This window comes from Acidobacteriota bacterium, from assembly GCA_009861545.1.
In the GTDB taxonomy this organism is placed as follows: Bacteria; Acidobacteriota; Vicinamibacteria; order Vicinamibacterales; family UBA8438; genus WTFV01.
The window spans coordinates 1-57,671 of sequence record VXME01000133.1 but is presented as its reverse complement, the minus strand read 5'-3'; the positions used below and the strand labels follow the sequence as shown (position 1 = coordinate 57,671).

The 57,671-nt window shown below is 70.0% G+C and carries 41 protein-coding genes; 16 read left to right on the top strand and 25 right to left on the bottom strand.

The window, feature by feature from the left end:
* Positions 1–221 precede the first annotated feature (221 nt).
* The 5 genes from F4X11_20975 to malQ all read left to right on the top strand — a co-directional run bounded on the left by F4X11_20975 (position 222) and on the right by malQ (position 6,243).
* Entirely contained in the window at positions 222–500 is a 279-nt protein-coding gene (locus F4X11_20975; GenBank protein ID MYN67467.1) for a type II toxin-antitoxin system Phd/YefM family antitoxin, read from the top strand.
* Positions 493–816, top strand: a complete 324-nt coding sequence (locus F4X11_20970; protein MYN67466.1) for a type II toxin-antitoxin system RelE/ParE family toxin — start codon at positions 493–495, stop codon at positions 814–816. Before F4X11_20975 ends, F4X11_20970 begins: the two co-directional genes overlap by 8 nt.
* 68 nt (positions 817–884) lie before the next feature.
* A complete protein-coding gene (locus F4X11_20965) occupies positions 885–1,832 on the top strand; it encodes an MBL fold metallo-hydrolase (protein MYN67465.1) in 948 nt (315 codons plus the stop codon).
* A 158-nt stretch (positions 1,833–1,990) separates the two neighbouring features.
* Positions 1,991–4,105, top strand: a complete 2,115-nt coding sequence (gene glgX / locus F4X11_20960; GenBank protein ID MYN67464.1) for a glycogen debranching protein GlgX — start codon at positions 1,991–1,993, stop codon at positions 4,103–4,105.
* 5 nt (positions 4,106–4,110) lie between these two features.
* The gene (gene malQ, locus F4X11_20955; GenBank protein ID MYN67463.1) at positions 4,111–6,243 is read left to right on the top strand and encodes a 4-alpha-glucanotransferase; all 2,133 of its coding nucleotides are present in this window, start codon (positions 4,111–4,113) and stop codon (positions 6,241–6,243) included.
* A gap of 13 nt (positions 6,244–6,256) precedes the next feature.
* On the opposite strand, the gene glgP is transcribed toward malQ, so the two are convergent.
* From glgP to F4X11_20930, 5 genes are all read right to left on the bottom strand, one after another.
* The gene (gene glgP / locus F4X11_20950) at positions 6,257–8,857 is read right to left on the bottom strand and encodes an alpha-glucan family phosphorylase (protein ID MYN67462.1); all 2,601 of its coding nucleotides are present in this window, start codon (positions 8,855–8,857) and stop codon (positions 6,257–6,259) included.
* A 170-nt stretch (positions 8,858–9,027) separates the two neighbouring features.
* The gene (locus F4X11_20945) at positions 9,028–10,086 is read right to left on the bottom strand and encodes an NTP transferase domain-containing protein (GenBank protein MYN67461.1); all 1,059 of its coding nucleotides are present in this window, start codon (positions 10,084–10,086) and stop codon (positions 9,028–9,030) included.
* A 152-nt stretch (positions 10,087–10,238) separates the two neighbouring features.
* Positions 10,239–10,541, bottom strand: a complete 303-nt coding sequence (locus F4X11_20940; protein MYN67460.1) for a DUF2934 domain-containing protein — start codon at positions 10,539–10,541, stop codon at positions 10,239–10,241.
* 400 nt (positions 10,542–10,941) lie between these two features.
* Positions 10,942–12,852, bottom strand: a complete 1,911-nt coding sequence (gene glgB, locus F4X11_20935) for a 1,4-alpha-glucan branching protein GlgB (GenBank protein MYN67459.1) — start codon at positions 12,850–12,852, stop codon at positions 10,942–10,944.
* Positions 12,853–12,861: 9 nt separating this feature from the next.
* On the bottom strand, positions 12,862–14,601 hold the full coding sequence (locus F4X11_20930; protein ID MYN67458.1) for a hypothetical protein: 1,740 nt from the start codon (positions 14,599–14,601) through the stop codon (positions 12,862–12,864).
* 162 nt (positions 14,602–14,763) lie between these two features.
* Between F4X11_20930 and glgA the strand changes: the two genes are divergently transcribed.
* Positions 14,764–16,209 (top strand): glycogen synthase GlgA, encoded by a 1,446-nt coding sequence (gene glgA / locus F4X11_20925; protein MYN67457.1) that lies wholly within the window; start codon positions 14,764–14,766, stop codon positions 16,207–16,209.
* Positions 16,210–16,307: 98 nt separating this feature from the next.
* Positions 16,308–17,609, top strand: coding sequence for an MFS transporter (locus tag F4X11_20920; protein MYN67456.1), 1,302 nt, complete (start codon positions 16,308–16,310; stop codon positions 17,607–17,609).
* A 32-nt stretch (positions 17,610–17,641) separates the two neighbouring features.
* Here F4X11_20920 and F4X11_20915 read toward each other — a convergent pair whose 3' ends face one another.
* From F4X11_20915 to F4X11_20895, 5 genes are all read right to left on the bottom strand, one after another.
* Entirely contained in the window at positions 17,642–18,103 is a 462-nt protein-coding gene (locus tag F4X11_20915; GenBank protein ID MYN67455.1) for a hypothetical protein, read from the bottom strand.
* Positions 18,100–18,363 (bottom strand): hypothetical protein, encoded by a 264-nt coding sequence (locus F4X11_20910; GenBank protein MYN67454.1) that lies wholly within the window; start codon positions 18,361–18,363, stop codon positions 18,100–18,102. Before F4X11_20910 ends, F4X11_20915 begins: the two co-directional genes overlap by 4 nt.
* Positions 18,364–18,536: 173 nt before the next feature.
* Positions 18,537–20,900, bottom strand: coding sequence for a LamG domain-containing protein (locus F4X11_20905; GenBank protein ID MYN67453.1), 2,364 nt, complete (start codon positions 20,898–20,900; stop codon positions 18,537–18,539).
* Between the two features lie 13 nt (positions 20,901–20,913).
* Positions 20,914–22,308: a hypothetical protein gene (locus tag F4X11_20900; protein MYN67452.1), complete on the bottom strand. Its 1,395-nt coding sequence runs from the start codon at positions 22,306–22,308 to the stop codon at positions 20,914–20,916.
* Positions 22,309–22,337: 29 nt separating this feature from the next.
* Positions 22,338–23,606 (bottom strand): MFS transporter, encoded by a 1,269-nt coding sequence (locus tag F4X11_20895; GenBank protein MYN67451.1) that lies wholly within the window; start codon positions 23,604–23,606, stop codon positions 22,338–22,340.
* Between the two features lie 183 nt (positions 23,607–23,789).
* On the opposite strand from F4X11_20895, the gene F4X11_20890 reads away from it, so the two are divergent.
* On the top strand, positions 23,790–25,718 hold the full coding sequence (locus F4X11_20890) for a tetratricopeptide repeat protein (protein ID MYN67450.1): 1,929 nt from the start codon (positions 23,790–23,792) through the stop codon (positions 25,716–25,718).
* A 36-nt stretch (positions 25,719–25,754) separates the two neighbouring features.
* Here the strand turns inward: F4X11_20890 and F4X11_20885 are convergent, their stop codons facing one another.
* The 8 genes from F4X11_20885 to F4X11_20850 form a co-directional block, all read right to left on the bottom strand.
* Entirely contained in the window at positions 25,755–27,410 is a 1,656-nt protein-coding gene (locus F4X11_20885; protein ID MYN67449.1) for a tetratricopeptide repeat protein, read from the bottom strand.
* Positions 27,407–29,269 carry a CRTAC1 family protein gene (locus tag F4X11_20880; GenBank protein MYN67448.1) on the bottom strand — a complete coding sequence of 621 codons (1,863 nt, stop codon included), beginning with the start codon at positions 29,267–29,269 and terminating at the stop codon, positions 27,407–27,409. Before F4X11_20880 ends, F4X11_20885 begins: the two co-directional genes overlap by 4 nt.
* Positions 29,270–29,385: 116 nt before the next feature.
* The gene (locus F4X11_20875; protein MYN67447.1) at positions 29,386–31,104 is read right to left on the bottom strand and encodes a tetratricopeptide repeat protein; all 1,719 of its coding nucleotides are present in this window, start codon (positions 31,102–31,104) and stop codon (positions 29,386–29,388) included.
* Positions 31,101–32,888 (bottom strand): CRTAC1 family protein, encoded by a 1,788-nt coding sequence (locus F4X11_20870; GenBank protein MYN67446.1) that lies wholly within the window; start codon positions 32,886–32,888, stop codon positions 31,101–31,103. The genes F4X11_20875 and F4X11_20870 overlap by 4 nt, the downstream gene beginning before the upstream one ends.
* A 72-nt stretch (positions 32,889–32,960) precedes the next feature.
* Positions 32,961–36,203: a TonB-dependent receptor gene (locus F4X11_20865; protein ID MYN67445.1), complete on the bottom strand. Its 3,243-nt coding sequence runs from the start codon at positions 36,201–36,203 to the stop codon at positions 32,961–32,963.
* Between the two features lie 95 nt (positions 36,204–36,298).
* Entirely contained in the window at positions 36,299–36,841 is a 543-nt protein-coding gene (locus tag F4X11_20860; protein MYN67444.1) for a hypothetical protein, read from the bottom strand.
* 22 nt (positions 36,842–36,863) lie between these two features.
* On the bottom strand, positions 36,864–38,516 hold the full coding sequence (locus tag F4X11_20855) for an acido-empty-quinoprotein group A (protein MYN67443.1): 1,653 nt from the start codon (positions 38,514–38,516) through the stop codon (positions 36,864–36,866).
* A gap of 23 nt (positions 38,517–38,539) precedes the next feature.
* Positions 38,540–39,472 carry a cytochrome c gene (locus F4X11_20850; GenBank protein MYN67442.1) on the bottom strand — a complete coding sequence of 311 codons (933 nt, stop codon included), beginning with the start codon at positions 39,470–39,472 and terminating at the stop codon, positions 38,540–38,542.
* Positions 39,473–39,567: 95 nt separating this feature from the next.
* Between F4X11_20850 and F4X11_20845 the strand changes: the two genes are divergently transcribed.
* Positions 39,568–40,356, top strand: a complete 789-nt coding sequence (locus tag F4X11_20845) for a DUF4159 domain-containing protein (GenBank protein MYN67441.1) — start codon at positions 39,568–39,570, stop codon at positions 40,354–40,356.
* Positions 40,357–40,399: 43 nt separating this feature from the next.
* On the opposite strand, the gene F4X11_20840 is transcribed toward F4X11_20845, so the two are convergent.
* The 4 genes from F4X11_20840 to F4X11_20825 all read right to left on the bottom strand — a co-directional run bounded on the left by F4X11_20840 (position 40,400) and on the right by F4X11_20825 (position 43,917).
* Positions 40,400–40,813: a putative toxin-antitoxin system toxin component, PIN family gene (locus F4X11_20840; protein ID MYN67440.1), complete on the bottom strand. Its 414-nt coding sequence runs from the start codon at positions 40,811–40,813 to the stop codon at positions 40,400–40,402.
* Positions 40,803–41,054, bottom strand: coding sequence for a type II toxin-antitoxin system Phd/YefM family antitoxin (locus F4X11_20835; GenBank protein MYN67439.1), 252 nt, complete (start codon positions 41,052–41,054; stop codon positions 40,803–40,805). Before F4X11_20835 ends, F4X11_20840 begins: the two co-directional genes overlap by 11 nt.
* 149 nt (positions 41,055–41,203) lie before the next feature.
* On the bottom strand, positions 41,204–42,604 hold the full coding sequence (locus F4X11_20830) for an ATP-binding protein (protein ID MYN67438.1): 1,401 nt from the start codon (positions 42,602–42,604) through the stop codon (positions 41,204–41,206).
* An 89-nt stretch (positions 42,605–42,693) separates the two neighbouring features.
* Complete coding sequence (locus tag F4X11_20825) at positions 42,694–43,917, bottom strand: hypothetical protein (protein MYN67437.1); 1,224 nt, start codon at positions 43,915–43,917, stop codon at positions 42,694–42,696.
* A 555-nt stretch (positions 43,918–44,472) separates the two neighbouring features.
* Here F4X11_20825 and F4X11_20820 point away from each other — a divergent pair.
* Genes F4X11_20820 through F4X11_20805 form a run of 4 tightly spaced genes read left to right on the top strand, consistent with a single transcriptional unit; the run spans position 44,473 to position 52,992 of the window.
* A complete protein-coding gene (locus F4X11_20820; GenBank protein ID MYN67436.1) occupies positions 44,473–45,900 on the top strand; it encodes an MFS transporter in 1,428 nt (475 codons plus the stop codon).
* A 13-nt stretch (positions 45,901–45,913) separates the two neighbouring features.
* Complete coding sequence (gene cobG / locus F4X11_20815) at positions 45,914–48,874, top strand: precorrin-3B synthase (protein MYN67435.1); 2,961 nt, start codon at positions 45,914–45,916, stop codon at positions 48,872–48,874.
* Between the two features lie 5 nt (positions 48,875–48,879).
* Positions 48,880–50,691, top strand: coding sequence for a molybdopterin oxidoreductase (locus F4X11_20810; GenBank protein ID MYN67434.1), 1,812 nt, complete (start codon positions 48,880–48,882; stop codon positions 50,689–50,691).
* Positions 50,692–50,694: 3 nt separating this feature from the next.
* Positions 50,695–52,992, top strand: coding sequence for a molybdopterin-dependent oxidoreductase (locus F4X11_20805; protein ID MYN67433.1), 2,298 nt, complete (start codon positions 50,695–50,697; stop codon positions 52,990–52,992).
* Between the two features lie 47 nt (positions 52,993–53,039).
* Here the strand turns inward: F4X11_20805 and F4X11_20800 are convergent, their stop codons facing one another.
* Positions 53,040–53,768 (bottom strand): hypothetical protein, encoded by a 729-nt coding sequence (locus tag F4X11_20800; protein ID MYN67432.1) that lies wholly within the window; start codon positions 53,766–53,768, stop codon positions 53,040–53,042.
* A 352-nt stretch (positions 53,769–54,120) separates the two neighbouring features.
* On the opposite strand from F4X11_20800, the gene F4X11_20795 reads away from it, so the two are divergent.
* On the top strand, positions 54,121–54,429 hold the full coding sequence (locus F4X11_20795; protein MYN67431.1) for a molybdopterin-dependent oxidoreductase: 309 nt from the start codon (positions 54,121–54,123) through the stop codon (positions 54,427–54,429).
* Between the two features lie 230 nt (positions 54,430–54,659).
* Here F4X11_20795 and F4X11_20790 read toward each other — a convergent pair whose 3' ends face one another.
* Together F4X11_20790 and F4X11_20785 are read right to left on the bottom strand one after the other, a co-directional pair.
* Complete coding sequence (locus F4X11_20790; protein ID MYN67430.1) at positions 54,660–55,742, bottom strand: ImmA/IrrE family metallo-endopeptidase; 1,083 nt, start codon at positions 55,740–55,742, stop codon at positions 54,660–54,662.
* Between the two features lie 15 nt (positions 55,743–55,757).
* On the bottom strand, positions 55,758–56,012 hold the full coding sequence (locus F4X11_20785; GenBank protein ID MYN67429.1) for a killer suppression protein HigA: 255 nt from the start codon (positions 56,010–56,012) through the stop codon (positions 55,758–55,760).
* Between the two features lie 266 nt (positions 56,013–56,278).
* Here F4X11_20785 and F4X11_20780 point away from each other — a divergent pair, with 266 nt between their 5' ends.
* Positions 56,279–56,749, top strand: coding sequence for a VOC family protein (locus F4X11_20780; GenBank protein MYN67428.1), 471 nt, complete (start codon positions 56,279–56,281; stop codon positions 56,747–56,749).
* Between the two features lie 16 nt (positions 56,750–56,765).
* Positions 56,766–57,671, top strand: a 906-nt coding sequence (locus F4X11_20775) for a hypothetical protein (GenBank protein MYN67427.1), incomplete at its 3' end; no start/stop codon positions are given.

Genomic DNA, 57,671 nt, shown 5'->3' with positions numbered 1-57,671 from the left:
ACCACCGACTCCCGGCGGGCCCCCCGGCGGATCCCGCTCGACCGACAACCATGGACAGCACGAGAACGCCGCCGGCCTGGCGAGACGTCCGGCGAGCGAGTCCGCACCGTTCCTGAAGCACGACCCGACCCGCGAGGAGGTCCTCGAGACGATGCGTTCCGTCCGACACCGGTGGTGCGCTATCATCAGACCTGAATTCGGACCGTTTTCGAGGTGCTTCGATGCCGACCGAAATTGTCAGTCTGAGCCAGTTCAAGGCCAGGGCGGCACGGATGCTCGCCGAGATGAAGGCTGCGGAGAAGCAGATCGTCCTGACGCAGCGCGGAGCCGCCAGCGCCGTCGTGCAGGACTTCGACGCGCACGAGCGCCAGCGGAACGCGTTGCTCATGCTCAAGCTCATGGTGCAGGGCGAGGCCGATATACAGGCAGGGCGGACCGCCTCGCAAGCTCAGGTGTTCGCGGGCATTCGGGAGCGCCTGACGACGACCACGGATGGCTGACTTCGAGGTCCGTTGGACGGAGACCGCGAGGCTCGATCTCGAACGAATCGTCACGTTCATTGCAGAAGAGAGCCCGGCTCGAGCGCTGGCGGCGCTGGCGCAGGTGGAACGTCGCTGCGGGACGCTCTCCGAATTCCCGGAACGCGGGCGAGTCGTTCCCGAGCTCAGGGCGGTGGACGTGGCCGTCTATCGAGAGCTGATGGAGGGACCGTGGCGCATCGTCTACCGCTACGATGTCGATCTGGTCCAGGTGACGGCGGTTCTCGACGCCCGCCGGGATCTGTCCAGCCTGCTGCTCGAGCGGCTGATCCGCTGAACCGCGGCCGTTCTCTCCTCTGCAACCGGATCGGGCACAATAGGCGGCTTACGGAGGAGGCGATCGAGATGAGACGCATGCTTTGCCTGACGACGCTGACCGTGGTCGGCGTCCTGGTGGCCGTCGTCGCCAACGAGGCGCGGCAGGAACGCTTCCGCATCCGTACGCTGGAGCTTGCGGAGAACCTGTACGTGCTGACCTCCGATCCGGCCGAGCAGGGGATGCGCACCGGCGGCAACACGGCGGTGTTCGTGACCCGGTCGGGGGTGACGCTGGTCGACACCAAGATCCGCGGCTACGGCGAGGACATCCTGGCCCGGGTGCGGGAGATCACCGACCAGCCGGTGACGACGATCATCAACACCCACACGCACTGGGACCACAGCGGCGCCAACACGGAGTTCCCGGACACGGTCGACTTCGTGGTGCACGAGAACACCGCGGCGCACATGGCCAGCGCGGACTGCGACGACGGGGCCGGATTCGAGGGCGGCTCCATCAAGAACTGCGAGGCGTTCACCGGCGACGACAGCCGGTACCTGCCGAAGATCACCTTCGAGAACCGGACGTCGCTGTTCAGCGGGCCCGACCAGATCGACCTCTACTACTTCGGGCGGGGTCACACCGACGGCGACACGTGGGTCGTGTTCCGGGAGGCCCGCGCGATGCACACCGGCGACATGATGGCGCGCAAGGGCTTGCCGTTCATCGACGCCGACAACACGAACGGCAGTGCCACCGAGTTCGGCGCGACGCTGCAGAATGCCGTCGACGCCATCCGGAACGTCGACACGATCATCCCGGGGCACAACGACGACCCGCTGACCTGGGACGATCTCGTCGACTACGCGGCGTTCTACGACGACCTGCTGACCCGCGCGCAGGAGGGGGCGGCAGCCGGGCGAAGCGTTGCCGAGACGGTGGCCGCCTACTCGGTGCCGGAGCGGTACGGCGACTTCCAGGCGCCGGCCGCCCGGGTGGAGCAGATCGTCGGGCTCATCTACGACGGCCGCTAGCGGCGGTGGGCCGGAGCGAGGAGTCCAGATGACCTATCGGACCGGGACCGGCCGCCAGTTCGTGCTCATTGCCACCGGGTCGGGGGCCAGCCAGGAACTGGTGGCATTCGCGCCGCCGGAGTAGTACGGCGGCAGGGGGCCGGAATCGTCGCGGCGACATGAAGTTCCGGCCCGGCAAGCCTTACCCGCTCGGCGCGACCTGGGACGGGAAGGGCGTCAACTTCTCGATCTTCTCGGAGCATGCCCAGAAGGTGGAGCTGTGCCTCTTCGACGGCCCCGACGCGACGCGAGAGACCACGCGTCTTCCCCTCCCGGAGCGGACGGATTTCGTGTGGCACGGCTACCTGGCCGGCGTACGGCCGGGGCAGTTGTACGGCTACCGGGTGAGCGGCCCGTACGACCCGCGCGCCGGGCACCGTTTCAACCCGGCGAAGGTGGTGCTCGATCCCTACGCCAAGCGGACCGGCCGGACCCTGCGTTGGGACGACGCGGTCCACGGCTATCCCGTCGCCGGTCCCGGGGGCGACCTGACGGCGGACCCGGTCGACAGCGCGCCGTTCGCGCCGCTGGCTGCCGTGCTGGATCCGGCCTTCGATTGGGGCGACGACCAGCGTCCGCGGATTCCGTGGCACGAGACGGTCATCTACGAGTTGCACGTCAAGGGCTTCACGGCGCGACATCCCGACGTTCCCGTGCGGCTTCGCGGCACCTACCTGGGACTGGCATCGGACGCGGCGGTCCGCCACTTCACCGACCTGGGCGTGACCGCCGTGGAGTTGCTGCCGGTCCACCAGGCAGCCAGCGAGCGGCGTCTGGTGCGGGCCGGCCTGATGAACTACTGGGGCTACGACACGCTGGCCTACCTCGCCCCCGACGTGCGGTTCGCGACGGCCCCGGACCGTGCCGCGGCGGAGTTCAAGACGATGGTGCGCCGGCTGCACGGCGCCGGGCTCGAAGTGATCCTGGACGTGGTCTACAACCACACCGCGGAGGGCGGCCGCGCGGGGCCGACGCTGTCTTTGCGAGGCATCGACAACCGCTCCTACTACCGCCTCCAGCCGGAGGACGCCCGCGAGTACCAGGACTTCACCGGCTGCGGCAACACGCTCAACGTCCTCCATCCGCGGGTGCTGCAGTTGATCATGGACAGCCTGCGGTACTGGGTGCTCGAGATGCACGTCGACGGCTTCCGCTTCGACCTGGCCAGCGCCCTCGCCCGCGAGCTGTACGAGGTGGACCGGCGCGGCGCCTTCTTCGACATCATTCACCAGGACCCGGTGCTCTCGCAGGTCAAGCTGATCGCCGAGCCCTGGGATCTCGGCGCCGGCGGCTACCAGGTCGGCAACTTCCCGGTCCCGTGGACGGAGTGGAACGGCCGCTACCGCGACACCGTGCGCCGTTTCTGGCGCGGCGACGAGGGGCAGGTGGCCGACCTGGCGACGCGGCTGGCGGGCAGCAGCGATCTGTACGAGCAGGATGGGCGGCGGCCCTCGGCGAGCATCAACTTCGTGACCGCGCACGACGGGTTCACGCTCGACGACCTGGTCAGCTACGAGGAGAAGCGCAACGAGGCGAACGGCGAATCGAACCGAGACGGATCAGACGACAACCTGAGCTGGAACTGCGGGGTGGAGGGGGACACATCCGATCCCGGGATTCGGGCGCTGCGGGCGCGCCAGAAGCGCAACTTCCTCGCCACGCTGCTGCTCTCGCAGGGTGTGCCGATGCTCTGCGGCGGCGACGAGCTGGGGCGCACGCAGGGCGGCAACAACAACGCCTACTGCCAGGACAACGAGACGAGCTGGTTCGACTGGGACCTCGGGCCGGCCGAACGCGAGTTGCTGTCCTTCGTGCGGAAAATGATCCGGTTCCGCCTCGACCACCCGGTGCTCCGTCGTCGGCGCTTCCTGCGCGGGCGCAGCACCCGACCCGGCACGGCCAAGGACCTGACCTGGTTCGACGCGGACGGCCGCGAGATGACGGACGAGGCGTGGGAGCGGGAACAGGCGAGATGCGTGGGCGTACGCCTGGCCGGGGATGCGATAGACGAGACGGACGACCGCGGCGGACGCATCGTCGACGACACCCTGCTGATGCTCTTCAACGCGCACGACCGCGAAGTTCCGTTCACGCTGCCGGGGCCGGGGCGCGGCGCGTCGTGGACGCGCATGATCGACACGGAAGCGCCGCGTACTCCTCCGGCCGGGTTTCGCGGCGCTGACGCCTATCCGCTCGCTGCCCGCGCCGTGGCCGTGCTCGTCGTATCCCGGTGAACGGCATGGGGTTGCGGCCCACCTTGCACCGGCTGGCCCGGCTCCACGGGATCCAGGCGGCGTACACCGACGGCTGCGGCGTCCGGCGACGCGCCTCGCACGAGTCGATCCTGGCCCTGCTCCAGACGCTCGGCGCGCCGCTCGCGTCGCTCGGTCCGCGCGACCTCGCCGCGGCGACCGAGGCGCGTCGCCGCGCGATGTGGTCGCGGCCGGTCGAGCCGGTGCTGGTCGCCTGGAACGGGCGCGGCGGCGACTTCCTGCTGCGCACGCCGGAGACGGCCCGCGGCCTCCTCGCACGCTGCCGGCTGCGGCTGGAGGATGGCCGGACGCGCTCGTGGACGATCCGTTCCGGCCGGGCGCGGGTCATCGAGTCCGCGACCGTGGACGGCAAGCGCTACGCCGCCCGCCGGTCGCCGCTTCCCCGGCGGCTGCCCGACGGCTACCACGATCTGCACGTCGAGATCGGGAATCGAACGTGGAGCGCGCTGGTCGTGGCCGCACCCGTGCGGGCCTACGACGACGGCGAGCGCTCGTGGGGCGCCTTCCTGCCGCTCCACGCGGTGCACTCGGCGAACAGTTGGGGCGTCGGCGACTTCACCGACCTCGACGCGCTGGCCAGGTGGGTCGGCGCGCGGGGCGGCCGGGCGGTCGGCTTGCTGCCCGCGCTGGCCGCCTTTCTCGGCGAGTGCCCGTTCGAGCCGAGCCCCTATCTTCCCGTGAGCCGCCTGTTCTGGAACGAGCTGCACGTCGATCCGCGGCGATTGCCCGAGTTCGAACCGTGCGAGCCGGCCAGGCGACTCGTGGCGTCGAGGGCGTTTCGCCGCCGGATCGGCGTCCTGCGTGCCGCCCCCCTGGTCGACTACCGGAAGGCGATGGCGCTCCGCCGGCAGGTGCTCGAGTCGCTGGCCCGCGCGATCGAGGAGCGCCCCGGTAGAGTCCGGGAGGACTTCCGGGCCTGGGCGAAGCGGCATCCCGTCGCGCAGGAGTACGCGGCCTTCCGCGCGATCGGCGAGCGGCTGGAGCGGCCTTGGCCGGCGTGGCCGGCGGCGCTGCCGCCCGCGCAGATTCGCGTCGAGGCGGTCGATCGCGACGCCGTCCGCTACCACCTCTACGCGCAGTGGGCCGCGGCGCGGCAGGTCGCACGACTCGCGCACGACGCCGGCGCGCGGGGCGTCGGTCTCTATCTCGACGTGCCGGTCGGCGTGCATCCGGACGGGTTCGACGTCTGGCGACGCCCCGCCCTGTTCGCCCGCGGCGCCGCGCTCGGCGCGCCGCCGGACCCGCTGTTCGCGGACGGTCAGGACTGGAGCGCCCCGGCGCCGCACCCGGAGGCGGCGCGGCAGGATCGGTACGCGTACTTCCGGGCGGGTCTGGCGCATCAGATGGCGCACGCGACGGCGGTGCGGCTCGACCACGTGATGGGCCTGCACCGGCTGTTCTGGATTCCGCGCGGCGCCTCCGCCGCCGACGGCGCCTACGTGCGCAATCCCGCCGACGAGCTCTTCGCCATCGTCTGTCTGGAGTCCCATCGCCATCGGACCCGGGTGGTGGGGGAGAACCTCGGGACCGTCCCCCGCACCGTGAACGCGGCGCTGTCGCGGCACGGGCTGGCGCAGCTCCACGTCGCGCAATTCGGGATCGCACCGGGCGCCGCGGACCCGCTCGCCCGCGTTCCCCGCCGGGCATTCGCCTGCGTGAACACCCACGACACGCCGACGTTCGCGGGGTTTCTCGCAGGCCGCGACATCGACGAGCGCGTCGAGCGCGGCATCCTCGACGCCGGCCGCGCTGCGGAGGAACACCTTCGCCGGCAGGATGAGATCTTCGCGCTGCGCGACGCCCTGCAACGGGTCGTGCAACCGGCGACCGACACCTCGGTCGCGCCGGATGCCGCGGATCTCGACCTCCTGCGCGCCTGCCTCGACCGGCTCGCCCGTAGCGAGGCAGGCATGGTGATCGTCAATCTGGAGGATCTGTGGCTGGAGGTGAACCCGCAGAATGTCCCGGGCACGGGACCGCGGCAGCACCCCAATTGGCGGCGCCGCGCGCGCTACGCGCTCGAACGGCTCATGCGGATCCCGGAAGTGAAGGCCGTGCCCGGCGTCCTCCACCGCTCCAGGCCGGGCTCCCGGGCCTGACGGGCCGCTCCGGTCACCGGCGCTGCATGTCGCTCGACAGGCCGCCGGCGGCCGGCAGATAGCAGAGCCGCACGTAGTCCATCACCATCCGGTCGGCGTTGAAGCGCCAGCCCAGGGTATGGATGGCCCGCTTCATGCGGGCCGTCCAGGCGCGGGGCACGCCGTCCGGGTCGCGGTCGTAGAAGAGCGGCACGACTTCATCGGCTAGCACCCGCAGCAGCTCCTCCGCGTCGCGCCGGTCGTGCGCCTCGGGCGACGTGTGCGTCTCGCCCCGGCCGATCGCGAACCCGTTCGCGCCGTCGTATGCCTCCGCCCACCAGCCGTCGAGGACCGACAGGTTCAGGCCGCCGTTCAGCAGGACCTTCTGCCCGCTCGTACCGGAGGCTTCCTGGGGCCGGCGCGGGTTGTTGAGCCAGACGTCGACGCCCTGGACGAGCTGCCGGCCGAGGCTGATGTCGTAGTCCTCCAGGAAGACGAGCTTTCCGAGGAAGCGGGAGTCCCGGCTCAGCTCGTGGATCTGCCGCAGCACGCCCTTGGCGGGCTCGTCGCGCGGGTGCCCCTTGCCCGCGATGACGAACTGGATGGGGCGCTGCGGGTCGTTGACGAGGCTCGCCAGGCGATCCGGATCCCGCAGGAACAGGGAGGCGCGCTTGTAGGTGGCGACGCGGCGGGCGAAGCCGATGGTCAGCGCGTCCTGGCTCAGCGCGTGGGACAACTGCTCCAGGACGACCGCGGGCTCGCCGCGGCGCGCCGCCTCGCGCAGGACCTGCCGGCGCACGGCGTCGAGAAGGCGGATCTTGAGAGCCACGTGGGTCTCCCACAGCGCCCCGTCGCTCACGGTCTCGATGCCGGCCGAGATCTCCGGGAGCGCGTCCTCCCGAGATACCTCCGAGGGGAGGTGCCGGTCGTACAACTGCTGCATCTGCGGCGCCAGCCAGCTCGGCACGTGGATGCCGTTGGTGATGTGCCCGATCGGCACGTCCTCCTCCGGGCGGTCGCCCCACAGGCCCGTCCACATGTGCCGTGTGACGTCGCCATGCAGGGAGGACACCGCGTTGGCGCGCCGGGACACGCGGAGTCCCAGCACCGTCATGCAGAACTCCTCGCCGGCGTCGTCCGGATTCACCCGCCCGAGGCTCATGAGCCGCTCGTGCGAGATGCCGAGCGTGTCGCGGAGCGGCGCCAGGTGTTCGTCGATGAGGTCGGACGGAAAGCGGTCGTGCCCGGCCGGGACCGGCGTGTGCGTCGTGAAGACGGTGCGGCGGGCCACCTGCCGGACCGCCGTCTCGAAGTCCACTCCCTCGCGCTCCATGCAGTGCCGGACCGCCTCCAGCACCGCGAAGGCGCTGTGGCCCTCGTTCAGGTGGAAGACGCCCGGCACGATGCCCAGTGCGTGCAGCGCCTTCAGCCCGCCGATGCCGAGCAGCAGCTCCTGGCGGAGCCGGACCCGCAGATCGCCGCCGTAGAGCCGCGCGGTCAGCGCGCGGTCCTCCGGCGTGTTCCCCTCGACGTCCGAGTCCAGCAGCAGCAGGATTCGCCGGCCGACGGCCGCCTGCCACACCCGGGCGCGCAGGATGCCGCCGCCGGTCTCGATCTCCGGCGCGATCGCGTCGCCGTCCGGGTCCACCGCCGGCTCCAGCGGCAGCCTGGCGACGTCGACCTCCGCGTACTCCTCCTGCTGCCAGCCGGAGGCGTCGAGGCGCTGCCGGAAATAGCCCTGGCCGTAGAACAGACCCACGCCGACGAGCGGGACCCCGAGGTCCGAGGCGCTCTTGATATGGTCGCCGGCCAGCACGCCCAGCCCGCCCGAGTAGATCGGCAGCGACTCGTGAATCCCGAACTCGGCGGAGAAGTAGGCAACCGGCTGGCGGCGCAGCACCCCGGCGTGCGTGTCTCCCCAGGTCGACGGACGCTCGCGGTACTCCTGCAGCCGCCGGAACGTGTGGTTGATCCGGTGGGCCAGCGCGAGATCGCCGATGCGCTCGTCCAGATCGTCGAGCGGCATCTCCGACAGCAGCGCCACCGGGTTGCGGCCCAGCTCTTCCCAGCGCGCCGGATCGAGGTCCTGGAACAGGCTCATGGCGCTGGCGTCCCAGCTCCACCACATGTTCCGCGCGAGCGCCCAGAGTCGCCGCTGGAGTGGCCCGATGGACTGATCGCGCTCGCGAACCTGCGCGACGATGGGGCTGATTTCACCGGCGGCCAGCAGCAGCGACGCGATTTCGTCGTCCGAGAAGCTCCGCTCCTCGATGGTCTGCACGATCAGCACGCCCTGCAGCAGCTCCCGATCGATCAGGGGGACGCCGAGGAAGGCGTAGTACGGATCCTCGCCGGCCTCGGCGAAGTGCTTGAAGCGCGGGTGCCGCTTGACGTTCGGCACCTCGATCGGCCGCAACTGCTCGGCGACCAGTCCCGCCAGACCCTCGTGGAGCTCCATCCGGACCTTCCCGACGCTCTCCGGGCGCAGGCCGACGGTGGCGGCCAGAACGAGGTGGGTGCGGTCCGATTCGAGCAGGTATATGGAGCAGACGTCCACGCCCATCCGGGTCTGAAGCTGCCGGACGCCGGCCGTCAGGGTTTCCGTGGGGTCGACATGTCGTGTGGTCAGGGGCATACCTCGCCGGAAGCGCCGTGGGGCGGAAGTGTACCCGGATCGTCGTGGACACGAAGCAGCGTCGTCAAGGCGGGGCGTACGCGTGCCCGAATGGACCCGGAGACGGGATGGACGGCGGCGCCGGGGGGCGGGGGAACGCTCCCCGGGGCGCCGCCGTTCCGGGCCTGCAGTCAGCTCACCGCGGCTTCGCGCGCGGCTCCGGCGCCGGCCGCCGCCCGCGGACGGAAGTCGCGCGACCTGCCGTCGCGTTGGGAGTCTCGCTGACGCGACACGCCTTCGGCGCAGGCTTCCAGCTCGTCCTGCAGCAGCCGGAGGCTGAAGGCGGGTTGCCGGCCGATGGCCAGCAGCGACTCGACGATGCGCGCGGGCTGCCCCCAGTCGTTCCACATCACGCCGTCGAGCGACTGCACGGCGATGCGGTCGGACGCCCGCTCGAGCAGCTCCGAGGAGAAGTTGACCCGCGGCATGGTCTCGTACACCTCGTCGAGCACCCGCGCCTCCCGCCGCGTGCCGATGGCCGCCTGCAGCACGGAGAAGAACGGGGTCAGGCCCGGGAGCCGCTCGCACGCGAGCTCCCACAGGGTGCGGGCGCGCGCCACCAGGACGAGCGTGTTCCACAGGGCCCCGCGCTCGCAGAGCCGGGCCGCTTCCGCCGGCGCCGGCTTCTCGACGAAGGACTCCACGGCGAATACGCGGTGCGCCGGCTGGCGTCCGAGATCGTCGGACGGGACGATCCAGCCGTACTCGTCCTCGATGTCGGTGGGCGCCGCGCCCAGCAGGAGGATTCGGTTGCCGAGTCGCTCGGCGGCCTGAATCGCCGCCTGCACGTTCGCCACGAACCGCCACTCCGGATACACGAAATGATCGGAGGGGAGGATGACCAGCGTCGCGTCCGGATCGCGATGCATCGCGTGGACCAGCCCGAGGAGCACGCCCGGCGCCGTGTCGAGGTTGGCCGGCTGCTCGACGAACGTCCCGTCGGTGGCACGCGGGGCTCGACCGCGCAGCACGTCGCGGTGGTGGCGCCCGACGACCGTCAGGATGCGGCTCGGCTCGCACAGGCGGGCCGCCCGGTCGAGCGTGTGGTCGAGCATCGAGCGCGTCCCCGCGAACGTGCAGTACTGCTTCGGAACGTGCCGGCCGAGCCAGCGCTCGGTCAGCGGCCGCAGACGCATACCATCGCCGCCGGCCAGCACGACCGCCATCGGTTGTGCCATGGATGCCATCATTGCTTCCCTACCTTCCGCCTTTTCTCGTTCCCGTGTCTGCCGGGATAAGGCCGCGCAATTCAACAATCGTGTTGCAGGCAACGCGACGGACCACACAATTGTCGTGGCCCGGTTCCCGTCGCCCCGCCCGCGTTCAAGCGGTACGAATGAACTCAGCCCGACTCGGACCCGTTCCGCAGCTCGCGCTCCGCCTGCAGCCAGTCGTCGAGGGGACCGCCCGGCCCCTGTCGTTCGAGGGACAGGAAGTAGGCGCGCTCGGCAATCTGCGCGTCGGTCGGCTCGAGCGTCCCCGCCTCGATCGCGCCGGCTGCTTCGACTGCCCGGGCGGCGGTTGCCGCTTTCGCGGGCGCGGCCGCCTCGACCGGCCTGGCCGCCGTGCGGCGGGTGGTTTTCCGCGGAGCGGTCTTCCGCGTGCGCTTGACGGTTCCTGTCGACTGCGTCGTTCGTTTCGCCATAAACCCCTCGAGTTCCTTCACAAGACTACCGACGCCGGATGTCCGGGAAATGTCGCGCCCGTTCCGTTCCTGTTAAACCCGTACGTATGCGAAAGCGTTCGAGCCGCCCCGACGACAGTGCCGGGCAGCAAGAGTCGTGCCGCCACCCGGCAACCGGCAGCCCGAAGTCCGGAACATCCGCCCTGTCAAGCAGATACGGTCTGTGGTACCGGGCCGTGCGGCGCATAACGGCCGCGCAAGAAACCACAACAATGTCCGAACGACCAACCGATGCGACATTCCTGTGCCGGATCTCGATCACGGCGTTTCCGGCCGTGATCGACGAGCCACGCACGCTCTTGCCGAGCTGACCTGTCCTGAAACCAGAGCTGTCCGGGAAGGGAGCGCCAGCGGGTGACCGTCAGTCCTGCTTCAAGAATAGCACGCCGAGGGGCGGCAGCGTGAGCCGCAGGGAGAACGGGCGTCCGTTGGATGATGCCTCCCCGGCGACGACGGGCCCGCCATTGCCCACACCGCCGCCGCCGTAGCACGGGGCGTCGCTGTTGAGCCGTTCGCGCCATACACCGCCGTGTGGTACGCCGACCGGGTGGTCGTGCCGCGCGACCGGGGTGAAGTTGCAGACGACTACGAGCGGATCGCCGGCGCGGCCGCGGCGGAGAAAGCTCAGGATGCTGCTGCCGCGGTCGTCGCAGTCGATCCACTCGAAGCCGGCCGGCTCCGCATCGAGCTCGTACAGGGCCGGCTCGCCGTGGTAGAGCCGATGCAGGTCGCGCACCCACGTGCGCAGACCGCCGTGGAGCGGCCTCTCCAGCAGGTGCCAGTCGATGCTCTCGGCGTGCGTCCATTCCCTCTCCTGTCCGATCTCGCCGCCCATGAAGAGGAGCTGCTTGCCGGGATGCCCGACCATGAAGCCGTACAGCAGCCGCAGGTTCGCGTGCCGCTGCCACTCGTCGCCCGGCATGCGCGCGAGCAGCGATCCCTTCCCGTGCACGACCTCGTCGTGCGAGAGCGGCAGGATGAAGTTCTCGCTGAAGGCGTAGACCAGACTGAACGTGAGCGCGTCGTGGTGGTGGCCGCGGTGGACCGGGTCCTTCGACATGTACTGGAGGGTGTCGTTCATCCAGCCCATGTTCCACTTGAAGCCGAATCCGAGCCCGCCGGCGTCCGTCGGGCGGGTGACCGCCGGCCAGGCGGTCGATTCCTCGGCCACCATCATGACGCCGGGGTGCTCCGCGTAGACACGGGCGTTCAGGTGCTGCAGAAAGCCGACGGCGTCCAGGTTCTCGTTCCCGCCGCGGGCGTTCGGAACCCATTCGCCGGCCTCGCGCCCGTAGTCGAGATAGAGCATCGAGGCGACCGCGTCCACCCGCAGGCCGTCGAGGTGGTACTTCTCGAACCAGAAGAGCGCGCTCGAGATGAGGAAGTTGCCGACCTCGCGGCGGCCGTAGTTGAAGATCAGCGAGCCCCAGTGGGGATGCTCCCCCTGCCGCGGGTTCGCGTGCTCGTACAGGCAGGTGCCGTCGAAGCGGGCCAGACCGTGGGCGTCCTTCGGGAAGTGCGCGGCAGACCAGTCCACGAGGACGCCGATGCCGCGCCGGTGCAGCGTGTCCACCAGCTCCATGAACTCCTGCGGCGTGCCGAAACGGCTCGTCGGCGCGAAGTAGCCGAGCGTTCCGTAGCCCCAGGACTCGTCGAGCGGGTATTCGGCGACGGGCAACAGCTCGACGTGCGTGAAGCCGAGCTCCGCGACGTGGTCGGCGAGCCGGCCGGCGATGTCGCGGTAGGTCAGCCAGCCGCCTGCGCCGGGGACGCGCATCCACGAGCCCAAGTGCACCTCGTAGACCGCGATCGGCGCATCGTGCGCATTGCGGGCCGCCCGCGAGGTCATCCAGTCGTCGTCGCCCCACGCGTAGCCGGACAGCTCCCAGACCCGCGACGCGGTGCGGGGGCGCATCTCGGCCGCGAACGCGTACGGGTCGGCCTTCTGCACCACAGCGCCGACCCCCGGCGAGACCTCGTACTTGTAGAGGGCGCCGCTCCCGACCCCCGGGACGAACGTCTCCCAGATCCCCGCCTCGGCTCGCAGCCGCATCGGGTGCGCCGCCGCGTCCCACGCGTTGAAGTCGCCGATGACGGAGATCGCGCGGGCGTTGGGCGCCCAGACCGCGAAGTGCACGCCGTCGGCGCCGTCCTGTCGGGCGAGGTGCGCGCCCAGCTTGTCGTAGCTGCGGTAGTGGGTGCCGCCGGCGAGGAGATGCAGGTCGAAGTCGGTGAGAAACGGTGAATCGCCCGGCTGTACGCGCGCCGCCATCCGATCAGCTTACAGCGACGCCTCCACGCGGACGGTCACCACATCGGTCTCGTGATACTGCTGGTGGCGCACCGATGAAGCCAGGTGCCGCAGCAGTCGGAGCGAGACTTCCTGCTCGGCCGCGTGGCCCGCCCCGCGGTCCCCGAGCACCGCCATGCGATCCTCGATGTTCGACTCGTCGGTCGCGGCCACGAACTCCAGCTCCGCGGCGCGCCCGTCGTGGCGGGCGCTGATCTGCAGGCGGCGTTCCTCGCCGCCGCCTTCCTCGTCCTGCCGGACGAGGGTCAGCAGCGTTTCCTCGCCGACCGCGCGGAGCCGGTCGGTCATCCCCGCGCTCCAGCGCCGGGTCTTGGCGAACTCGGTGAGGAACTTGTCGATGGCCGGGAAGGCGTCCGCGTTCAGGGCGGTCCGGAGGCGGTGCGGCCGCGACCTGGACAGCTCGAGGAACAGCGTCATCAGGATCGCGGCCAGGCCGCCGGCGGTCATGCCGTTGCCCAGCAGTCCGCTCCAGGCGCCGAGCGCGTCGGCGAAGATCAGCTCGTTCTGGAACCCGAGGCCGATCCAGAAGCCGACGCCCGCGACGACGCCCTTGCGGTAGTCGACGCCGTCCTCGACCACGACCCGCATGCCGAGCACGAAGAGCGTGGACATCAGGACGATGGTGTAGGCCCCGACCACGGGACCCGGAATCGCCAGGATGAGCGCCATGAACTTGGGGAGGAACGCCAGCACGATGAAGACGGCGCCGATGTAGACGCCGACCATGCGGGAGGCGACGCCGGTGATGTCGGTAACCGAGACGCTGGACGAGTAGGTCGTGTTGGGCACGGTCGCCGCGAGGCCCGACAGCAGGTTGCCGACGCCGTCGGCGGTGACCGCACCCTGCACCACGCGGTAGTCGGTGGCGCGCGGCTTCCGCCGCGAGACGCGCTGAATGGCTACGCCGTCGCCGATCGTCTCGATGGCCCCGATCAGCGTCACGAACACGAAGGCCGGCAGCAGCGACCAGAACGCGACGCCGAACTGCAGGTCGAAGCCCGGCCAGCCTCCCGCCGGCAGCCCGACCCAGCCGGCGTCGGCGATGAGCTGCGTGTTGTACAGGCCGAACCAGGCGGCGACCGCGCAGCCGGTGGCGATGCCGATGACCGGGGCCCAGAGGCGGACGACGCCCGCGGCGCGCAGGGTGACCCCCACCGTCACTATCAGGGTCACGATCACGCTGGTCGGGGCGGCTGCCGGCGGCGAGCCTTCCGGAACGTCGGCCAGCATCCCGAACATGATCGGCATCAGGGTCACCGGGATCAGCATGATCACGGTGCCGCACACCGTCGGGGTGAGGATCCGCCGGAGCAGGGACAACTGGGTCGAGAGCCCGAACTGGAACAGTGCGGAGAGGGTGACCAGCGTCGCGAGAAGCCCCGGCCCGCCATCGATGAGCGCGGTGACGCACACGGCGATGAAGGCGGCCGAAGTGCCCATCAGCAGCACGTGGCCGGATCCGATCCTGCCGACCCGGACCGCCTGCAGCACCGTCGTCACGCCGCTGATCGCGAGCGCCGCGAAGGCGGCCCACGACAGGAAGTCCTCGCTGCCTCCGGCGGCGCGCACCACGATGGCCGGCGTCAGCACGATACCCGCCACGGTGAGCATCGCGAACTGGAATCCGAGGCCGAGGGCGAGCGCGGGCGGCGGCTGCTCCTCGGGCTCGTAGCGTACGTCCCGCACCCCTGCGGCAGTGATCGAGCTCATGGTGACGTATCCTATCCCGGCCTCTCGGGCCGACGATGTTCGCTTGTACACTATTCTTCGAGCCTGCGTAAAGGACTCGGGCGTTGCGGTCCGCTCGCATGCGAACCGGCGTGCGCGGGGGCGGTCCGCCCGGACCTGCCGGGACGAGGGAAGCGCTGGGGCATGCGCGTTGCCATTGTCAGCTCCGAGGCGTCGCCGTTCGCGAAGACCGGCGGGTTGGCCGACATGGTCGGTTCGCTGGCTGCCGCGCTGGCGCGTCGCGGGCTCGACGTGACCCTCGTCCTGCCGGCGTACCGCTGCGTTCTCGAACGCGGCGATGTCGCTGCGACCGGGATGGCCTTCTCGGTTCCCGCCGCGGGCGGAATCGAACAGGTGGAGATCCTGGCGGGCGGCGGCGGTGAAGGCGCGCGGGCCCGCTTCGTCCGGGTCGACCGGTTCTTCGACCGCGAAGGCCTGTACGGCCGGGGCGGGACGGAATACGCCGACAACGCCGACCGGTTCGCCTGCTTCGCGCGTGCCGCGCTCGGGCTGCTCGCCCGGCTCGATCCGCCGGACGTGCTGCACGGGCACGACTGGCAGACGGGCCTGGCGGTGGCCTACCTCCGGCTGCAACCCGAGCGCTACCCGTCCCTGACCTCCACGCGCACCCTGTTCACGGTGCACAACGTCGGCTACCAGGGACTGTTCGACGCCGGCGTGTTCCCCCGTCTGCAGGTGGATTCCGCGCACTACTGGCCGAACTTCGAGTTCTACGGGAACATCAGCTACCTGAAGGCCGGCCTTTCCCTTGCGGACCGCCTGACGACCGTCAGTCCCAGCTACGCCGAGGAGGTCAAGACGCCGGAGCAGGGTTGCGGTCTCGACGGCGTGTTCAGGGAGCGGGCAGGCGATCTGGCGGGGATCATGAACGGCGTCGACTACGGTGTCTGGGACCCGGCTGCGGACGCCTTCATCGCCCGGCGGTACTCCGCGGCGGCCCCCGACGGCAAGCACGACTGCAAGCGCGACCTGCAACGGCGGCTGAGTCTGCCGCCGTCGGACGCGCCGCTCGCCGGCCTGGTCGCCCGGCTGGTCGACCAGAAGGGGCTCGACGTGGTGGCCGGCGCCCTCGATGCGCTGCTGTCGCGGGATCTGCAGATCGCGGTGCTGGGCACCGGCGACCCGCGTCATGAACAGATGCTGTCCGGATTCGCCCGCCGCCACCCGCGCCGCATGGCCACGCGCATCGGCTTCGACGAGGAGCTGGCCCACGTCATCGAGGCGGGCAGCGACCTGTTCCTGATGCCCTCGCGCTACGAGCCGAGCGGCCTCAACCAGCTCTACAGCCTGCGCTACGGCACGATCCCCATCGTGCGAGCTACCGGGGGCCTGAAGGACTCGGTGACGCCGTTCGACGAAACGACGGGCGAGGGCACCGGCTTCCTGTTCGGGGACTACACGTCGGAGGCGCTCGTCGGGGCCGTCGACCGGGCGCTCGACTGCTTCGGCCGGCCGGACGCGTGGCGGCGGCTCGTGGCGAACGCCATGGCGCAGGACTTCTCCGTGGACCGCACCGCCGCCGAGTACGCCGCGCTCTACGCGGAGCTGGCCGCCGGCGATCGTCCGTGACAACCATCACGTCGAACTCACCGTGAATGTTGAAGCGCGATTAACATGCACGGGGAATATGTTGTTGGACGCCGGACCATGGTGTGAAGAGCCTTGGAATGGCTGACCTGCAGACGCGCCCCCGAGGCAACGCGTTGATCGACAGCTCCACGAACGTTCCGCAGGATCGCCCCGATGCGCCGCGCTGGCGGACGCCCGCCCTGGTCATGGCGGCGGCGTGCGCCATCGCCATGCTGGGTTTCGGCGCGCGCTCGGTCTTCGGGCTCTTCCTGGAGCCGATGACCTCGGCGCGCGGCTGGGGGCGCGAGACCTTCGCGCTGGCCCTGGCCGTCCAGAACCTCATGTGGGGCGTGGCCCTGCCGTTCGCCGGCGCGCTCAGCGACCGCTTCGGCTCGCCGCGGGTGTTGGCGCTGGGGGCGCTGGTCTACGCGGCCGGCATCTGGGGCATGACGACCGCCGAGAGCGCCGGCATGCTGCACCTGACGGCCGGCATCCTGGTCGGTGTCGGGGTGGCGTTCACCGCGTTCTCCCTCGCGCTCGCGGCCATGGCGAAGGTGGTGGGTCCGGAGCGGCGCTCGCTGGCCCTGGGGTTGGGGACCGCGGCGGGTTCGTCCGGGCAGGTGGTGTTCTCGCCGCTGGGCCAGGCGTTCATCTCCGCCTACGGGTGGCAGGCCGCGCTGCTGTTCCTGGCCGGGTCGGCCCTCCTGATCGCACCGCTGGCCTTCGTGCTGCCCGGCTCCCCGGCCGTGCGCGGCGCGGCGCCGGCGGCCGAGCAATCGCTGCCCGCCGCCCTCCGGGAGGCGTTCGGCCACCGCGGCTACGCGCTGCTGACCACCGGATTCTTCGTCTGCGGGTTCCATGTCGCCTTCATCACGGTGCATTTTCCGGCCTACGTGCGCGACCTCGGGCTCTCCGCCGCGGTCGGGGCGGGCGCGATCGCGGTCATCGGCCTGTTCAACATCCTCGGCTCGTTCGCGTCCGGCGCCGCCGGCCAGCGCTGGAGCAAGAAGTGCGGGCTGAGCACGATCTACGCCTCGCGCGCCGTCGCCATCACGGCCCTGATGCTGCTGCCGAAGACGGCCGCCGTCATCTACCTTTTCGCCGCCGTCATGGGCGTGCTGTGGCTCTCGACCGTGCCGCTGACCACCGGGATCGTCGGCCAGATCTTCGGGGTGCGCTACCTGGCCACCCTGTTCGGCGTGGTCTTCCTCAGCCACCAGCTCGGCAGCTTCCTCGGGGTCTGGCTGGGCGGGTGGCTCTTCGACACGACGGGGTCCTACGACGGCGTCTGGTGGGCCGGCGTCGCGCTCGGCCTCGCCGCCGCCGTGATCCACCTGCCGATCGACGAACGTCCGCTCGCCCGTCGGGACTCGCTCGCCGCGGCCGGCTCTGGAACCTGACTGGAACGTGGAACGCGGACCTGGAACGAGCCTCAACCATCCTGCGGCTCGCGACGCTCCAGGATCTCGACGTCGGCGAGATCCTTGGCCCGCGCAACGGCGCGCTTGTTGTCCAGGAGCGCCGTTCGCCCGAGGAACGGCACGTCGAGCGTTCCGACGCGGTGCACGCTCCTGGTCGACCACGCGTCGTCGAAGTCCACGCCCGTGATCGAGGTCAGAAGATCGATGCGGACGGGCGGCTCGCCCATCTGGAACACCACGCCGGGCGCGGTCAGGTCGGCTTTCGACAGACCGAGTGCCCGCACGGGCGGCCCGAATTCGATCAACGCGTCCCAGACGCGCGCGGCGTTCTCGGGGTTGGCCTGGACCCACACGTCGAGATCGCCCGTGGCGCGGGGAACCCCGTGCGCAGCCATGGCGTGTGCGCCCACGACCAGGAACCGGGCCTCGGCTCGCACCAGCGCGGCCAGCAAGTCGAGAAAATCGGGGTTCAACGTTCCGGATCGGTCTGGCTCGACGTGTGCGGCGTGCGGATGACCCGCCCCGGCATCCGGTCTCTCGTGTACGCCGGCAGGCGACGTCCAGCCGAGGTCCATGCGTCGACGGCGAGCCGCCACATCATGGCGATCCGTTCTTCGGGGGTGGTCCGGTCGCTGAGATCGTCGCCGGGCTCCTCGCCGAGGCGGAACGCCTTGACGGGCCACGAGTCGCGCGCGGCGCGTCGCTCTTCGGCCGCCGCATGACTGCGTGACATCGCCCTCGATCATACGTCGAGCGTTGCCGCACGGACCGCCAGGTACCGCTCGTGATGAGGGCAAGTGAATCGGAGTTCGGCCCCGGGTCGGTCTGGCTCTCCGAGGGGGTGTCGGGATCGTCACGATGCACGCCGCCGGGCGCCGGAGCCTACCTCGAAATCGTGGCCCTCGCTCATGGGGCAGCGTCCGCGCCCCCGGGCCAGGGGATCGGCTCGTCGGCGGCGAACCGCCGCAGGACGTTCTCGGTGATCCGCGAGACGTCGTTGTCGTAGTCGTTGTAGGAGAGGCTGCCGCTCCACGCGATGGAGCTGGTCGAGAACACCGCGCCGCCGTTCGGGTATTCGAGATACGCCATGTCCGCATAGACGAGGACGTTCTCGGTCCCGCCTTGCCGCGAGTCCGACGTGTTGACCTCCTCGACGACGTGCTGGTACGCGTCCGAGTGCCCGAACGACCGGGCCAGGACCAGCGTGTGGGCGGGTGATCCCAGCGCGTAGTCCACGCGGTCGAGCTCGGACCCGGCGGCGCCCACTTCCAGAACCAGCGACGGATGCTCGCCGATCAGCGCGTTCTCGTCCAGGCCCTCGAAGATGAACGCGGCGCGCGGATCGAAGCTGCCCGGCATGCGCCGGAACGGCGAGTTGCGGTCGAATCCCTGCGCGGTGAATCCGGTGCCCGCCAGCCGCTGCGGGGCCCGGCCGCGGAAGCGCCAGAGCCCCCCGAACTCCCCGGTCGTGGCGTGGTAGTGCTCGCCCGCCGCGCCCTGCCAGGCCTCGGTGCCGTGGGCGCGGCGGACCTCGATGTACCGTCCGGTCGGATCGAGGCTGGTAATCCAGTAGAACCCGTTGCCGCCCATGTACATGAGGCGTCCGCCCCCGGACAGGTACGCCTCGAGGGCGTCGAGCATCTCGGTCGACGTGTACTCCGGGTGCGTCCCCGTGAGAACGACGTTGTAGGGTTCGACCAGCGACAGGCCCTCGTGGTGCAGGTCGTGGTCGGTGATGATGTCGACCGCGAAGCCCTTGGCGTCGAACCAGTCGATCAGGTGCGTGTCCGCCATGAACTGCCAGGGATTGCGGGTGGTGATCTTCGGCCGCATGTTGGTGATCGGGCGCAGCGCCGACGAGTAGGTGATGCCGCTGCCGTCGGCGTGGGTGGAGTAGAGGCTGAGCTGGCCCTCGCCCTCCCGGCCGGTGCGGGCGTAGGCGAGGTAGCTGAACGTCGGCACGAGGAACGCGATGCGGGCCGTCGTAGTGCCCCGCCGCGGCCGGACGAAGAACGGCGCGTAGTCCTCGTTGTCGCCGGTCCGCAGCCGGGCCGCGTAGATGCCGCTCGCGAGATCGTCCGGGACCCGCAGCTCGAAGCCGGCGTCCCAGCCCGCGTCCACGAGATCGTCGTCGTGGAAGTAGATGGCGCCGTACTGGTCGCGCGCCTGCTTGAAGTCCATCACCGTGGCGTTCCACGTGTGCCCCGTGACGGCGCGGGTGGGGGCGTTCACTGTCCGTCCGTGCAGCCCGCGCGGCGACCGGTCGCTCACGACGTCCGACTCGATGTCGGCGGCGAAGTCCCAGTCCGCCAGCGCGTCGTCCGGTCCTTCTCCCTGCTCGATGGCGTCGATCTCGGCGGCGTCGAGTGCGCGGGCGTAGACGCGGGGGTTGTCGATCTTGCCGTTGTAGTGTCCGTCCGCCTCGTGCGCCGCGCCGTTTCCGCTCCAGTGCGCCGCCATCAGCAGCGGCAGCTCGTTCGGCCCGGCCCCGCGCACCGCAGCGGTGCGTTCCACCGTGGCCCGCGTCGCGTCGCCGGGAAACCTGGACTGCGGACGCTGCACGAAGACCACCCGGCCGGTGTCGGCGTCGTAGCTCACTGCCACGAAGTACCAGGCGGTGGGCACGCCATGCGGCCGCGGCCTGGCCGCGCCGGGAATCGCCGAACGCCACGCGCGCAGCGGCGGCTCCGCGTGCAGCGTCTCGGCGGCGCCGTTCGCGCTGCCGAGCCGGAGCGAGAGGCGGCCCTCCTCGTCGATGAACACGCCATAGCCGCCCGCGACGCCGGCGGACCACTTGGTGACCACTCCCTGCGCGGCGCGCTCGCCGAACGAGACGCCGGGCGTGGTCGGCGCGATCCACGCGGTGACGGTGAAGCTGCCGCCCAATCGCAGCGCCGGGCTGTCCGGCACCACCACGTACGAGCCGAACGGCAACTCCTGCCGCCGGCCCGCGTAGTCGCCGCTCACCGGCGTCTCGACGAGCGTCTCCTTGAAGCCCGGCCCGTTCGGGTTCGCGTCGCCGTGAATCAGCCGCACGATGTCGGCTCGGTACTCCGGCTCCTCGCTGCTGACCATGAACCGGATGGTCTCGCCCGGCTGGACGCTCAGGCGATCGGCGTAGCCGACGATGCCGCGCTCGCGGAGCATCTCCGGCACCTCGGTGGAGCGTTGCTGCGCGACCTGCGCCGCTGCGCTCGCGGCGGTCAGGGCTGCAAGGGCGAGCGCCGCGGCTGGAACGAGAACGCACGCGCGCATCCGGGTGGCGGCCATCGGGTGTCTCCTCTCATCCGTCCGTGGTGATCCTCGTGTCGACCGACGCGCCGCTGCGCAGAACCGTCGGCGAAGACGCTTGCTCGAGAAAGACCTCCGGCCCGCCGCTGCCGTCGGCGGGGAGCACCCACACGTCCGCAATCGGCGATCCGGTCGCTTCCGGCAGGGCGTACAGAATGCTGTTGTCGTCGAGCCACTCGACCTGATCGTCCACGCTGCGGTCCTCGGCCAGCGCGGTCTCCTCCAGCGTCTCCAGGTCGAGCACGTGCGGTCGCCAGTGGGCCCTCGCGCTGCCCGGCATCCGTTTCTTGAAGGCGACGCGGGTCTCGTCGGGCGACAGGGCCGGGCATTCGATCCCGTCTGTGACCACCCGCATGGCGCGGTCCGCGAGGCTGCCCTCGACCAGGTACATCACCCCGCCCGTGCCGAGGGTGGCGAAGAAGCGGTCGCCGTCCGCTGCGAACGTCACGCCCCAGAAGTTGAAGTCGAGCGAGTAGAACGGCTGTCCGTCGCGTACGACCGGAAGCTCCTCCATGTTCGCGACGATCAGCCCGCCGGTGTCGGTGTCGACGATGCTGGTCTCGGTGGAGAAGAGGCTGTCCGCGTACGAGTGACCCGATACGAAGACCGTGATCGCGGCGTGACGGCCGTCGGGCGAGACGCGCGTGCGGCTCGGGATGCCATTGAGCGGAATCCGATGCCGCGGCCGGAAGCCCGCGTCGAACAGCACGGCGGTGTAGGTCGTGAAGAACTGGCGCTCCACCATCAGGCACGAGCCGCGACCGGCGGCGAAGTGGAGACGGTGGCACATGAGGGGCGTGGCCTCGCGCGTGCGCTCGCCGGGCAGCCCGGTCTCCACGGCCAGGAAGCCGTGACTCCGATCGAGCCCGGTGTGGCGGACGAGGAAGCGGCGACCGGGAGGCGGATCCGCGCGCTCCTCCGATTCGGTTTCGGCGACCCGCGGCGGTCGCTCGGTCGCAACGGGCTTGTCGGCGTCCGGTAACCTCTCCGCCGCCTTCGCGTCCTCGCGGGAGGGGTCCGCATCTGCCGCGCCGGCCGTGCTCGGCGATGCAGCCGGGGTCGCTGGGGTCGCTCCCGCCGCCCGCTCCGCAAGGCGTTCTGCACCGGCGCTCGTTTCCTCCGCAACCACCCGTACGGCCGAGAGCGTCTCGGGTGAGACCGGGTCGGATCGGTCGGGCCCCGCGTCGAGCGATCCGGAGATCGGGGGCAGGCTGCTCCCGCCGGCCCTGTCGGCCGAGCGCGCGAGCGTGAACCAGGCGTACGCGCCCGTCAGCAGGGCGCAGAGCAGGCACAGCACGAGGAACCGCGCGGCGTTCGAAGACCGGGGCGCCGTGTCGGTCCCGGCGCCGCTCGAGTTCCCGCCGGAAGGCAAGCGTCTGTGATCCATCCACCCTCGGCCAGACGATACCGCTCCGTTCAGGGCCGAAATTGTACATCCGAGCGGCTTCCCGCGAGCGTCACCGCCGCCAGACCGGTGGCGGCGACGAGCGCGACCACGAACCCGGTCAGCGCCGCCGTGGAACCGTACCCGGCCCACACCGCGCCGAAGGCGATGGAAGCGGCGAGCCGTCCAAGACTGGTCATCGTGGTCAGCAGGGCGAGGCCCGTGCCGCGCACGTCGGCGGACAGCATCGCGCTCGCCAGCGCCATCAGCACACCTTCCGTCAACGCGTAGTAGCCACCCAGCAGCAGGACGCAGACCGCCAGGTTGCCGACCGACACTTCCTCGGGAAGGGCGATCAGATAGGCCAGCACCAGTACGCCGTGTCCGGCGATGAACGTCGTGCGGCGGCCGAAGCGGTCCGCCAGCATCCCGGCCGGCAGCGCCAGCAGCAGGAAGCTGCCCGCGGTGCCGACGTAGAGGAGCGGGAACAAGCCCGGGTTCAGTCCGGTGCGCTGCTGCAGAACCAGATAGAGGAAGCCGTCGCTGACGGTGGCCAGTCCGAGCAGCGTTCCTGCGCAGGCCAGTCCGCCGAACCCGCGCGTCCCCAGCAGGGAGCGGATCGCCCGGCCGGGCCGTAGCGTCGCGCCCCGGTCCAGCGCCAGGCCGCGCGCGCTCCGGACGAACAGCCAGAGGACGCCGAAACCGACGACGGCGACCGCGAAGCTCGCGACGAAGACCAGGTCGTAGGCGTCCGGTGCGGCCGACAGGATCGCGAGCGCCACGAGCGGGCCCAGCATCGCGCCCGCGCTGTCGAGCGCACGGTGGACGCCGAAGCTGGTGGCCAATCCGGCGCGCCCGCTGCTCAGCGAGATCAGCGCATCGCGCGGCGCCGCCCGCAGCCCCTTCGCGGCGCGGTCCACCGCGACGATGGCCGCGATAATCGGCCAGGCGCCCCCCGCCCCCAGCAGTCCGATCCGGCACAGCGCCGAGGTGCCGTAGCCGACCGCCGCCACTTCCTTGTCGCGTCGCGTGCGATCCGAAGCGAAGCCCCCGGCCAGCCGCAGGAGGGCGGTCATGCCGTGGTACAGGCCGTCGACCAGTCCGAACTGCAGCGGCGTGAGGCCCAGGTACAGCACCAGGTAGATCGGCAGCACGGTCGCCACCATCTCGGACGAGACGTCCGTCAGGAGGCTCGTGAACCCGAGCGCCACGACGTTGCGGCTGACGTGCGGCCAGAAACGCCGGCCCCGCAGGGTCCGCATGGTCTGTCGCAGCGCCGCGACAGCGTCGACCTGGTACATCCCGGCCCTCCATTCGCCGTGCCCGAGACGCGACTGTACTTCGCCGGCCCTTCACCGTGGCAGAATAGGGCCAGTCGTTCGCGCCGACGAACGGTGCGGACGACCGGCGGGGATTGCTTGGGCGGAAGCGGAGCCGTCCGGCGGGGGTTTCCGGGCGAGGCGGCGGCGAGCCGAACGTGCACCATGAAGTCCCTGCGAGCCGCCCTCGTGGCGTACGGTCGAGCCGCTGCAATCGCCTTGGCTTGGTCCGCGTCGGCCTCGATTGCCGCCGCGCAGGAACAGGGGGCGCGTGCCGTCACCTACAACGGACAGATCGCCCCGATTCTGAACGAGCACTGCGTCTCGTGCCACCGGCCGGATGCGGTCGCCCCGTTCAGCCTTTCGACCTACGCCGAGGTCCGCGCTCGCGCCCGGATGGTCGCGATCGTTACGCAGCGTCGAGTCATGCCGCCGTGGAAGCCCGCGCCCGGCGTGGCGCGCTTCCTGGGCGAGCGGCGCCTCCGCGGGGACCAGATTGACCTCATCCAGCGCTGGGTCGCGGCGGGCGCTCCCGAGGGAGACCCCGATCGAGCGCCCGAACCGCCCTCCTGGCCGGGCGGCTGGATGCGCGACACGCCGGATCTGGTCGTCACCATGGACGCGCCCTACCCGCTGCCGGCGGCCGGGGAGGACGTCTACCGCAACTTCGTGGTACGGGTTCCGAGCACGCGCGCACGTTTCGTCAAGGCGATCGAATTGAAGCCCGCCACGACGCGCGGCGTTCACCACGCCCGCATCCTGGTCGATCGCTCCGGCTCGGCCCGTCGATTGGACGCCGCCGATCCGCTTTCCGGTTACGACGATCGCCGCGTCGACCAGGCGCGATCTCCCGACGGCCACTTTCTGGGCTGGGCCCCGGGCACAGCGCCGAACGAAGTCCCGGACCATCTGGCCTGGCGCCTCGAGCCGCGTACCGACCTCGTGCTCAAGACCCATCTCGTGCCGCGGGGCGAGCCGACGCCTGTCCAGGTTTCGGTCGGGTTCTTCTTCACGGACACGGTCCCGACCGCGACGCCGGCCGTGGTTCAGCTCGGATCCCAGACCATCGACATTCCCGCAGGAGCGTCCGCCCACGTCGTGGAGGACAGGTATCGACTGCCCGCCCCCGTCGATCTGCTGGCCGTCTATCCCCACGCCCATTTTCTCGCTCGGCAGGTCGAGGCCTACGCAGTCTTGCCGACGGGCGTCCGCCGACCGCTGATTCGCATCGACGACTGGGATTTCGCCTGGCAGGACGAGTACCGCTACGCGGAGCCAACACGCCTGCCGGCCGGCACGGAAGTGGTGATGCGGTTCGTCTTCGACAACTCCGCGGGCAACCCGAGCAACCCGAGCCGCCCGCCGCGGCGCGTCCGGTTCGGCCCGCAATCGACGGACGAGATGGCCGAGCTGATGCTGCAGGTGCTGCCGGTCGATCCGGCGGATCGCCCCGCCCTGGTCCAGGACGTGTCTCGGCATGTCGCGCAGATCGTGCTCGCCGGGTCCAAGCTTGCGCTGGCCGCCGCGCCGGGCAGCGCCGCGCTCCAGGAGCGTGTCGGTAATGATCTGTTCGCGGTCGGACAGGTGGGCGAAGCGATCCGGCACCTCGTGGCCGCGGTGCGCATCGCTCCGGATCGTGCTTCCGCGCATTACCGGCTCGGCACCGCGCTGGCGATGATCGGGAGCACCGCCGACGCAATGGAGAGCTACCGGCGTGCTCTCGACCTGCAGCCGGACTTCGTCGAGGCGCACAACAACCTGGGGGGACTCCTGCATCTGTCCGGCGATCTCGAGGGCGCCGCGCGACACTACCGCCGGACCTTGACCCTGGACCCGGCCCACGCGAACGCGCACTTCAATCTGGGCAATATCCTGCTGGGTGCGGGGCGCTTCGCCGAGGCCGAGGTCGAGTTCCGCGGCACGCTCGCGGTGCGGCCCGACTACGCGGAAGCGCACATCGGTCTGGGACGCGCCCTGGCCGCCCGGGGGAGGAGCGCGGCGGCGGCGGAATCGTATCGCGCGGCCCTGCGCCTGAATCCGGACCTTCTGGAAGCGCGGCGCCTGCTGGACGACGTGGTCGCCCGGCGCAGGTGAGCGCTGCAGGATCCCGGCAGCCTCCGGCGCACGCGCTCAGGGCAGCTCGGCGTCGGTGAACGGCGTCCGCGACGGGCGGCCTGCCTCGTACAGCGCGAGGTTTCCCGTCATCCGGTCCGCCGCATCGGCGAGGCCGGCCCGGCGGGCGGCCTCCAGGATGTCGCGCTGCACGGCCGCCGCTTGCGAGTAGAGTCCCATCTCCGCGAGCGCCATCGCGGTCGTCTCCCCGAGCGAGAGGTCCGGCGCCTCCGCCAGCAGCGGTTCGAGGATGGCCATCGCCCGCTCTCCGTCCCGCACCCCGGCGTCCGGCGCGCTGGCCAGGACGCGGGCGAGCGCGTGCCGGAACATCCGATTCTCGGGGTCCGCGTCGAGACCCCGCTCCAGGCGGTCGCGCGCGACGGCGTAGCGCTCCATGCGGACGTAGGCCATGGCGGCGCCGTAGGCCGCTTCCCGCCGCGTCGGGTCCAGCGCGAGCGCCTGTTCGTAGTGAGGGATGGCCTCGTCGGGACGCCCGGTGCGGGCGAGCGCTTCCGCGAGCTGCACCCGCGCCGGGACATAGGCCGCGTCGTGCTCCAGAACGGTCGACAGGTGCTCGATCGCTTCATCGTGCCGTCCCTGGTCGGCCAGGAGCACGCCAAGACTGAACTGTCCCTCGGTGTGCTCCGGCGCCGTCCGCACCACGCGCTCGAACGCCTGTCTGGCGCCGGCGACGTCGCCCAACTGGAACAGCGCGACGCCGAGGCGTTGCCGCAGGGAGGGATCCTCCGGGTCGAGCTCCAGGCCGCGGCGGAACAGATCCGCGGCGGCGCGGTAGTTGCCCGCGTCGAGCGCGCGGCCGCCCCGGATGTTGTACGCGTTCGCGCTCTCGAGAAGCTCGTCGAGCTCCTGCCGCAGCGGATCCGGCGGCACGATCTCCACGTCGCCTTGCAACCGCAGGTGCGTCTCGGCCCGTTCCGTGTCGCCGAGCCCCCGGAACGCCAGCGCGAGCGGGTAGTGCAAGGCGTTCGCCCACGGGGCGGCGGCCAGGCCCTGCTCGAAGCGCGCAACCGCATCCGCGTATTCCCGGCGGGCCAGGGCGACGCGCCCCAGACCTGCGTGCGCCGTCGGCGCGTCCGGGTGGCGCTCGAGAGCCTGGCTGTACATCTGCTCCGCCGCCTCGAGATCGCCCCCCGTGAAGAGCACGTTGGCGAGCACCACACGCGCCGCCAGATCGCTCGGCCGCAGCTCGACAGCCCGCCGGTACGACACCGCGGATGCCTCGAGAGCGCCGTTCGCTTCGTGGACCCGCCCCAGGTAGTACGGCCACCGGACGTCGTCCGGCAGCAGCGTCTGTGCGTTGCGGAGGCTCGCCTCGGCCGCGTCGACGTAGGTCGCCGCCAGAAGCAGCATGCCGAGCCGGCCGTAGGCGTCGCCGAGCGCCTCCGGCTCGGCCGCCGCGGCTCCCAGGCGCACGCGGACCGCCGTCTGGTAGGTCCGCATCTGCTGCGCGACCGGCTCGGTCATGGATGCGAAGTCGGGCATCGTGACGGGAAGCAGCCCGTGGCCTTCCGGCGGGAGCAACACCGATCCCGCCGCGGCGGGAGACGACCCGGCGGGGCCGTTCGTCCCGGTGTCGCCGGTGTCGCAGCCCCCGGCCAGGACGCCGACCAGGCAGATCGCGTACGACAGTCCGGCACGCGGGTCGAAGTTCATCGCGTCGCCTCCGGCAGGAGTCGTCCTTGTCCCTCGATCAGCGTGGTGTAGCGATCGACCGCCACGTCGTCCCACGCCTCGGTGTGCCCGCTCGGCCAGCGCACCTGCACGTCCGGAGCAGTTGCGGAATCGCCGAGCCCGACGAGCACGCGCGGGTCGTTGGCCGATGCATAGCTCCCGTCGCTGCGGACGCGCCGCCAACGCGTCGGCTCGCCGTCGCGGACAACCGCCACCCGCGCGCCCAGCATGTCCCTTCCGTGCCCGGCTGCGGAACCGTCCATGCTCCCCACCAGCCGCAGGCCCACCCAGTGCCGGCGGTTGCCGATCGTGTTGACGAGCAGTCGTACGGGACCGGTGTTGTTGCCGACCAGCACGTCCATGTCCCCGTCGTTGTCGACGTCGCCGAACGCGGCGCCGCGACTCACCTCCGACAGCTCGAACACCGCGCCGGCTCGATCCGTGACGTCCTCGAAGCGCCGGCCGCCCAGATTGCGGAACAGCGTGTTGCGCTGTCCGTACGGGAACGGGTCGTCTTCGCGCCCGTCCACCGCCACCACCGTGCCGTTGACCGCCATGACGTCGAGCCGCCCGTCGTTGTCGAAGTCGAACCACGCCGAGCCCCAGCCGGTGTACGGCAGGCTGCCCGGCCCCAGCCGCGACGCCGCGCTCTCGTCCCGGAACATCCCGGACCCGTCGTTGACGTAGAGGTTGTTCCCCTCCGTCGTCAGGTGGGTCATGAACAGATCTTCGTCGCCGTCGTCGTCGAAGTCGCCCGCGTCCACGCCCATGCCGGCCTCGGGGGTGCCGAGGCCGCTCAGCGCCGCGCCGGAGAGCAGGGCGGCGTCCGTGAGCGTGCCGTCCCGCTGGTTGATCCAGAGGAGGTTCTCGGTGCCGTCGTTGGCCACGTAGATGTCGAGCCAGCCGTCGCCGTCGTAGTCGGCGGTGGCCACGCCCAGTGCCGGTCCGAATCGCCCCAGCGTCGCGCGCGAGACCCCGCCGGTATTGACGTGCCGGAGCGCCGTCGCGCTGACGTCGTCGAACCTGCCGTTCCCCAGGTTTCGATAGAGGCGGTCCGGCAGCCCCCCGTACGTTTCCGGAGGGCAGTAGTCACGGGCGCCCGCCGTGTTGGGACAGACGGTGCGGTTGTCGAGGCCGTAGTCGACGTTGTCGCCGATGTACAGATCCAGCCAGCCGTCCCGGTCGTAGTCGACGAACGCCGCCGAAACGCCGAACGCGTTCCGCGCCTCGATGCCGGCCCGGTCCGACACGTCGGTGAACGTCCCGTCGCCCTCGTTGCGAAAGAGCCGTTCCGATTCGAAGCTCGTCACGAGCAGATCGATCCAGCCGTCGTTGTGGATGTCTCCCGCCGCCACCCCGAACCCGTAGCCGTCGGCGTGCAGGCCGCTCTGCGCGGTCACGTCGACGAAGCGCCACGATCTGCTCCCGTCGGGGCCGATCTCGAGGTCGTTGCGGTAGAGGCGGCCGGTGAGCGGGCCCGGGGACGCGGGCGGAATCAGGATATCGGCGACGTTCGGGTCCGGGCCGAGCATGCTGCCCTGCACCAGGAACACGTCGAGGTCGCCGTCGTTGTCGTAGTCGAGCAGACCGACGCCGGGGGGCAGGATCTCCGGGTAGTAGAAGTGTCCCGACGCACCGTTGAAGTGCACGAAGTCGAGACCCAGCTCGGCGGCGCGCTCGACGAACCAGTCTGAATCGAGCGCATTCGTCGTCGTGCGGCGGGCATCCTCTGATGGCCCGGCCCCCGCGGAGCCCGCCCGTGAAGCCGGGTCCGCGGCACACCCGCCGACGACCGCTGCGAGCAGCACGATCCGGATCGCGCCCGTCCCCATGGGATCCATCCTGGCCCGACAAGCGTCGACGACCGCGACCGCCGCGGTCGCGCTACGGCCTCCGCGTGCCACCCAACTCGGGTCTGCCAAGGAGTCTACGCCGTTCTGCGGCGCAGGCTCCCAGCCTAGCGAATCGCGCCCGCCGACCGTTCGAGAAACGGATCGAACTCGACCGGATCGTCACTGCGCCACGGGAGACCGCGCTCGTAGTGCGCCAGCCTCTCGCGCATGCGCGGCACGAGGTCCGGGCGGCCCCCGCGCGCGGCCCGGTCGACGGCGTTCCGCTGCCAATCCGCCGCCGCGCCGAAGCGGCCGGTTGCCGCCAGAGCCATGGCCATCGACTCGCCCAGGTCGAGGGTACGGGCGGCCTCCGGGAGCCCCTCCATGAGCGCGCGGGCGCTGGCGCCGTCCCTGACATCCGGATCGGTTGTGCCCGCGAGGAGACGCGCCAGCGCGTGGACGAAGAAGGGCTGATCCGGGTAGGCCGTCATTCCCTCGCTGAATCGGTTCCGCGCGTCGCCGTGGCGGCCGAGGCGGACGAGCGCAATGGCGTGACCGAACGGCGCTTCCTCGATCCGCGGATCGCCCGAGGCGCCCTCCTCCATGACCCGCTCGTACTGCAGCAGCGCGTCCTCGAAGCGGCCCTCCCGGCGCAGCAGGCCGGCCAGGGCGAGCCGCGCCTCGACGTAGGCCGGCTCGTGGCGCGCGGCCGCCTCGAAGCGCGCGATCGCCTCCGGGCGGCGCCCCGCCCCTTCCAGCAGCACGCCCAGGCTGAAGTGGGCCAGCGCGAAGTCGGGCGCGGTCTGCAGGATCCGTTCGAACTCGACGAAGGCCCCGCCCGGGTCGCCCATCTGGTACAGCACCGTGGCGAGCCGGTGCCGCAGGGTCGGGTCGCCAGGCTCCAGGACCAATCCCCGCCTGAAGTGCTCGGCGGCCGTGACCCAGTCGCGTCGGCTGAGCGCTCGATTCCCCCGTCGCTCGTAGGCCCGCGGACTCTCGATCAGCGCGTCGAGCTCTTCCATCAGCGGGTCCTCTGCCAGGATCGCAACGTCCGCGCGCTGCCGCATGTGCGCCTCGGCCCGATCGAGCCGGCCGAGGCCCCGGTAGGCGAGGGCCAGAGGATAGTGGACGCCGACGGCCGTCTGCTCGCTGAGCCGCAGCCCCTCTTCCAGGAACTCGACGGCGCGGGCGTAGTCGTTGGCCGCGAGCGCAGCGCGGCCGATGCCGACGTGGGCGACGACCGAGTCGGGCTGCATGGCGAGCTGCGTCCTGAACAGGGGGTCCGCCTCTTCGGGCCGTCCCAGCAGGAGGTGCACCTCGCCCAGCCAGAGCAAGGTCAGCGGGTCGTCCGGCCGGATGCTCAGCACGTGGTTGAAAGCGGCGACGGATTCCTCCAACGCGCCGGTCGTCCTGTGCAGGTGGCCGAGATAGTACGACCAGCGCGCGTCGTCCGGCGCCAGCGTCTGCGCCCGCCGCAGGTGCGGCTCGGCGGCATCGTGCAGCGCCGCGGCCATCAGCAGCTTTCCCATGTCGCCGTAGGCTTCGGCGCGCGCTGCCGCGTTCGCGGTCGGCGTCTGCACAATGGCCGTCAGCGACGCGTGCCGCGCGCGCACCTGGTCCCTCACGAACACGTCGGCGGCGGAAAGGTCCGGCAGGGCGGCGGTCGGCGGGGTCTCGCGCTCCGCATCCGGGCCGGCGCCGCAGCCGCCGGCCGCGATCGCGAACCAGACCAGCAGCGCGACGCCCGCGATCGCTTCGCTCGCGCTCGCGAGACGCGTCCGACCGCGGCGTCGGTCCAGGAGTCCGAACGCAGCGGGGCGCTTGCCACGAGTTCCCGGCATCATGGGGCCGTCCCCGATCCCTCGACCAGCGTCGTGTAGCCGTCGACAGGGAGGTCGGTCCATTCTTCGACCCTTCCGCTCGGCCAGATGACGCGCACGAGCGGCGCCTGCGCCGACCGGCCCAGTCCGACGAGCACCCGGGGATCGTGCGCCGAGGCGTAGCTGCCGTCCATGCGCACCTGCCGCCAGATCGCCTCGCCGGTCCGCAACACGGCGACGCGGGCGCCCAGCATGTCGCGCTCCGTGTCGCTCCCGGTGAGCCGCAGTCCCAGCCAGTGGTTGTCGGCGCCCACCTCGTTGACGAAGAGTCGCGCCCGCCCGGTGTTGTTCGATACGACCACGTCGGTGTCGCCGTCGTTGTCGATGTCCCCGAAGGCTGCCCCGCGGCTGATCTCGGACAACCGCAGGGCGGCGCCCGCTCTGTCCGTGACGTCCTCGAATCGTCGGTTGCCGAGATTGCGGAAGAGCAGGTTGGTCTCGTCGTACGGAAAAGGGTGGTCGCCGCGCCCGTCGATCGCCTCTATCGCGCCGTTGACCGCCAGCAGGTCGAGCCAGCCGTCGTTGTCGATGTCGAACCACGCGGCGCCGAAGCCGGTGCGCCCGTGGCTCGCCGGCCCCAGGCCGCTCCGGATGCTCACGTCCTCGAAGAACGCGGACCCATCGTTCTCGTACAGGTTGTTCCCTTCCGTCGGCAGGTGGGTCATGAACAGATCGAAGTCTCCGTCGTTGTCGAAGTCTCCGGCGTCCACCCCCATGCTCGCTTCCGCCACGCCGTCTCCGCTCAGCGCGGCCCCGGACAGCAGGCCGCCCTCCCGGAACGTCCCGTCGCCCTGGTTCATCCACAGCAGGTTGGCGTGCACGTCGTTGGCGACGTAGATGTCGATCCAGCCGTCGCCGTCGAAGTCGGCGGTCGACACGCCGAGAGCCGGTCCGAACCGGGCGCCGGGGAGCGCCGTGACCGTCTCGTCGACGAACCGGCCGCCGCCCAGGTTGCGGTAGAGCCGGTCGGCCTGCGGCGCGTACACCTCCGGCGTGCAGTAGTCCCGCCGGCCGGAAAGGCCGGTGCACGGACGGTCCGTCTCGATGCTGTACTGCACGTAGTTGCCGACGTAGAGATCCAGCCGGCCGTCGCGGTCGTAGTCGACGAAGGCCGCCGAGACGCTCCAGCCGCCGCCCTCGGCGCCGCTCGACGCAGACACGTCCGTGAAGGTACCGTCGCAGTTGTTGCGGAACAGTCGATTCGCGCCCAGGTTCGTCAGGTACAGGTCCGTGCAGCCGTCGTTGGTGACGTCTCCGGCCGCCACGCCCATGCCGTAGCCGGGGGCGTCGATCCCGCTCCGTTCGGTCACGTCGGTGAAACGCACCGATCGGGTTCCGTCGGCCTCCACACGCAGGTCGTTCCGGTAGAGCCGGCCTCCGGGTCGGACGACGGCGTCCGGGGCGGGCATGACGAGGCCCTGGCCGGGGCCCCCGCCGAGCGGGCGTCCCTGCACCAGATAGACGTCGAGGTCGCCGTCGTTGTCGTAGTCGAGCAGACCCGCCCCGCCCGGGATCAGCTCCGGAAAGTAGTAGCGGCCGGACATGCCGTTGGTGTGCGTGAAATCGAGACCCGCAGCAACGGCGCGTTCCGTGAACCAGTCCCGCTCGCCGGCCCGGTTCGCAGCGAGCGTTCCGCCTGCATCCGCCGCCGGAACCGACCCGCGATCCACGTCCGTTCCCATGGGAGCGCCCCCGCAGCACACGCTCGACGCCCCGGTCAGCAGAATCGCGAAGAGCGTGGACTTCACGGGAGAGAAACCGGGCGATCCGTGACATGACGGACCGCCCGGGACAGGATGCGCACGAGTGACCGCGCACTCCTAGAAGTCGATCTGGCCGCCGATCTGCACCAGCCTGGGATCGATGATGTAGTTCGGAGCTCGCCAGCGCGGGCCGTACGAGCTGTTGACCCCACGCACATCGCTCGTGTTCATCAGATTGTACGCGTCCAGGTTGATCTGGAACCGCAGCCGCCCGTAGTTGATGATCTTGCTCACCCGGAAGTCGAGCCGGGAGATCCGATCCTCGAACAACGTCTGCGGCGCCACCAGCGGTACCAGCGCCCAGCCTGCCGAGAGAGGCCGTCCGAGCCCGACGGTGTCGGCGCTGGAGATCAGCAGGTTCGCGTTGTAGTCCGGCCCGGAGAGGTTCTGGTACGCCGCGCTGATGAACAGGTCGCCGGGCAGCGGGATCGACCCGAACGCCTTGACCTGCGTCTGGGCCGTGAACGGGGTGACGACCCGGCAGTGCAGCATCTCCTGCGGCGAGTCGATGGTGAAGCACTGGTCGTCTATGGACCTGCCGGTGTCGAACCCGCCGCCGAACTGGATGCCGTTGGCGAGCCGGCCGTCCAGCGTCACGTTGAAGAAGTGGTTCCGGCGGATGTCGCTTCCGAACTTGTCGGTCCGGGTGATGATGTTCTCGACCTGGCCGAACTTGTCCGGATTGAGGTCGTACAGACCGCAGATTTCGTTGCCCCCGCCGCCCGGAAGCCCCGTGTGGCTCGGCGCCATGACGCAGTACGGGCTGTAGTCGGCCGCGGTCACGGCCAGGTTGTCGGTCCGCCGGTTCTTGCTGTCGTTCTGCTGGTTGTACCCGCCGTTGTTGAAGTAGTAGCCGACGGTCATCGACAGCCCCTGCACCAGCTCCTGCTGCAGCTCCGCCGACATGTCCCAGTTGCTGTCGCGCAGACTGTTCAGCACGTCCGGATCCCACAGGATGGCGTTGGGATTCAACTGGCCGAAGTTGTTGTTGTCGATCGCGCCGCATTCCCCGTTCGCCCCGAAGTTGCCGAGGTCGCAGTCGGGGACGTAGTTCCCGTTGGCGTCGTTCCAGGCCCGGTTCGTGCTGTTCACCGACCGCACGATGGGATTGTTGGCGTTCGTGATCTCGGTGCCGATCTTCGCCACGTACCGGCCCAGCGAGCCCTTGATGGCGGTTCTGCCGTCCCCGAACAGATCGTAGGCGACCCCCACGCGCGGATTGATGTCCCACCAGTTGGGCGTGCCTTCCCGCCGATCGAAGTTCCGGGTCGGCAGCCACGGGTTGACCCTCGGAAAGTCCCCCCAGGGATTCACCGGATTCGGGTCGTCCGGTTGCTGCTGCGCGGGGCTGTAGCCGTAGAGGGAGTCGACGCGCAGGCCCATGTTGATGGACCAGCGGTTGATGGTCCATTGATCCTGGGCGTAGAACCCGGTGTCCCGGGCGCGGTCCCGCTGGAGGTAAGGCGTCGACCACTGCGTGAGCCGGTTGGGCACCCCGTTGCGGAACCGGTAGTGCACGTTGTTGCCGGCGTTGAGGAGGTAGACGTTGTCCACCAGTTGCTCCGCCTGGACGCCGGCCTTGAAGTTGTGCGAACCGGTGACGTACGAGACCGAGAAGCGCTGACTGTAGCGATCGGTGTTGTTGGGGTCGCCCCGCAGCCAGCCGTAGTTGCCGTAGGTGATTCCCGTGCCCACGTCGTTGATCAGGACTTCATCCGCTTCGACGCCCGGCATCAGGAAGGTGTTCCACTGCGAGATCGCGATCGTGCCGCCGGCCTCGAGCAGCAGGCGGCTCGTCTGCGTCGACGTCCACGTGAACTGCAGCAGGCGGTTCGGGTCGAAGCGATAGCCGGGCGCCGACTCCTGCATCCTGTTGGCGTTGGTCGAGCCGCAGTTACAGGCGCGCTGCTCGTCGTAGGTGAAGTTGAACTTGTGGTTGTCCGCCGCCTGCCAGGTGATGCGGCTCAGGTACGAGTCGTACCACTCCAGCCGCCCGCTGTAGCGGTTGTCCGGCATGTCCGTGTACGGGATGAAGTTGACGACCTTCCGATCCGCTCCCGGCGGCGTGAGGTACCGCGGCTGGCCGGTGGGCGGGGCGCCCGGGAAGGTGCTCTGGTTCCAGTAGACCCCGGCGTGCCTCCGCGAGAAGCCCCAACTCCGCCCGGCAAGGAAGAACCACAGCCGATCGCGCTTGATCGGTCCGCCCAGGCTCAGCGACTGGTCCCACATCTTCAGCGTCGAGTTCGCCGTGTCCAGACCGGCGTCCTTCAGCTCCTGGGTCAGGTTCTGGCTCTCCATGCTGTCGTTGGCGAAGAAACCGGCCGCGATGCCGCTGAACGTGTTGCCGCCCTCCTTCGGGATGACGTTGACCACCGCGCCGTCGGCGTTCGTGTCGGCGGAGACGCCCGTCGTCTGCAGCACCATCTCCTGCACCGCCGCCGAGTTGATCTGGTAGCTGCTGTTCCCGAAGCTGTTCTCGATGCCCATGCCGTCCATCGCGACCTTGGTGCCCGCCTTGCCGTGGTACTCGCCGCCCACCTGCGACGAGTAGCGGCCGCCGACGTCGGCCAGGCCGGTGAACCCGGGCGTGAGGGTGACGAGGTTGTTGACGTGCTTGGTGCTCATGGGCAGGGTCGAGAGCACCTCGTCGGTCACCAGGGTCTGGCGGCGGACGTTCTGCACGTCGACGACGGGGGCCGCCCCGGTCACGGTGATCGTCTCCTCGATCCCGCCGACGGCCATCGCCGAGTCGACGTTGGCCGTGAACCCGGTGGTCAGCTCGATCCCCTCGCGGATGATCGTGCTGAAGCCGGGGAGCGAGAAGGTGACCGTGTAGACCCCCGGGCGCAGGTCGACGATGGAGTACAGGCCCTGACTGTCGGAGATGGCTACGCGTTGGCCTTCGATCAGGGCCGGGCTTGCGGCGGTGACGGTCACGCCGGGCAGCACGCCGCCCGTGTTGTCCGACACCGTTCCGGAGATGCCTTGCGCGAACGCTGCTGCTGGCGCAAGTAGCAGGACGCCGACGACGACGTACGTACGACGCGAACGGGAGACGGTGTTCAAGACACGCTCTCCTCTCTTGTCGCAATCACGCCCCGAGGCCGGAACGATCCGATCCGGGCGTGCGCCGCGGGGGGTGCCGGCGTGCGACTCGCCGTCCCCGCGCGGTCTACGTCTGTTGTTCGGCTGTCGGTCTACACTTGATTCGTCGGGACGACCTCCTCGCGCCCAGCGTTTTACTGTTTCAGAACGGACGACGAATGTCACCAAGTTTGTCGAAGTGCTGTCCGAGGACATGACCAGATTGGTAGTCTCGCGGGGCGGTTTTCCCACGACGCCCCGCTACCCGACGATTCCAGTCCAGCCAGCGGCGAACCGCTCCCGACCCGCCGCTACCCCAGCGACGCCAGCCAGGCCGCGAACCGCTCGTTGAAGAGCGCCCCGGCGCGCCGCTCCCGGAGCCGCTCGACGGCCTTCGGTCCCGGCATCCCGAGCTTGTGCAGGATCAGTCCGGCGACCAGGGCCGAGCGGTTGAAGCCCATGCCGCAGTGGGACAGCACGTGGTGGCCCTGCCCCACCAGGGTCGCGCCCAGGGAGGCCAGGGCATGCAGCTTCTCCCGGTCCGGCAGGTCCTCGTCCAGGATGGGGAAGTAGATGTAGAGGACTTGGTTGGGCACGGTCGGAACGCCGACGTCGAGGCCGCCTTCGAGATCGATCACCGTGTCGATGCCGCTCGACGAGACGATGCTCCAGTCGTGGATGACCGGCGAAATGAACAGCAGCCCCGCGTCGTCCACCTGGGTCAGGCTGAACAGCTCGGGGGGAATCTCGTAGCTGCGAGCGCCCGCGTCGCTGTCGTTCAAGCCTGCGCTTCCTCTCGGGTGATCGCGGCGGGTCGCTCGGCCGGCGGGTCGCGTTCCGGACAGACGGGCCACGGTGCCGCCGCCGCCGCCGCCGTCAGTACATCACGAAGGCGAACAGGCGCTGTCCGACCGCGACCAGCACGTACTGGCGGCCGTCGAGCAGGTGCGTCTGCGGGGCGTTGGAGATGTTGCCGATGCGGGTGTGCCACAGCAGGTCGCCGTCGGCCGCGTCGAACGCCACGAAGTTGCCGCTGCCGTCGCCGGTGAAGACGACGCCCCCCGCCGTGGTCAGCACGCCCGCGCCGCCGCCGCCGCCCGGCGGCCACGCGTGGCGCCAGACGATGTCGCCGGTGCGGTAGTCGATGGCCGAGAAGGCGTTCCCGCCCGAGCCGACCACCACGCGATCCTTGCCGCCCAGCCCCATCGACCCGCGCGGGTCGGGATCGGTCAGGTACAGCAGGTTGAATCCGTTGTTCTCCTGCGTGTAGAAGAGGCCGGTGTCCGGATTGAAGGCGGGAGGCTGCCAGTTGGTGACGCCCCCTTCGACCGGCGACACGAGTGAACCGGGGATGATGGCCTCCTTGCGCGGATTGGGGTTCGGCGATCCGCTCTCGCGGACGTGGCTGGCCCAGTTGGCGGTGGCGCCGTAGCGGCTGGTGGCGATGTGCTCGCCGGTCACGCGGTCGACGGTGAAGAAGTAGCCGTTGCGGGCCGCGGTCGAGACCAGCTTGCGCGGTTTCCCGTCGATACGGCCGTCGATCAGGATCGGGGTCTGGGCCGAGTCCCAGTCGTGGGTGTCGTGCGGCGAGGTCTGGAAGTACCAGGCCATCTCGCCGGTCGCCACGTCGACCGCGATCAGCGTGCAGGTGAACAAGTTGTCGCCGGGCCGCGCCACGCCGGTGTATCCCGGCGTCGGATTCCCGGTGCCGAAGATGTAGTAGTTGGTCTCGGGGTCGTAGACGCCGGGCACCCACACCTGTCCGCCCCCGTGCGAGGCCGCGTCCAGGTTCGGCCACGTCTCCAGCCCCGGATCGCCCGGTTTCATGGGCACCGTGTAGAAGATCCACCGCCGCTCGCCGGTGGCCGGGTCGAACGACTGCAGGAAGCCCGGCGCGTCGAGGTCGTTGCCGGTGCCGACGAGCAGGTGGTCGCCGACGACGATCGGCGCCATGGTCGAGAAGTACTGCTCCTCGAAGCTCGCGATCTCGGTGTGCCAGCGCTCCTCGCCGGTCCGCAGATCGAGCGACACCAGGTAGTTGTCGACCGTCTCGAAGAAGAGCGAGTCGCGCCAGATCGCCGCCCCGCGGTTGCCGATGTGCGGTCCGCCTCGGGTCTTCCAGAAGTAGTGCCAGCGCTTGGTGCCGTCGCGCGCGTCGAGCGCCCAGACGTGGTCCGGGGCGGTGACGTACAACAGGTCGCCCACCTGCAGGATGGAGCCCTTGATGCGCTGGCTGCCGATGGTGAACCCGCTGCCCACGCCGCCGATGAAGTCGGGGGCGCCGTTGCCGCTCAACGGGGGCATGCCGGTGTTCAGCTCCACCGTCCAGGCCAGCGTCAGGTGCTTCACCGTCTCGGTGTTCACCTGGGTCAGCTTGCTGTAGCGCCGGCCGGTGTAGTCGCCGGAGTACGTCGGCCACGAGTCTTCGAGCGGCGCGGTGAGCGATGCCGGATCGAGCCCGCCCTCCTGCGCGCCGGCGGCGGCGGGAACGGTGGTCATCAACGCGGCGGCAAGCAGGGGAAGCAGCATCCGTCTCGTTGCAGGGTCGCGTCTCATTGCAGGGTCACCAGATAGGCCGTGATGTTGTGGATGTCGGTGTCGCTGTACACGGAGAGCAGCTCGCGGTGCCGGGCCAGCGGGTCGGCGAGCTCGATTCGCGCGCCGCCGCCGCGCCGGCTGAACGAACGGTGCCGTCCGTCCGTCGTCGTCAGCACGACCACGAAGTCGTCGAGCCGCTCGAGCATGCCTTCGACCCGCTCGCCCGCGGACGTGGTGACGGTCACCTCCACCGGGGGCCGCGGACCGGTCCGGGAGCCGCCGCGCACCCAGGTGTTCTGCAGCTCCTTCGGCTCGGGAATCCGCGACGCGATGCCCTGCAGGTCGCCGGCGGGCGAATGGCACGATGCGCATTGCGCCGCGAAGTAGGCCTCGCCGGCCGCCGCGTCGCCGACCAGGATGTCCAGCTCCGCCGCCTCGCCCTCGGGCGGCCCGCCCTGGCGCGTCGCGGTAGAGAGCACGTCATGGATGTACTCGGCCACCGCGCGGACGTCCTCTTCGGGCAGCGGCACCGGCGGCATCCCGCCGCCGTCCGCCGCCGTGCTGCCGTTCTGGATGACCGGCCCCATCAGCTCGCCCTCGAGGTCACGCAGGACGAGTTGCGACCGCAGCAGGTTGGGGCCGCCGAGATCGCCGCCCCGCAGATCGACGCCGTGGCAGGCGCGGCAGTTGATGCCGTAAATCGCCTGGCCGCGAGCGATCAGCTCGGGATCGCCGGGCGGGCGTTGCAGCGCCGGGTAGAGCCCCTGGCGCCGGGGCTGGCCCCCTGCCTGTGCGGCTCCGCCGGCCGCCTGTTCCTCGGCGCTGCCGCGAGCCGCCGGTTCCCCGGCTCCGCTGCCGGCCCTGACCTCCGTGCGCCACGCCAGTGCAAGGACCATCACCAGAAGCAGGGCGCCGATTCGTGTCACGGTTCGAGTCGCGCTGTGCATTGCGGCGATTATGGCCGCGCCGGGCCGGGTGTCAAGCCTGCGGTGCGGGTTCTGCTGGCGCGGGCCTCGCTACCGCGCTACCATCAACAGTTCAGATGCGCCGACGAATCGTCGGTCCGCGGTTGCTCGTCCTCGTCGCGCTCGCCTGCGCCCTGCTGGCGGTGAGCGTTTCGGCCCAGCCATTTCTCGGCTTCGGCGCGTGGGGCCGCCCGAACCTGCGCTACGACGGCGAGGTCACCTTCGTCCGCCTGCGCTGGGACCGGGGCGAGTTCGGCGCCCAGGTGTACGGGCGCGGCTACATGATGTGGGCGCACGAGTTCCCGCGGGCCGAGCAGCACCTGATGACGCTGCTCAACGACTTCACGACCGTCGACGCCAAGGACAGCGGCAGCCTGATTCTGCCCCTCGACGATCCGCAGCTCTTCCGGCATCCGATCGCGCTGATGCAGGAGCCGGGTTTCTGGGCGATGACCGACGGGCAGGCGCAGCGCCTGCGCGAGTACCTGCTCAAGGGCGGCTTCGTCATCTTCAACGATTTCGAGGATCGACAGTGGGAGAACTTCGAGGCGCAGATGCGCCGCGTGATCCCCGAGGGCCGCTGGCTGCCGCTCGATCCGGGCCACCGCATCTTCGACACGTTCTTCAACGTGGAGAAGCTCGATCTCCCGAACCCCTACAACCACCACCTCGCCGGCCTCGTCCCGGAGTACTTCGGCCTGTTCGAGGACAACGATCCCGAGGGCCGGCTGATGTCGATCGCCTGCTACAACACCAACCTGGCCGAGTTCTGGCAGTCGGGCGGCACCGGGTTCTTCCCCATCGAGCCGATGAACACCGGCTTCGAGCTCGGCATCAACTACTGGATGTACGGGCTCACCCACTGACTTGGGGACGCCGCGACACCAGGACAGGGTAGCCGGGAGCCGTTCATTGGAGGCGGAGCGCCTCGGCGGGCGTCAGGATCGCGATGCCCTCGAACGGCGACATCACCAGCAGGTCCCGGTCGCCGGTGATCAGACAGTCCGCGCGTCCGAGTAGGGCGGTTTCGAGCAGCATGTCGTCCCCCGGATCGCGGCATCCCAACTTGGCGCCGACTAACGAAACCCACTCGGAGACGGCTTCGAGTTGGGCGAGGAAGAGCCACCGAGCGTCCCGGCTGACGTACCGGTCGAACCTGGAACGATGGAACCGCGTTCGCAATTCGCCGAAGGTCTCCTCGGAGAAGAGCAGAACGCCGTGGGCGTCGCGTATCGCGTCCACTACCGCGCGCGGCCGGCCGGCCGGAGTCAGTGCCGCGCTCATCAGCACGTTGGTGTCGAGGACGAAGCGCTCAACCGTCATCGGACAGGAGCACGTCCAGCTCGGCTTCGGTCAAGCCGCGCGACGCTGCCTCGGCTCCCAGGCGGTCCATGGATTCGGTGAGTCGCGCCCAGGCGGCGCCTCGCAGGCGTTCGTACTGCTGCATCGACATTACGACGCCGACCGGCCGGCCCTTCTTCGTCACGCGGACGGGCGCTGCCTGAGCGGCGTCGAGCAACTGGCCGAACCGATTCTTGGCCTCGCGGGCGGCGACTTCCTTCATGAGCCCATAATAGCCATTATGGACTTATTGTGCCATCCTCCATCCCATCCTCCATCAGGGAACCATCCCGCCGCCGCGTTCGAACCCGACCATCGTTCAAGGACCGCACACGACCCTTCTCGAACCGCTCCAGCGATTCCAAGCTCCGATCACATCCGGGCGGCCAGACCCTCCACCATGGACGGCAGCCGCTCCACCAGGTAGAGCGGGAGGGACAGCAGCGGGTAGCGGACCCGTTCGGAGCCGTGGCCGTGGCGCACTTCTGCTTCGACCGTGTGCAGGGCCGGCAGGGCCGCGTCGAAACGGACTGCGAACGGAACCCGCTTCTCCGCCACGAACTGGTGCAGCGACTTCAGGGTACCGGTGCGTCCGGCCTTCACTTCGATCGGCACGATGCGGCCGCCGAGCTCGCACACGTAGTCGACCTCGGCATTGTTGGAGCGGCCTTCGCGCAGCCAGTAGGTCAGCTCGCGGTTCGGCCGATCGGCGAGAAGAAACTGCAGGTGCTGGCCGATGAACTGCTCGGCGCCGGGACCGGCGTTGACCAGTTGGGTCTCGGTCTGGCCGGCGATGGTCTGCCAGCCGAGTCCACAGACGGCGTTCATCAGGCCGACGTCCAGGAAGATCAGCTTGAAGACCTTCTCCTTGAGGTCGGCCTGCAGCGGCAGGCCGGAACACTGACTGTGAGTCACTTTCGCGATCACGCGCGCCATGGCCAGCAAATCCATGTCGCGACGGATCGTGCCGCTCTGGTCGTCTGGAGAGACGTTGCTGTACTTCACCTTTCGTCCTGCGTGGCGGGCCGCGAAGTTGAACACGCGGAGCATGCGGGTGAGGTCGCGCCGCGCCGCGTACTTCGGGAAGTCGTCCCGCCAGGTATCGATGATGCTGGCGTGGACGGCACTGACGGCTCGCAGATTCCTGGACTCGGCGTAGGTCTTGACCGCCTCGGGCATGCCGCCCACGAAGTGGTACAGGCGCAGGAGATCGAGCAGGCGCTGGTGAATGACCGGGTGCGGCGACGGAGGGGTGGAGGCGCTCGTCCACTCGATCGTCTCGATCTCGCGGGCGAGCCGCTCCTGACCGGCGGCCCGCAGGAATTCGGTGAACGTCATCGGGCCCAGATCGAGGTATTGGATGCGTCCGACCGGCATCGAGAAGGTGTGCTCCGACAGCAGGAATTCCAGCAGAGAGCCGGCGGCGACGATCGGCAGCTCCGGCATCTCTTCGAGGAAGTACCGAAGAGAGGCGAAGGCGCTGGGGGCGGCCTGTATCTCGTCCAGAAACAGGATGGTGCGGTCGGAGCGCGGTCGGTCGGAGACCGCCTCGATCACGTCGAGCACGGTCGCCGGATCGTTGCGGGCGAACGTCTCGGCGAGCTGCGGATGCCGTTCGAGGTTGACGGTCAGCAGATCCCGATCGGTTGCCGTTTCGCAGAACAGCCGGACCAGCGTGGACTTGCCGACTTGCCGCGCTCCGCGCAGGATCAGGGGCTTGCGTCCCGGCCCCTGCAGCCACTCCCGCAGGTCTTGCAGGCGATGACGGTGCACGATCCAAAGGTCTCATTTTTATACCCCTGAAAGCAACCTTTGGCTATGTTTTTACGGGTGTATTTTCAGCCTCCCTGAGGGTCGGGACTTCAGAATCCGACCAACGTCTGCAGGTAGAAGAAGTCCGCCGTGTCCAGCGTGAAGTCCGCGTCCCGCAGGTAGGCGCCGCCGAAGAACCGGCCGTAGCCCGCCTCCAGGCCGACCGGTCCGACCGGGAGCCGGATCGTAATGTCGAGCTCGTTGCCGACGTGGGACGAGATGGCCGCATCGGCGGACCGATGGACCACGGCGCCGCCGACGTTGTACCAGGCATCGGCGCCGGGTGCGACCAGGGCGAAGTCCTGCAAGGCGACGTGCAGCCTCGCGCGGCCCGGCAGCGCCGCCTCCGCCGTGACCTCGATGTTGCGCAGGTTCTGCAGCGCGAAGAGGTCCATGTAGCCATAGTGGGCGTGGCCCAGCGGGTAGAGCTGATCGAACGTGCCGTGGACGCCGTCGGCAGGATCGTCGTCGCCGCTGCCGAGATTGAACGCCGTCCCGAGCGTCAAGCGGCCCGGCAGGGCGGTCGTGTGGGAGTCGCCGACGTGCACCAGCGCGGCCCGCTGGTCGAGACCGCCGTAGCTGCCGGTCTGGGCGGCCAGCTCGGCGTCGAACGCCCAGGCGCCGTGGCGCGTGTCGACCCGCGTGCCGATGGTGTGGACGGCGTCGTCCAGGCGCGCGGCGCGGCGCAGCAGCCAGTAACCCTCCACGGTAGCGCCGGCGACCAGGGCGGTGTCGGTGTAGTAGACGCCGTGGAGCTGGCTGTTGAACATCCGGCTCCCGGTCGGACCGTGGTCGTTGAGGCCGGTCGGCGTGACCGGCACGAGGCGCGTGGCGAAGGCGTCGAGCTTGCGGTCGGGGCCGGCGGCGACACGGATCCGCGCGCCGTCGAACACCCGCGCCGTGTTGACCCATTCGAGCGGGGACACCATCCGCTGTGAGCCGTAGACCAGCTTCTGGCGGCCGATGCGCAACGACACCGGCAGCGAGCCGGACGCGGGCGATCCGACGTCCAGGTACGCCTGGTGGAGCGTGCGCGTCTCGCTGATCGCCCGCTCGCCGTGGATCCGCGCGTCCTGCAGCTCGACCATGCCGGCGACCCGGTCGCTCGGCTGCCAGGTCAGGTCGAACCGGAACCGGGAGAGCAGGTAGTCCTCGTCGTTGCCGGGCCGCGCGCCGTCGAACTTGGCGTTGCGGCGGCTCTCGGTCCGCAGGCGAAGCTGCGAGCCGATGGTGAGGCCCGGCAGCATCTCGCGCCAGTCGGACGGTTCCTCCACTGCCGCCGGCGCCTTCCGGTCGGCGCCTCTTCTTGTCGATTCCCTGCTTCACGCCCACATTCCTGTCGAACGGCACCGGCGTGCACCGACCTGGTGCGCCGGCCCCGGGTGTCTCACTGGCTTCCGGCCGACAAGTCTGTTGGATGAATGGCTGCAAGCAACACTTTTGTGCGACCACTCGCAACCAAGGGATCCGCCAGGCCTTTCCTTATGCGCCGTCGCGACGCGTGCATATTCGACAACGGTGTCAAGCGGTAAGGCAGGGTTCTACATTCCTGTCGGCGTCTGGTGACGAAGTGCACCGGCGCGCTCCTCTTCGCCGATGCGAAATAAACCATTGATTCCAAACGGTTAATGGAAGCGGCTCGGGTCGGAGGGGCATCTTGGCCCACGCTTTGCAAGTCCTGTGGCCAAGTTCGCAAGGCGCTGTCGTAACGGCGGGTTCGTTTGAAGGCCGGGAGATGTCGACATTGGATCGCACAAGGCTACCGGCCGTCCGGCGTTTCGGCAGTCGCCATACCCATTCCACTCGCTCGCGCGTCGGAGGCGCCTGATATGGAAGTCACGAGCAAGGCTACGCGGATTCGGCTCTTCAGCATCGGCACCCCGCAGATGCGCGCGTTCCACATGTCGTGGTTCGCGTTCTTCCTTTGTTTCTTCGCCTGGTTCGGCATCGCGCCGTTGATGAAGATCGTCCGCGACGAGATGGCGCTGACCCAGTCGCAGATCGGCTGGCTCGTCATCGGATCGGTTGCCATCACCGTCGTCGCCCGGCTGCTCATCGGGTGGCTCTGCGACCGCATCGGGCCGCGGCGGGCCTATACCTGGCTGCTCATCGTCGGGTCGCTCCCGGTGATGGGCATCGGCCTGGCCCAGGACTTCCAGACATTCCTCGTCTTCCGGCTGCTGATCGGCATCATCGGGGCGTCGTTCGTGATCACGCAGTACCACACGTCGGTGATGTTCGCCCCGAACGTGGTCGGCACCGCCAACGCCACCACTGCGGGGTGGGGCAACCTGGGCGGCGGCGTGACGCAGCTCGTCATGCCCATCGTGCTCGGCATCCTGACCGTGGGAGCGTACATCCCGTTCACGAACATCCAGTTCCTCCCCGGCCTCGGGCTGAGCGACGCGGCGGGCTGGCGGGCGGCGATGGTGATCGCCGGGGCGATGTGCGCCCTGGTCGGCGTGGCCTACTACTTCCTGACGCAGGATGCGCCGGAGGGGAACTACCGGGAGCTGCGCGCGGCCGGCAAGCTGCCGCCCAAGCAGAGCGTGAAGGGCTCGTTCGCCAGGGCGGCGCAGGACCCGCGGGTCTGGGCGCTCTTCGTCATCTACGGCGCGTGCTTCGGGATCGAGCTGACCGTCAACAACGTTCTCGCCCTCTACTTCATCGACTACTTCGATTTCTTCGCGTCGATGACCGCGGTGCAGGCGGTCCAGTGGGCGGGCGCGGCGGCGATGCTCTTCGGCCTGATGAACGTCTTCGCACGCACCCTCGGCGGCGCGCTCGGCGACGTGTTCGGACGCCGCTGGGGGCTCTCCGGACGCGTGCGCTGGCTCTTCATCGCGCTCTTCTTCGAAGGGCTGGCCCTGATGCTCTTCTCGCAGATGCCGGTGCTGGCGATGGCCATTCCCGCGCTCATCGTCTTCAGCCTGTTCGTGCAGATGTCCGAGGGCGCGACCTATTCGGTGGTGCCGTTCATCAACAAGAAGGCGCTGGGTTCGGTGGCAGGCATCGTCGGCGCGGGCGGCAACGCCGGTGCGGTCGCCGCCGGGTTCCTGTTCCGGGGCGCCATCCCGTGGCCGACGGCGTTTCTGGTCATCGGTGCGCTGGTGACGGTCACCGCGTTCCTCGCCTTCGCGGTCCGTTTCGACAGCCAGACGGAGATCGAGGCGCGAACGGCGCTCGACGCGGCCCTGGCGGATCGGCGGGCCGGGCTCGCCGCCGGGGGGGTGGAACCCGCCGAGGCGGCCGGATAGACGGGAGAGGACGATGGTCAATCCGGCGGAAGTCTGGAAATCGAAGAAGCACAGCTTCGACGTCTGGCCCGACGTGCTGCGTCACGCCGAGACGCGCACGCCGATGGGCGGGATCGAGACGCCCGATCTGGAGCGCATGAAGTGGTACGGCTTCTTCTACCGCAAGCGCGACAAGCCGGGCCGCTACATGAACCGGATCCGGATCACGGCGGGGGAGCTGACCTCCGCTCAGGCGCGCGAGATCGCGGCGATCGCCTACGAGCACGGCCACGGCATCGTCGACGTCACCACCCGCGCGAACCTCCAGGTGCAGGGGCTCGGCATCGAGCATGTGCCGGAGGTCGCCGAGCGCCTGGCCGCGGTCGGGCTGACCTCCAAGCAGACCGGCCACGACAACATCCGCAACGTGTTCGCCCACCCGTTCAGCGGGCTGCTCCCGGACGAGCTGATCGACACGCGCCGGCTCTGCCGGGACGTCACGTCGCTGTTCGTCGACAGCCGCGAGTACTCCGACCTGCCGCGCAAGTTCAACATCTGCCTGAACGGGACGGCCGGGCACTCGGTGCACTTCTGGACGCAGGACCTGAGCTTCCTGGCCCACCGGGTCGGCCGCGAGGTGCTGTTCCAGGTGCTGGTGGCCGGCACCCAGGGACAGAGCCCGCACCTGGCATGGCACCTGCCGGTGCTGGTCCACCCGGATCAGGTGGTGGCGGTCACGGCGGCGCTGCTCGATCTGTTCCGCGCCCGGGGGTCGCGCGAAAAGCGCCATCAGGCCCGCCTGCGCTACCTGGTCGAGCGGATCGGCATCGACGCCGTCGAGGCCTGGGTCGGCGAGCGGGTTCCGTTGCGCCCGTGGCCGGACCTGCCGGCTCCGAAGCCGGCGGCGCGCAACGACGATCTGGTCGGCTGGTTCCCGCAGGCGCAGCCGGATCTCTGGACCATGGGGCTCTGCGTGCCGCTGGGGCGATTGAGCTGGCGGCAGTTGGAGGCGCTCGCCGTGCTCGCGGAGCGCTGGGGCGACGGCCAACTGCGGACGACGCACGAGCAGGGACTCGCGGTCATCGATATTCCGGGCGGCTTCCGGGACGCGGCGGCCACCGATGCCGCCGCGGTCGGACTCAGCATGCACGCGGACACGCTGGCTCGCAACACCGTGGCGTGCACCGGGACGCAGTTCTGCAACATCGCGGTGACCGAGACCAAGGGCGCGATGTTCCGGCTGGTCGACACCCTGCGGCAGCGGACCCTCGCCCTGCACGGCATCCGTATCCACATGAGCGGCTGCCCGTCGAGCTGCGCGCAGCACTTCACGGCCGACATCGGCCTGAAGGGCGTCCGGGTGCGGCGGCTGATCGGCACGCGCGAGGGCTTCGACGTCTATCTCGGCGGCGGGGTGGCCGGCGACGTCCACCTCGGCCTGCGCTACAGGCTCGGGGTGGACATCGACCAGCTTCCGCTCGTCATCGAGGAAGTGGTCAACGAGTACTACATCCGGCACCGGGCGGGGCAGACGTTCAGCGCCTACTGGCGCGGGAAGCTGCGCGAGGCCGAGGCCGCGAAGGTGGGCGAGGACGACTATCGCCCGGCGACCTGGATCTGCGAGCGGTGCGAGTACCGCCACCTGGGCGAGGACCCGCCGGTGTTCTGTCCCGGCTGCGCCGGCGTGCGCCGGCTCTTCGCAAGGGTCGAGGACGATGCCTCGACCCTTGCGGTAGCTCCGCCGCCGGGAGGCGCCGTCGCGGGCGCACGGTTGGAGGAAGAGGCCGCCACCCCTGCCGACGCGCCCGTCGAGTCGCCTCCCGCTCGCGACGACGGTTTCGTGTTCGCGGCCCGCGAGGCTGCCCTGGCCGAGGGCGCCGCGGTGTCGGTTGAGATCGGCGGTCATACGTATGCCCTGTTCCGGATCGACGGCCAGGTGCGGGCGATCGACGGCCTGTGTCCACACGAGGGAGGGCCGCTGGCCGAAGGGACGGTCAGCAAGGGGGTCGTCACCTGTCCCTGGCACGGCTGGACGTTCGACGCGTGCACGGGATGCAGCCTGGAGCCGGCCGGCAACGATGTCGCCCCCTATCCGACGCTCGTCGAAGAGGGACACGTCTACCTGACGCCGAGGACGGCGTCGCCGACCGTGGCGCGACAATCCTCCGGCGGCAGCGTCACGGCTCCTGTCGGGTCGCCTTCCGCGGGCAGTGTCCTGTCCGCGGTCCCCTTGCCCCGCGCACAGCCGCCCCGCGCGGCCACGGCGTCGCTGAAGGTGGCCGAGGTCCGGGACGAGACGCCCGACGTGCGCACCTTCCGCCTCGACAACCGCGCCGGCCGCATTCCCCACGCGCGCCCGGGCACGTTCCTGCAGGTCTGCGCTTTCATCGACGGTACCGACGCGTGGCGCAGCTTCACCGTCGCCTCGTCGCCGACCGACCCGTCGTTCCTGGAGCTGACGATCAAGCGGAACCCGGCCGGTCAGGTGACCAACCACCTCTTCGACGCGGTGCGGGCCGGGAGCGAGCTGACCGTGCGCGGCACGCAGGGCGGGTTCCATTTCGACCCGCGGCGCCACCGCGAGCCGCTTGTGCTGGTCTCGGCGGGCAGCGGGATCACCCCGGTCATGAGCATCGCACGCTTCCTGGCGAAGACCGATCCCCGGCGCCCGTGCACCTTCGTCCACGGCGCGCGCACCGAGGACGACATCATCTTTCGGGCCGAGTGCCAGCGGCTGCACGACACGCTGCCGTTCTTCACCTACCGCGTCTCGTTGTCCCGGCCCGGGCCGCGTTGGGAGGGTGCGCGGGGTCGGGTGGACGGGACCGGTCTGGCGCCGCTCGTGCACGACCTGAAGGGCAGCCGCTACTTCCTGTGCGGACCGTCCACCTTCATGGACGTGATTGCCCACTGGCTGACGGCGGAAGGGGTGCCGGCCGACCGCGTGCACACCGAGCAGTTCCACGCCGCGCCGCGCCTGGCGCGGGCGGGATGAAAGTGATGACCGCCTCAGGAAACGTCCTTGCGCTCGAATCGAAGGCCGCCCCCGAGCCTGCCCCGTCGCCGTCGCCGGCCGGTGCGGCTGTCGCGATTCCGGCTGGTGCGTCGACCCTCGTCGACCGGTATCTGGAGGAGCAGCAGGTCACTGCCGCGGCGCGCTTCGCACGGGCCCACGACGCCGCCCACGCCGGCGGTCCGGCCCTGGCCGAGCGCTACTCGGCGCTGATGCCGGCGACGCCCCCGGCCCCCGGTCAGCAGTACGCCTTCGACGTGGATCTCGACGCCTGCTCGGGCTGCAAGTCGTGCGTGGCGGCCTGCCACTCGCTGAACGGCCTCGAGGAGGAGGAGTCGTGGCGCGACGTCGGGCTGCTGCACGGCGGGAGCCGGAGCCTGCCGGTCGTCCAGCACGTCACGACGGCCTGCCATCACTGCCTGGACCCCGCCTGCATGCACGCATGCCCGGTGGAGGCCTACGAGAAGGACCCGGTCACCGGCATCGTCAAGCACCTCGACGACCAGTGCTTCGGGTGCCAGTACTGCACGCTCGCCTGTCCCTACGAGGCGCCGAAGTACAGCCGTTCCAAAGGGATAGTCCGCAAGTGCGACATGTGCAGCGACCGCCTCGCCGAGGGCGAAGCGCCGGCCTGCGTGCAGTCCTGCCCGAACGGGGCCATCGCCATCCGCGTGGTGGACACGGCGCAGGTGATCGAGGAGTCCGAGACCCACCTGTTCGTGCCGGGGGCGCCGGAACCGGCCCTGACGCTGCCGACCACCGCCTACCGGACCGAGCGCGTGCTCCCGCGCAACATGGTGCCGGCGGACTACCACACGGTACGCCCGGAGCAGGCGCACTGGTCGTTGATCCTGATGCTGGTCCTCACCCAGCTCTCGGTCGGCGCGTTCCTGGCCGAGCGGCTGCTGGAGCTGCTGGTTCCGGGGGCGCTGACGGCGAGCATCCGCCCGGTGCACAGCGCGAGCGCGCTGGTGTTCGGCCTGCTGGCCCTCGGGGTGAGCGTGCTGCACCTCGGCCGGCCGCGCTACGCCTACCGGGCCGTTCTGGGGCTGCGGCACTCGTGGCTCAGCCGCGAGATCCTGGCCTTCGGCGTGTTCGCGGCGCTGGCGGTGGTCTATGCCGCGTGGTCCTGGGCGGGATCGGCGGGCTGGCCGGGACGGCTCGCCGGTTGGGGACTGGCAGCCGGCCCCGGCGCGGCGGTCGAGGCCGGTTTCGGGTGGTGGCTCGGCTGGGGCGTCGCGTTGTCGGGCGTCGTGGGGGTGCTCTGCTCGGTGATGGTCTACGACTATACGAAGCGCGATTTCTGGAATGGTCCGGCCACCGCCGGCCGTTTCTTCCTGACGACGGCCGTGCTGGGCCTTGCCGCGGCGTGGCTGCCGCTGCTGATCGTCGCCGCGGGCAGCGACGCGGCGCTGGCCGGCGCCGCCGTCGACCGCTACGGCGCCATTCTGTGCCGCGGACTCGTCGTCGCCATGGCTGCCAAGCTGCTGTTCGAGACGGCGCTGTTCCGCCACCTGGCGTCGCGGTCGACGACCTCGTTGAAGCGCACGGCGTGGCTGATGACCGGCGCGCTCTCCAACGTCACGATGGCGCGCTTCGCCGCCGGACTGCTTGGCGGTCTGGCGATGCCGGGCCTGCTGCTGCTGAGCCGGGTCCCGGCGCCGCCGGGGCAGGGCCAGGACCTCGTCTTCGTCGTGCTCGTCGGCATGCTCTTCGTGGCCTGCCTGGCCGGCGAGCTGTTCGAGCGCTACCTGTTCTTCGCGGCGGTCGCCTCGCCGCGCATGCCGGGAACCCTGTAACCGATGCTGCATCAACGCGACGGGCGCCTGACCCGCGATCTCCTGCGGACGCCCGGCGGATTCGGCCTCGGCCAGGTCCCGGCGAAGCGCAAGCCCGACGCCACCACCGACATGGTGTGCGGCTACTGCTCGACCGGCTGCGGCCTCACCGTCCATCTTCAGGGGGGCGTGGCGGTGGGTCTCACGCCGGCCGCCGACTACCCCGTGAACCGCGGCGTCGCCTGTCCCAAGGGCTGGGAGGCCCTGACCGTGCTCGACGCCGGCGACCGCGCCACCACGCCGCTCCGGCGCGACGCGTCCGGCGTCCGGCGGCCGGTGCGCTGGGACGCGGCGCTGCGGACGATGGTCGAACGCTTCAAGGCGATCCAGGCGCAGCATGGACCGGAGTCGGTGGCGTTCCTGAGCACGGGGCAGATGCCGACCGAGGAGATGGCCCTGCTGGGCGCGCTGGCCAAGTTCGGCATGGGGATGGCGCACGGCGACGGCAATACGCGCCAGTGCATGGCCACCTCGGTGGTGGCCTACAAGCAGGCGTTCGGGTTCGATGCGCCCCCGTATACCTACCGCGACTTCGAGGAGTCGGACGTCCTCGTGTTCGTCGGGGCCAACCCGTGCCTCGCGCACCCCATCCTGTGGGAGCGGGTGCTCCGGAATCCGCACGATCCGGCCGTCGTCGTCATCGACCCGCGTGTCACCGAGACGGCGATGCAGGCGACCGAGCACCTGCCGATCCGTCCCAAGTCGGACCAAGCGCTCTTCTACGGGCTCGCCCGCCTGCTCATCGAGCGAGGCTGGATCGACCGCGCCTACATCGAGGCGCACACCCGCGACTTCGACGCTTACGCGGCGGCGGTCGAGCCCTACACCCTCGACCGGGTGGCCGAGGCGGCCGGCATCGGGGCGGCCGTCGTCGAGCGGCTCGCCGAGACGATCCACCGGGGCCGGCGGGTGTCGTTCTGGTGGACGATGGGCGTCAACCAGAGCTACCAGGGGGTGCGCACCGCGCAGAGCATCATCAACTTGGCGCTGATGACCGGCAACATCGGCCGGCCCGGCACCGGGGCCAACTCCATTACCGGCCAGTGCAACGCGATGGGCTCGCGCCTGTTCAGCAACACCACCAATCTGCTCGGCGGCCACGACTTCGCGAACCCGGTCCACCGGGAGAAGGTGGCGCGGGTGCTCGACATCGATCCGGCGGTCATCCCGACCCGCGCGAGCTGGGCCTACAACGAAATCATCGAAGGGATTCTGCGGGAGCGGATCAAGGGCCTCTGGGTCATCTGCACGAACACCGCCCACTCGTGGATCAACCAGGATCAGGCGCGCGACATCCTCGGGCGTCTCGACTGCCTCGTCGTCCAGGACATGTACGCCACCACCGAGACGGCGCGGATGGCCGACCTCGTGCTGCCGGCCGCCGGCTGGGGCGAGAAGGACGGCACCTTCATCAACTCGGAGCGGCGCATCGGTCGGATCAGGAAGGTGGCCCGCGCGCCGGGTCGGGCGCTGGCCGATTTCTCCATCTTCAAGCTGGTCGCCGAGTACTGGGGCTGCGGCGGGATGTTCCGGGCGTGGCGGTCGCCGGCCGCGACCTTCCAGATTCTCAAGCGGCTCTCGGCGGGGCAGCCGTGCGACATCAGCGGCATCGACGGCTACGACATGCTGGACGAGCGGGGCGGCATCCAGTGGCCGTTTCCTGCCGCGGCTGCAACGGACGACGCCGCACCGGGGGACCCCGTCGCACCCGCCCCGCCCGCGGCCTCGCGGGTCCCCGGTGCATCCGGGTCCGGCCTGCCGGATGCCGTGCCCACTGCCGAATCGCCCGACGCGGGAACCGAGCGGCGCCTCTTCGAGGACGGCCGCTACTTTCATCCGGACGGGCGCGCCCGGTTTCTCTACGAGGATCCACGCCCGCTGCCGGAGCCGCCCAACGATCGGTTCCCGCTCCTGCTCCTGACCGGCCGGGGCAGCGCCGCGCAGTGGCATACGCAGACCCGCACCGCGAAATCGGCGGTCCTGCGCAAGCTCTACCCCGCGCAGGTCTACGTGGAGGTCAACCCGGCCGACGCGAAGGTCCGCGGCATCGTCACCGGCGACGCCATCCAGGTCGAATCGCGCCGCGGCCGCATTACCGCCACCGCGTTCGTCACCCGCTCGGTGCAGCCGGGGCACGTCTTCATCCCCATGCACTACGAGGAGACCAACCGGCTCACCGACGCGGTGTTCGATCCCTACTCGAAGCAGCCGTCGTACAAGGCGTGCGCCGTGGAGCTTCGGCGCATCGCGGCGGTTGGCTGACCCGCGCGCGGCCCCGCCCCGGGACCGCCTCCACGCCCGCCGGCCGCTCAGGGAAGGAGCAGGGGACCGAGGACGAGACCATAGACTGGCATGCCGATCGCCACGCCAAGGACGAGGGACGCAACCGCCAACCGCCGGTCGGCGCGCGGGAAGTAGCGGGCCAGCCAGATCCCGGCTCCGACGAGCGAGACGAGCCCCGGCAGGGTCAGGAAGGCGAGGGGGATCCCCGTCAGGACCGAGAGCTGGCACTCGTCGCAGCCGCTGCGGATCGTGACTCCGAACAGCGGCAACAGGAGAACGAGCACGGCGCCCGAGATGCGGAGGTTGGAGAGGTAGCCCACGGCCACGAGCAACGGGTGCGGGCGCCATTTCGCACAGAGCCAGCAGCAGGCGAAGACGACCAGATAGGTCGCCACCGGTCCCATCGCGTACCCAATCGCGACACCGGACACGGGGGCGATCTCCGCGGCAGCGGCATCGTTGCCCTCCCGGATGGCGTCCCAGAACGCGCCGCTGCCGGTCCAACTGACAGAGCCGTAGTGCAGGGCCGCGTCGGGGAAGCCCAGCATCAGGTATGCCAGGTAGTGGCCCAGCTCGTGCGGCGGAACGGTCAGCAGCGGGGCAAGCAGACCGGCGATAAACCACCGAAGCGCAGTCCGCTTTCGGAAGGTGGCCGGCTCCCTGGCGTCGACGCCCGGTGGTGGATCGACCGCGCTCGCTGCGTCACTCGAATCCGCAGTGCCACCGATGTCGTCGGGGTTCGTCTGCTGGTCCATCCCAAGCGCGAGTGTACACGCGAGACCGGAACCGCCGTTCGGTCGTCGGACAGCATGTGAATGAGCGTTGACAATCGAGGAGCGGGGGTTCGCGACGCTGTTCTCGGGCCGAGGGGATCGTTGGATATCTGGCCGGCCTCGGGTAGAGCTGGGCCGCGCCACGTGTGCGGGGGTAGCACCCACACCCCGGCGCGGAGCCCGAGAGACTCGCGAACCACGCCATGGCCTTCGGCGAGCGCTCGCGTTACGTCACCGTGATGCGCCCGACGATGTCGAACATCGGCCAGAACATCTTCCTGCACGGCGAACCGGACGGGCTCGATGCGGTGCGAGCCTCCCGCTGGGCAAGGCCATGGACGACGTGATCGTCGCCTACGGCCAGAACGGGGAGCCGGTGCGACCGCACCAGGGCTATCCGCTACGTCTCGTGGTCCCCGGCTTTCAGGGCAAGTACCACGTCAAGTGGCTGAGGCGGCTGAGGCTGGTGAAGCGCCCGCTGATGTCCTACTGGGAGAAGCACCATTTTCTCGACCGGGGCTACCGGCCGGGCGGCGAGCCGCGTACCAGCGACTTCGGCGGCGACGCAGGCCGCGTATCGCGCATTCTGGGGCACGTCCGGCGCTCCGCACGGGAACGCCATTCAACCCTGGAGGGTGACTGATGCAGCATACGAAGCTGGGGTCGGGGATGCGGCAGGCGGAGGTAGGTCAGCCGGACGAGTGAATACGGTCAGTCGTGATCGAGGGCGCCGGCTCGGGTAGATACACGAAGCCTCCGTGTGCAGCGAAAAGCCGTGGCTGCAGCGGCTCTCGCCGCCACGGAGGCTCCTGCCGGGCAACGGCTCGACCGGTGACACGTCGAGGGCGGCGATGGCAAGGCGGTCACGCGGCCTCATCTGGCGGTCCACCGCAGCCGCACCTTGAGGCGATTCAAGTGACTCCACGGAAGAAGTCCTTCATGCTGGAGACTCCCGACGACGATACCCGGGGCTATTCCTTGCTCCTCGGCGAACCGCAGCACGGCCCCGCGAGTGTACGTGCCAAGCTGAACGAATCCCCGCCAATCCGCGCGCGGGACGAGCACGTTCGAGGCCCAGGCATTCGCTTCGGCTTCGATGTCGTTCCCGCCGCCATCGGCCCCGTCGACGAAGACGCTCTTCTTGCTGTGCAGCAGAATGTGTGCGGCCTCGTGAAACAGGCTGAACCAGAGGTGGTCGTCCGTCTTGTGGCGTGCGCTCAGGGCGATGACGGGACGGTGGGCGGAGAGCCACCAGGCGGCGCCGCTCAAACGGGCCTTCGACAGAGGCTCGACCAGCGAAAGGGCAACGCCTGCGCCATTGCACAGCCGTCTCGCCTCCTGGATCGATTCCAGCACCGGTGCGCGGGTCAACAGGCGCACTTGCTTCAACACGATCCTGAAGGCGGATTCCTCGTAGCGGGCGCATCGTTGGACGGAGGCATCGTGCTCCGCAAGTCGAAGCCACGCGGCCAGGGCGAACGTGTCGCTCGAGAAGCTCGGGGAATGGCGATAGGCCACGCTCGGCTCGCCGTACTTGACGTGCCAGGCCTCTACCGAAGCCACGCCGAAAAACGACAGCAGCGCTGAGACCGGATTCTCACCGAGCGACGGCTTGAAGCCCCGCTTCGCCAGCTCGCGGACCGGGAAGGACCTGGCCCACGCGGCGTCGGCCAGCGCCGCGCGGGCCTCGGCCGCGCGCGTTCGTTGCAGCCGGTAGTCCGTCTCGATGCCGAGCCAGATCTCGGCATCGACGCCGAGCACCTTCTCGAACTGAAGGGCGGTCCGCGGCTCGATGGGCGCCTTCCCGGCGACGATCTCGCTGATGAGCTTCGCCGAACGCCCGCACCGTCGAGCGAGCTCGGCGGGCGTCATGCCCTGGGCGTCGAGACGGTCCTTCAGCACCCAGCCGGGCGGAACGGCGTAGTCCGGCTCGTACTGGCTGGTCGCCGTCGCCATGTCCTGCTCCCCTCTCTAGTGGTAGTCGACTACTTCGACGATCGTTATCGCGGTCACGCCAGCCGTGTCGCGGTCCGCAGCGTCGCGGGCGCCGGCGGAACCGCGTCGCGGCTCGAACACCAGCCGATACGGATGGACGAGGTCCACTGCGTACTGCTCCTTCCGCTTGCCGGCGAGGCGGTGCCTTCTGTCTGGCGGAGTCACCGGAACCATCGACAACGTGCGAGCGTGCTTCATGACCGCCAGGCGGATCGCGATCGTCCTCGCCATACGGTCGCCATACTGCTTTCGGAGCTCACGTTCCGAGTTGAAGACCCTCGCGAGCTTGCGGGTCTTGAAGAAGATGTCCAAACGCAGCTCATTTAGTTACCTATAGCGTAACTACTCCATGGAACAGCGTCAAGCGACCGGGTGCCGGGTCCGCGGGCCAACCTGCGGCAGGTGTCAGGTTCCATTCCAGGAAACACGCGGGCGCTCGACACGCCGATCGGTCACCCGTACACTGAGCGTGAGCGGCGCGGTGCCGCGGCTGCCTCATGGGATTCAAGGCGAAGGTCCGCACGTGCCTGTGGTTCGACGGCGGGGGCCAGGAAGCGGCAGAGTTCTACGTCTCGCTGCTGCCGGACAGCGCGATCGACGCCGTCTCCCGGCCGAGCTCCGACGCCCCCGCCCTGGTCGTGGAGTTCACCCTGGCCGGCGCGCCGTACATGATCCTGAACGGCGGGCCGCACTACGCCCTCACTCCAGCCGCATCCATCTCGGTGCTGACGAAGGACCAGGAAGAGACCGACCGCTTGTGGGCGGCATTGACCGCGGACGGCGGTCAGGAGAGCCAGTGCGGATGGCTCGTCGACCGCTTCGGCGTGTCGTGGCAGATCGTGCCCGAGGCCCTGGTCCGCATGCTCAACGCCGAAGACAGGGAGGCCGCCGGCCGGGCGCAGTCGGCGATGATGGAGATGCGGAAGCTGGACATCGCCGCGCTGCAAGTGGCGTATCGCGGCGTCTGAGGGGAGGCTTGGTGGTATGGGCGACATCTCGCTGGCCGACGTGGCGCGCTCTCTGGACGCGATGCTCGACGACCAGATGACGGGACAGGCCCGCATCGCCGCGCATCTGGTGGCCGCGGCGGAGGCCGCCGGGCACGGCGCCGAGCGGGTGATCGAGACGTTGACGGAAGTGGTAGCGACGACCGTGCTCGACGAGTGCTGGATAACGGACGGAGAGGGCCTCGCCTACATCACTACCGTGCGCGACGCGGATGGAGCGCCCGTGCCCTTCCGATTCAGTCCCGATCCGTCGGTGCAGCCGCAGGCCTCCGCGTTCCACCCCCTGCTGTCGTCGGACCCGCGGAGCGACGATGTGGTCGCCCAGGGCGCCCAGGTGCGCGAGATCGACAACGAGGTCTTCAAGTACGTCGGCGTCGCCGGGGTGGACCGGCGGCGCATCGTGCAGGTGGGCAACGCGCTGGCTTTCGAGGAGCAGGCGCTGCAGGGCGGGGTCTACACCTCGCCGGTCATGACCGCCGTGCTGGCCGCCTTCAGCGAGCCGGATCTGCTGGCCAGCGCCCGCACCAGCGAGTACGCCGAGGTCCGGAGCGTGTTCGAGGGGCTCCTGGGCCAGCAGATGATCGTGCAGGCCACGCTCGCGGAGTGCTTCGTCGCGGCGGCCGAAGCGGCGGGGTGGTCAGCCGAGGAGATCGACGGGCGGTTACGGCGCATCGTGGGCTCTACCCCCATCGGCGAGATTCACCTGGCGACGCGGGGCGGTGAAGTGCTCTACACCAGCTTGCCGTCGCGTCCAGCGGGCGGCGCCGCGGGCCGGCCGCGGGCCGCCGCCCCGGGCCCCCGCGCGGGCGGCGCCCCCCCCGGGGGCCGCCCCCCGGGCCGGGCCGGGGGGATTAAACAAAGAAGCGCCCACCCGGCAAGCGGG

Excerpts from the sequence above, each read along its gene's own strand:
- F4X11_20895 (MYN67451.1), bottom strand. The coding sequence starts at position 23,606 with ATGTACCAGGTCGACGCTGTCGCGGCGCTGCGACAGACCATGCGGACC.
- F4X11_20875 (MYN67447.1), bottom strand. The coding sequence starts at position 31,104 with ATGATGCCGGGAACTCGTGGCAAGCGCCCCGCTGCGTTCGGACTCCTG.
- F4X11_20930 (MYN67458.1), bottom strand. The coding sequence starts at position 14,601 with ATGAGCTCGATCACTGCCGCAGGGGTGCGGGACGTACGCTACGAGCCC.
- F4X11_20845 (MYN67441.1), top strand. The coding sequence starts at position 39,568 with ATGCGCCGACGAATCGTCGGTCCGCGGTTGCTCGTCCTCGTCGCGCTC.
- F4X11_20885 (MYN67449.1), bottom strand. The coding sequence starts at position 27,410 with ATGAACTTCGACCCGCGTGCCGGACTGTCGTACGCGATCTGCCTGGTC.
- glgA (MYN67457.1), top strand. The coding sequence starts at position 14,764 with ATGCGCGTTGCCATTGTCAGCTCCGAGGCGTCGCCGTTCGCGAAGACC.
- glgB (MYN67459.1), bottom strand. The coding sequence starts at position 12,852 with ATGGCGGCGCGCGTACAGCCGGGCGATTCACCGTTTCTCACCGACTTC.
- F4X11_20900 (MYN67452.1), bottom strand. The coding sequence starts at position 22,308 with ATGGATCACAGACGCTTGCCTTCCGGCGGGAACTCGAGCGGCGCCGGG.
- glgX (MYN67464.1), top strand. The coding sequence starts at position 1,991 with ATGAAGTTCCGGCCCGGCAAGCCTTACCCGCTCGGCGCGACCTGGGAC.
- glgP (MYN67462.1), bottom strand. The coding sequence starts at position 8,857 with ATGCCCCTGACCACACGACATGTCGACCCCACGGAAACCCTGACGGCC.
- F4X11_20965 (MYN67465.1), top strand. The coding sequence starts at position 885 with ATGAGACGCATGCTTTGCCTGACGACGCTGACCGTGGTCGGCGTCCTG.
- F4X11_20800 (MYN67432.1), bottom strand. The coding sequence starts at position 53,768 with ATGGACCAGCAGACGAACCCCGACGACATCGGTGGCACTGCGGATTCG.
- F4X11_20905 (MYN67453.1), bottom strand. The coding sequence starts at position 20,900 with ATGGCCGCCACCCGGATGCGCGCGTGCGTTCTCGTTCCAGCCGCGGCG.
- F4X11_20970 (MYN67466.1), top strand. The coding sequence starts at position 493 with ATGGCTGACTTCGAGGTCCGTTGGACGGAGACCGCGAGGCTCGATCTC.
- F4X11_20780 (MYN67428.1), top strand. The coding sequence starts at position 56,279 with ATGGGATTCAAGGCGAAGGTCCGCACGTGCCTGTGGTTCGACGGCGGG.
- F4X11_20880 (MYN67448.1), bottom strand. The coding sequence starts at position 29,269 with ATGGATCCCATGGGGACGGGCGCGATCCGGATCGTGCTGCTCGCAGCG.
- F4X11_20795 (MYN67431.1), top strand. The coding sequence starts at position 54,121 with ATGGACGACGTGATCGTCGCCTACGGCCAGAACGGGGAGCCGGTGCGA.
- F4X11_20820 (MYN67436.1), top strand. The coding sequence starts at position 44,473 with ATGGAAGTCACGAGCAAGGCTACGCGGATTCGGCTCTTCAGCATCGGC.
- F4X11_20840 (MYN67440.1), bottom strand. The coding sequence starts at position 40,813 with ATGACGGTTGAGCGCTTCGTCCTCGACACCAACGTGCTGATGAGCGCG.
- F4X11_20945 (MYN67461.1), bottom strand. The coding sequence starts at position 10,086 with ATGATGGCATCCATGGCACAACCGATGGCGGTCGTGCTGGCCGGCGGC.
- F4X11_20910 (MYN67454.1), bottom strand. The coding sequence starts at position 18,363 with ATGTCACGCAGTCATGCGGCGGCCGAAGAGCGACGCGCCGCGCGCGAC.
- F4X11_20835 (MYN67439.1), bottom strand. The coding sequence starts at position 41,054 with ATGAAGGAAGTCGCCGCCCGCGAGGCCAAGAATCGGTTCGGCCAGTTG.
- F4X11_20785 (MYN67429.1), bottom strand. The coding sequence starts at position 56,012 with ATGGCGAGGACGATCGCGATCCGCCTGGCGGTCATGAAGCACGCTCGC.
- F4X11_20975 (MYN67467.1), top strand. The coding sequence starts at position 222 with ATGCCGACCGAAATTGTCAGTCTGAGCCAGTTCAAGGCCAGGGCGGCA.
- F4X11_20940 (MYN67460.1), bottom strand. The coding sequence starts at position 10,541 with ATGGCGAAACGAACGACGCAGTCGACAGGAACCGTCAAGCGCACGCGG.
- F4X11_20805 (MYN67433.1), top strand. The coding sequence starts at position 50,695 with ATGCTGCATCAACGCGACGGGCGCCTGACCCGCGATCTCCTGCGGACG.
- F4X11_20865 (MYN67445.1), bottom strand. The coding sequence starts at position 36,203 with ATGTCCTCGGACAGCACTTCGACAAACTTGGTGACATTCGTCGTCCGT.
- F4X11_20790 (MYN67430.1), bottom strand. The coding sequence starts at position 55,742 with ATGGCGACGGCGACCAGCCAGTACGAGCCGGACTACGCCGTTCCGCCC.
- F4X11_20855 (MYN67443.1), bottom strand. The coding sequence starts at position 38,516 with ATGCTGCTTCCCCTGCTTGCCGCCGCGTTGATGACCACCGTTCCCGCC.
- F4X11_20920 (MYN67456.1), top strand. The coding sequence starts at position 16,308 with ATGGCTGACCTGCAGACGCGCCCCCGAGGCAACGCGTTGATCGACAGC.
- F4X11_20810 (MYN67434.1), top strand. The coding sequence starts at position 48,880 with ATGACCGCCTCAGGAAACGTCCTTGCGCTCGAATCGAAGGCCGCCCCC.
- F4X11_20890 (MYN67450.1), top strand. The coding sequence starts at position 23,790 with ATGAAGTCCCTGCGAGCCGCCCTCGTGGCGTACGGTCGAGCCGCTGCA.
- F4X11_20850 (MYN67442.1), bottom strand. The coding sequence starts at position 39,472 with ATGCACAGCGCGACTCGAACCGTGACACGAATCGGCGCCCTGCTTCTG.
- cobG (MYN67435.1), top strand. The coding sequence starts at position 45,914 with ATGGTCAATCCGGCGGAAGTCTGGAAATCGAAGAAGCACAGCTTCGAC.
- malQ (MYN67463.1), top strand. The coding sequence starts at position 4,111 with ATGGGGTTGCGGCCCACCTTGCACCGGCTGGCCCGGCTCCACGGGATC.